Origin of the sequence: Variovorax sp. YR566 (assembly GCF_051992195.1) — a bacterium.
Lineage (GTDB): Bacteria > Pseudomonadota > Gammaproteobacteria > Burkholderiales > Burkholderiaceae_C > Variovorax.
Genome location: NZ_CP197092.1, coordinates 7,183,697 through 7,238,767, shown reverse-complemented (window position 1 = coordinate 7,238,767; position 55,071 = coordinate 7,183,697). Strand labels below are relative to the sequence as shown.

At 67.0% G+C, this 55,071-nt stretch carries 53 protein-coding genes (2 of these 53 only partly in view); 24 read left to right on the top strand and 29 right to left on the bottom strand.

All coding sequences use genetic code 11. The features are described from left to right. The 6 genes in view from ACTG4X_RS34010 to ACTG4X_RS33985 are tightly spaced (at most 35 nt apart) and all read right to left on the bottom strand, a layout consistent with a single transcriptional unit that may run on beyond the window. Positions 1-446, bottom strand: the 5' portion of a protein-coding gene (locus ACTG4X_RS34010; protein WP_440532992.1) for a pilus assembly protein. Its footprint begins 3,463 nt before the window's first position; 446 of the gene's 3,909 nt are visible here — the first part of the coding sequence; the start codon lies at positions 444-446; its stop codon lies beyond the left edge, outside the window. Between the two features lie 35 nt (positions 447-481). Beyond that, entirely contained in the window at positions 482-1,183 is a 702-nt protein-coding gene (locus ACTG4X_RS34005; protein WP_097197638.1) for a hypothetical protein, read from the bottom strand. Between the two features lie 9 nt (positions 1,184-1,192). Next, the gene (locus ACTG4X_RS34000; RefSeq protein ID WP_179830507.1) at positions 1,193-2,320 is read right to left on the bottom strand and encodes a PilW family protein; all 1,128 of its coding nucleotides are present in this window, start codon (positions 2,318-2,320) and stop codon (positions 1,193-1,195) included. 1 nt (position 2,321) lies between these two features. Then, positions 2,322-2,762: a type IV pilus modification PilV family protein gene (locus ACTG4X_RS33995; protein ID WP_257014459.1), complete on the bottom strand. Its 441-nt coding sequence runs from the start codon at positions 2,760-2,762 to the stop codon at positions 2,322-2,324. Between the two features lie 11 nt (positions 2,763-2,773). Continuing rightward, complete coding sequence (locus tag ACTG4X_RS33990) at positions 2,774-3,388, bottom strand: GspH/FimT family pseudopilin (RefSeq protein ID WP_097197640.1); 615 nt, start codon at positions 3,386-3,388, stop codon at positions 2,774-2,776. Next, positions 3,382-3,882, bottom strand: coding sequence for a type IV pilin protein (locus ACTG4X_RS33985; protein ID WP_097197641.1), 501 nt, complete (start codon positions 3,880-3,882; stop codon positions 3,382-3,384). The genes ACTG4X_RS33990 and ACTG4X_RS33985 overlap by 7 nt, the downstream gene beginning before the upstream one ends. Positions 3,883-4,035: 153 nt before the next feature. Here ACTG4X_RS33985 and ACTG4X_RS33980 point away from each other — a divergent pair, with 153 nt between their 5' ends. Continuing rightward, positions 4,036-5,733 carry a PglL family O-oligosaccharyltransferase gene (locus ACTG4X_RS33980; protein ID WP_097197642.1) on the top strand — a complete coding sequence of 566 codons (1,698 nt, stop codon included), beginning with the start codon at positions 4,036-4,038 and terminating at the stop codon, positions 5,731-5,733. 8 nt (positions 5,734-5,741) lie between these two features. Here ACTG4X_RS33980 and moaC read toward each other — a convergent pair whose 3' ends face one another. Continuing rightward, positions 5,742-6,224, bottom strand: a complete 483-nt coding sequence (gene moaC, locus ACTG4X_RS33975) for a cyclic pyranopterin monophosphate synthase MoaC (RefSeq protein ID WP_097197643.1) — start codon at positions 6,222-6,224, stop codon at positions 5,742-5,744. Between the two features lie 53 nt (positions 6,225-6,277). Here moaC and ACTG4X_RS33970 point away from each other — a divergent pair, with 53 nt between their 5' ends. Further along, complete coding sequence (locus ACTG4X_RS33970; protein WP_097197644.1) at positions 6,278-7,843, top strand: M48 family metalloprotease; 1,566 nt, start codon at positions 6,278-6,280, stop codon at positions 7,841-7,843. Positions 7,844-7,864: 21 nt separating this feature from the next. Here the strand turns inward: ACTG4X_RS33970 and ACTG4X_RS33965 are convergent, their stop codons facing one another. The 3 genes from ACTG4X_RS33965 to ACTG4X_RS33955 form a co-directional block, all read right to left on the bottom strand. Continuing rightward, positions 7,865-8,218, bottom strand: a complete 354-nt coding sequence (locus tag ACTG4X_RS33965) for a phage holin family protein (RefSeq protein WP_093076271.1) — start codon at positions 8,216-8,218, stop codon at positions 7,865-7,867. Between the two features lie 88 nt (positions 8,219-8,306). Beyond that, complete coding sequence (locus ACTG4X_RS33960; RefSeq protein ID WP_093055263.1) at positions 8,307-8,771, bottom strand: hypothetical protein; 465 nt, start codon at positions 8,769-8,771, stop codon at positions 8,307-8,309. 70 nt (positions 8,772-8,841) lie between these two features. Continuing rightward, positions 8,842-9,591: a TerC family protein gene (locus ACTG4X_RS33955; RefSeq protein ID WP_097197645.1), complete on the bottom strand. Its 750-nt coding sequence runs from the start codon at positions 9,589-9,591 to the stop codon at positions 8,842-8,844. A 491-nt stretch (positions 9,592-10,082) separates the two neighbouring features. Between ACTG4X_RS33955 and ACTG4X_RS33950 the strand changes: the two genes are divergently transcribed. Further along, a complete protein-coding gene (locus ACTG4X_RS33950; RefSeq protein WP_093055267.1) occupies positions 10,083-10,553 on the top strand; it encodes a DUF3717 domain-containing protein in 471 nt (156 codons plus the stop codon). 2 nt (positions 10,554-10,555) lie between these two features. Next, positions 10,556-10,861: a putative signal transducing protein gene (locus ACTG4X_RS33945; protein ID WP_440532991.1), complete on the top strand. Its 306-nt coding sequence runs from the start codon at positions 10,556-10,558 to the stop codon at positions 10,859-10,861. Between the two features lie 12 nt (positions 10,862-10,873). On the opposite strand, the gene ACTG4X_RS33940 is transcribed toward ACTG4X_RS33945, so the two are convergent. Together ACTG4X_RS33940 and purB are read right to left on the bottom strand one after the other, a co-directional pair. Further along, entirely contained in the window at positions 10,874-11,434 is a 561-nt protein-coding gene (locus ACTG4X_RS33940) for a YaeQ family protein (protein ID WP_258352216.1), read from the bottom strand. Continuing rightward, the gene (gene purB, locus ACTG4X_RS33935; protein ID WP_093055273.1) at positions 11,434-12,813 is read right to left on the bottom strand and encodes an adenylosuccinate lyase; all 1,380 of its coding nucleotides are present in this window, start codon (positions 12,811-12,813) and stop codon (positions 11,434-11,436) included. The genes ACTG4X_RS33940 and purB overlap by 1 nt, the downstream gene beginning before the upstream one ends. Before the next feature lie 130 nt (positions 12,814-12,943). Here purB and ACTG4X_RS33930 point away from each other — a divergent pair, with 130 nt between their 5' ends. Continuing rightward, positions 12,944-13,555: a glutathione S-transferase N-terminal domain-containing protein gene (locus ACTG4X_RS33930; protein WP_093174417.1), complete on the top strand. Its 612-nt coding sequence runs from the start codon at positions 12,944-12,946 to the stop codon at positions 13,553-13,555. Between the two features lie 44 nt (positions 13,556-13,599). On the opposite strand, the gene ACTG4X_RS33925 is transcribed toward ACTG4X_RS33930, so the two are convergent. From ACTG4X_RS33925 to ACTG4X_RS33910, 4 genes are all read right to left on the bottom strand, one after another. Then, complete coding sequence (locus ACTG4X_RS33925; RefSeq protein WP_440532990.1) at positions 13,600-14,814, bottom strand: class I SAM-dependent methyltransferase; 1,215 nt, start codon at positions 14,812-14,814, stop codon at positions 13,600-13,602. Then, complete coding sequence (locus tag ACTG4X_RS33920) at positions 14,811-15,611, bottom strand: DUF1365 domain-containing protein (RefSeq protein ID WP_440532989.1); 801 nt, start codon at positions 15,609-15,611, stop codon at positions 14,811-14,813. The genes ACTG4X_RS33925 and ACTG4X_RS33920 overlap by 4 nt, the downstream gene beginning before the upstream one ends. Continuing rightward, positions 15,608-16,954 carry an NAD(P)/FAD-dependent oxidoreductase gene (locus tag ACTG4X_RS33915; RefSeq protein ID WP_440532988.1) on the bottom strand — a complete coding sequence of 449 codons (1,347 nt, stop codon included), beginning with the start codon at positions 16,952-16,954 and terminating at the stop codon, positions 15,608-15,610. The genes ACTG4X_RS33920 and ACTG4X_RS33915 overlap by 4 nt, the downstream gene beginning before the upstream one ends. Positions 16,955-17,247: 293 nt before the next feature. Further along, positions 17,248-17,862 (bottom strand): glutathione peroxidase, encoded by a 615-nt coding sequence (locus tag ACTG4X_RS33910; protein WP_440532987.1) that lies wholly within the window; start codon positions 17,860-17,862, stop codon positions 17,248-17,250. 129 nt (positions 17,863-17,991) lie between these two features. Between ACTG4X_RS33910 and ACTG4X_RS33905 the strand changes: the two genes are divergently transcribed. The 3 genes from ACTG4X_RS33905 (at position 17,992) to ACTG4X_RS33895 (ending at position 20,358) form a co-directional block, all read left to right on the top strand. Further along, entirely contained in the window at positions 17,992-18,849 is an 858-nt protein-coding gene (locus ACTG4X_RS33905) for a ferritin (protein WP_093055286.1), read from the top strand. A gap of 79 nt (positions 18,850-18,928) precedes the next feature. Next, on the top strand, positions 18,929-19,810 hold the full coding sequence (locus ACTG4X_RS33900) for an RNA polymerase sigma-70 factor (protein WP_440532986.1): 882 nt from the start codon (positions 18,929-18,931) through the stop codon (positions 19,808-19,810). An 86-nt stretch (positions 19,811-19,896) separates the two neighbouring features. Continuing rightward, positions 19,897-20,358 carry a carboxymuconolactone decarboxylase family protein gene (locus tag ACTG4X_RS33895; protein WP_093055290.1) on the top strand — a complete coding sequence of 154 codons (462 nt, stop codon included), beginning with the start codon at positions 19,897-19,899 and terminating at the stop codon, positions 20,356-20,358. A gap of 6 nt (positions 20,359-20,364) precedes the next feature. Here the strand turns inward: ACTG4X_RS33895 and ACTG4X_RS33890 are convergent, their stop codons facing one another. Beyond that, on the bottom strand, positions 20,365-21,522 hold the full coding sequence (locus tag ACTG4X_RS33890) for a septal ring lytic transglycosylase RlpA family protein (protein ID WP_440532985.1): 1,158 nt from the start codon (positions 21,520-21,522) through the stop codon (positions 20,365-20,367). Continuing rightward, positions 21,515-24,310 carry a bifunctional [glutamate--ammonia ligase]-adenylyl-L-tyrosine phosphorylase/[glutamate--ammonia-ligase] adenylyltransferase gene (glnE, locus tag ACTG4X_RS33885; protein ID WP_440532984.1) on the bottom strand — a complete coding sequence of 932 codons (2,796 nt, stop codon included), beginning with the start codon at positions 24,308-24,310 and terminating at the stop codon, positions 21,515-21,517. The genes ACTG4X_RS33890 and glnE overlap by 8 nt, the downstream gene beginning before the upstream one ends. 25 nt (positions 24,311-24,335) lie before the next feature. On the opposite strand from glnE, the gene ACTG4X_RS33880 reads away from it, so the two are divergent. From ACTG4X_RS33880 to ACTG4X_RS33865, 4 genes are read left to right on the top strand one after another with little or no spacing between them, the layout of a single operon-like run. Then, positions 24,336-28,514: a YhdP family protein gene (locus ACTG4X_RS33880; protein ID WP_440532983.1), complete on the top strand. Its 4,179-nt coding sequence runs from the start codon at positions 24,336-24,338 to the stop codon at positions 28,512-28,514. Further along, a complete protein-coding gene (locus ACTG4X_RS33875; RefSeq protein ID WP_093174401.1) occupies positions 28,511-29,326 on the top strand; it encodes a carbon-nitrogen hydrolase family protein in 816 nt (271 codons plus the stop codon). Before ACTG4X_RS33880 ends, ACTG4X_RS33875 begins: the two co-directional genes overlap by 4 nt. A gap of 2 nt (positions 29,327-29,328) precedes the next feature. After that, on the top strand, positions 29,329-31,374 hold the full coding sequence (locus ACTG4X_RS33870) for an ATP-binding protein (RefSeq protein WP_093055300.1): 2,046 nt from the start codon (positions 29,329-29,331) through the stop codon (positions 31,372-31,374). Between the two features lie 44 nt (positions 31,375-31,418). Further along, positions 31,419-32,045, top strand: a complete 627-nt coding sequence (locus ACTG4X_RS33865; RefSeq protein ID WP_093076246.1) for a response regulator transcription factor — start codon at positions 31,419-31,421, stop codon at positions 32,043-32,045. A gap of 4 nt (positions 32,046-32,049) precedes the next feature. Here the strand turns inward: ACTG4X_RS33865 and ACTG4X_RS33860 are convergent, their stop codons facing one another. The 3 genes from ACTG4X_RS33860 to ACTG4X_RS33850 form a co-directional block, all read right to left on the bottom strand. Beyond that, positions 32,050-32,613: an OmpA family protein gene (locus tag ACTG4X_RS33860; protein WP_093076244.1), complete on the bottom strand. Its 564-nt coding sequence runs from the start codon at positions 32,611-32,613 to the stop codon at positions 32,050-32,052. A gap of 84 nt (positions 32,614-32,697) precedes the next feature. Next, positions 32,698-33,357, bottom strand: coding sequence for an OmpA family protein (locus tag ACTG4X_RS33855; RefSeq protein ID WP_093055306.1), 660 nt, complete (start codon positions 33,355-33,357; stop codon positions 32,698-32,700). 196 nt (positions 33,358-33,553) lie between these two features. Further along, a complete protein-coding gene (locus ACTG4X_RS33850) occupies positions 33,554-33,715 on the bottom strand; it encodes a hypothetical protein (protein ID WP_176928796.1) in 162 nt (53 codons plus the stop codon). On the opposite strand from ACTG4X_RS33850, the gene mltA reads away from it, so the two are divergent. Together mltA and ACTG4X_RS33840 are read left to right on the top strand one after the other, a co-directional pair. Then, positions 33,714-34,862 (top strand): murein transglycosylase A, encoded by a 1,149-nt coding sequence (mltA, locus tag ACTG4X_RS33845; RefSeq protein ID WP_093076243.1) that lies wholly within the window; start codon positions 33,714-33,716, stop codon positions 34,860-34,862. The two genes, ACTG4X_RS33850 and mltA, sit on opposite strands and share 2 nt — an antisense overlap. Positions 34,863-35,011: 149 nt before the next feature. Next, entirely contained in the window at positions 35,012-37,252 is a 2,241-nt protein-coding gene (locus ACTG4X_RS33840; RefSeq protein WP_440532982.1) for a PhoX family protein, read from the top strand. Positions 37,253-37,269: 17 nt separating this feature from the next. Here the strand turns inward: ACTG4X_RS33840 and ACTG4X_RS33835 are convergent, their stop codons facing one another. Continuing rightward, positions 37,270-37,743 (bottom strand): Lrp/AsnC family transcriptional regulator, encoded by a 474-nt coding sequence (locus tag ACTG4X_RS33835; RefSeq protein WP_093055312.1) that lies wholly within the window; start codon positions 37,741-37,743, stop codon positions 37,270-37,272. A 105-nt stretch (positions 37,744-37,848) separates the two neighbouring features. On the opposite strand from ACTG4X_RS33835, the gene mdeB reads away from it, so the two are divergent. From mdeB to ACTG4X_RS33785, 10 genes are all read left to right on the top strand, one after another. After that, on the top strand, positions 37,849-40,500 hold the full coding sequence (gene mdeB / locus ACTG4X_RS33830) for an alpha-ketoglutarate dehydrogenase (RefSeq protein WP_097197658.1): 2,652 nt from the start codon (positions 37,849-37,851) through the stop codon (positions 40,498-40,500). A gap of 59 nt (positions 40,501-40,559) precedes the next feature. Continuing rightward, on the top strand, positions 40,560-41,336 hold the full coding sequence (locus tag ACTG4X_RS33825; RefSeq protein WP_097197659.1) for a FadR/GntR family transcriptional regulator: 777 nt from the start codon (positions 40,560-40,562) through the stop codon (positions 41,334-41,336). A 143-nt stretch (positions 41,337-41,479) separates the two neighbouring features. Beyond that, a complete protein-coding gene (locus ACTG4X_RS33820) occupies positions 41,480-42,808 on the top strand; it encodes an MFS transporter (protein ID WP_093055318.1) in 1,329 nt (442 codons plus the stop codon). A 22-nt stretch (positions 42,809-42,830) separates the two neighbouring features. Then, positions 42,831-43,754 (top strand): L-threonate dehydrogenase, encoded by a 924-nt coding sequence (ltnD, locus tag ACTG4X_RS33815; RefSeq protein ID WP_440532981.1) that lies wholly within the window; start codon positions 42,831-42,833, stop codon positions 43,752-43,754. Positions 43,755-43,780: 26 nt separating this feature from the next. Next, the gene (denD, locus tag ACTG4X_RS33810; protein ID WP_440532980.1) at positions 43,781-44,797 is read left to right on the top strand and encodes a D-erythronate dehydrogenase; all 1,017 of its coding nucleotides are present in this window, start codon (positions 43,781-43,783) and stop codon (positions 44,795-44,797) included. 3 nt (positions 44,798-44,800) lie between these two features. After that, complete coding sequence (gene otnK / locus ACTG4X_RS33805; protein WP_440532979.1) at positions 44,801-46,072, top strand: 3-oxo-tetronate kinase; 1,272 nt, start codon at positions 44,801-44,803, stop codon at positions 46,070-46,072. Beyond that, complete coding sequence (locus tag ACTG4X_RS33800; protein WP_307614680.1) at positions 46,069-46,734, top strand: class II aldolase/adducin family protein; 666 nt, start codon at positions 46,069-46,071, stop codon at positions 46,732-46,734. Before otnK ends, ACTG4X_RS33800 begins: the two co-directional genes overlap by 4 nt. Before the next feature lie 12 nt (positions 46,735-46,746). Continuing rightward, positions 46,747-47,568: a 2-oxo-tetronate isomerase gene (gene otnI / locus ACTG4X_RS33795; protein ID WP_093076228.1), complete on the top strand. Its 822-nt coding sequence runs from the start codon at positions 46,747-46,749 to the stop codon at positions 47,566-47,568. Then, positions 47,565-48,761, top strand: coding sequence for an amidohydrolase family protein (locus ACTG4X_RS33790; protein WP_440532978.1), 1,197 nt, complete (start codon positions 47,565-47,567; stop codon positions 48,759-48,761). Before otnI ends, ACTG4X_RS33790 begins: the two co-directional genes overlap by 4 nt. After that, on the top strand, positions 48,758-49,228 hold the full coding sequence (locus ACTG4X_RS33785) for a RidA family protein (RefSeq protein WP_093076225.1): 471 nt from the start codon (positions 48,758-48,760) through the stop codon (positions 49,226-49,228). The genes ACTG4X_RS33790 and ACTG4X_RS33785 overlap by 4 nt, the downstream gene beginning before the upstream one ends. On the opposite strand, the gene ACTG4X_RS33780 is transcribed toward ACTG4X_RS33785, so the two are convergent. The 7 genes from ACTG4X_RS33780 to ACTG4X_RS33750 all read right to left on the bottom strand — a co-directional run. Beyond that, the gene (locus ACTG4X_RS33780; RefSeq protein ID WP_093055334.1) at positions 49,221-49,898 is read right to left on the bottom strand and encodes a TetR family transcriptional regulator C-terminal domain-containing protein; all 678 of its coding nucleotides are present in this window, start codon (positions 49,896-49,898) and stop codon (positions 49,221-49,223) included. The genes ACTG4X_RS33785 and ACTG4X_RS33780 overlap by 8 nt on opposite strands. Continuing rightward, the gene (locus ACTG4X_RS33775; RefSeq protein ID WP_440532977.1) at positions 49,895-50,854 is read right to left on the bottom strand and encodes a PDR/VanB family oxidoreductase; all 960 of its coding nucleotides are present in this window, start codon (positions 50,852-50,854) and stop codon (positions 49,895-49,897) included. The genes ACTG4X_RS33780 and ACTG4X_RS33775 overlap by 4 nt, the downstream gene beginning before the upstream one ends. Before the next feature lie 27 nt (positions 50,855-50,881). Further along, entirely contained in the window at positions 50,882-51,472 is a 591-nt protein-coding gene (locus tag ACTG4X_RS33770; protein WP_093055338.1) for an NAD(P)H-dependent oxidoreductase, read from the bottom strand. Positions 51,473-51,626: 154 nt separating this feature from the next. Further along, positions 51,627-52,655, bottom strand: a complete 1,029-nt coding sequence (locus ACTG4X_RS33765) for an ABC transporter substrate-binding protein (protein ID WP_093055340.1) — start codon at positions 52,653-52,655, stop codon at positions 51,627-51,629. A 56-nt stretch (positions 52,656-52,711) separates the two neighbouring features. Beyond that, positions 52,712-54,091, bottom strand: coding sequence for an FAD-binding oxidoreductase (locus tag ACTG4X_RS33760; RefSeq protein ID WP_440532976.1), 1,380 nt, complete (start codon positions 54,089-54,091; stop codon positions 52,712-52,714). Continuing rightward, complete coding sequence (locus tag ACTG4X_RS33755) at positions 54,081-54,968, bottom strand: ABC transporter permease (protein WP_176928797.1); 888 nt, start codon at positions 54,966-54,968, stop codon at positions 54,081-54,083. The genes ACTG4X_RS33760 and ACTG4X_RS33755 overlap by 11 nt, the downstream gene beginning before the upstream one ends. Next, a protein-coding gene (locus tag ACTG4X_RS33750; protein ID WP_093055344.1) for an ABC transporter ATP-binding protein crosses the window boundary here: on the bottom strand, positions 54,946-55,071 show its end. The gene runs 675 nt beyond the window's last position; only the last 126 of its 801 coding nucleotides appear in the window; the start codon falls outside the window, past its right edge — the gene reads right to left on this strand; the stop codon is at positions 54,946-54,948. Before ACTG4X_RS33750 ends, ACTG4X_RS33755 begins: the two co-directional genes overlap by 23 nt.

Below are 55,071 nucleotides of genomic sequence, written 5' to 3'. Positions count from 1 at the left end.
GCGTTTGCGAGATTGGTTGTGGCGCTACCCGACACGTAGCCGTCGGACGGAGCAGCCGAGAACGATACGTCGGGATACGACGTGCCGTCAGCCTTGAGCGGTGGCGGGTAACTGAGCGAAGGGTCGAATGCAAGTCCGTTGCATTGAGAGGACCTGTAGCCGTACCAACCGGTGTAGGGCTCGTCGTTTGTATTGCGGGCCTGTCCCAGATCGTCGGGCATGAAGCTCCAGTTCATCGAACCCGAATCGTCCAGGATGAACATCAGATTCGGCTTGGCCTGCACGGCCTGCCGGGTCACCAGAGGTTGATCCGAGATGTCGGTCGTGGCTGCGAACACGGCGGGTGCCACGGCGGCGAGTGTTGCAGCCAGCGGAAGGAGTGAACCGAAACGCAAGGCAAGGGCCGTACGTCGCGGAGTCACCGAGACAATGGAATGTTTTTTCATGATTTCCTCCGGCTGCGCCAGGCAGCCTGTTCTCGTCAAAAGTGCACGATGGTTTCGGTGAAGCTGACGGTGTTGCGTGCGCCTGCGACGCGCACCACGATGCGGAAGTAGGGCGATGCGGCGCCACGAATGTCCGGGCGCGACGTGTAGTTCAGGTCACCGTGGTCCTCTGCGGCCGAGGAGCCGGTGCCTGCGTACTTGGCGCACTGGATGGATGTATCGGTCGTGTAGTCGCCGGCCTTGGAGCACAGGCGAAAAATCGCGAACTGAACCTTGTTGCCACCGACATCGGTCCCGGCAATGGGCTTGATCGAGCAACCGGTGTAGCTGCCACTGGCCGCTGCCTGGCAGTTGTCACCGTCCCAGTCGATCAGCTGCCGGCTGGTCCCCGCAATCTGATGCCAGGTGGCATCGACCGGTGGCTTTACGGTCGTGCCGTCGGTGTCGAACTCCATGTTTCTCGCGTAGTAACCCTTACTCTGCTGATCCGAATTCAGGCCGAACTTGTTCGTGGAGAGCCAGTTGATTGCTTGCCCGGCTGCCTGGTCGGCGGCGGCGGTCGCGTCTTGCTTGAAGCCAACGTTCCCCAGCACCAGTGCGCTGGTATCGACCGAGCGGATCAGGCCCAGCGTGGCCAGCATCAATGCGACCAGCGCAATCAGTGCAAAGAGCAGCGAGACGCCGTTTTGCGTGCGACGGTCTGTGCGGCGGCGAGGGTGGAGTGTGTTCTTTTTCATGGCTCTGACTCACGAATTCCAGAGCACGTTGCGCAGCGGCACGATCGTGTCGTAGATCTTGTAGCGATACTGCTGCCACTGCTCTCCGACCTGATTGACGACGGGCAGCCTGATGCACTTGCTGCTGCCGACCCTGCAGTTGACGGGGGTGACACCGGCGAACGTGGTCGCGCCGACATCCCACTCGGGTGGGTTGGGCGTTACAGCGTCCTTTTCGAACTGGTTGCTGCGCGCGACGAGCGCGATACGGATGGCCAGCACCTGTTTCCAGCCAGCGTTTGTGGTTGGCGTGGCCGCGTCGTAGAGGTCGATGAGGCCGTCGCCGTTGGTGTCCTTGCCATAGAAGGCCTTGAGATTGACGATTTCCGGATAGAGCTCGAGGGAGCTGGTCGCCCCGGTGTCCGGCGAAAGTTCGGCAAGCTGAAGGTTGTTGTTGCTATTGATGGAATAGACGCGGGAAACCATTGACCCCATGTTCAGCAGATAGTCGCCAGCCGCGTATCCGGCTGTGGGGTAGAGCGACGTGTGGTTCCACTTGCCGCTATCGCCGCTCGCATTGGGAATGCGTGTCGGCCCCAAGGCGGTCAAGGGGGACGACGTGTCATCGGTGACATTGAAAAGCGTGCACCATGTTCCGCTCCCCTGTACCTTCGGAACGGCGATCATCATGTTGCCTGCCACTGCGCCGAAGGACGATGTGACGATGTAGGCAGTGTCAGCCGATGCATGATTGCCCGACAGGATGATCGGCGTCGAGAAGCTTGCGGTTTTTCCTTGCAGCACGGTGATCGTGTCGGGTGCGCCGCTCGCACCGCTGGTGATCGTCACCGGAGCCAGTGTGAGCGTGAAAGCGGAACCGCCTTGGTACTGGCCCTTGACCTGGCAGCCCATGGCATCGGGGCTGGAGACCGCGCCATAGCCGGCCTGCTGGATATCGCGCTGCAGGGTGAACAGCGAAAGGGCGCCATTTACCTGAGCGTCACTGCCCGTCGTGATAGAGCGCTTCTTGCCCTCCGAAAGGGCGAGTACCTGCGAAATCACCAGAACGGTCAGCATGCCTAGCAGCAGCCCGATCATGAGTTCGATCAGTGTGAATCCGCGCTGTGCGGTGTTTTTTGAGATGGCGTGCGTTGTCATGCTAGGTCGTAGGCTTCGCCACGGTGGTATTGGTGACATAGCGATGAGAGTCGCCGTTCGGCATGGTCCAAGTCACGGTGATGGTGACGTTGCCCGAACCGCCGTCGTAGCTGACCGCACCAACTCCGGAGGGAAGGCTGCTCGCCACCTTGGTCTGCCATTCAAGGCATCTTGTCTGCGATGCGCAGCCTGTCCCGTTGTAGCCTGCGAGGTTGTTGAGGTCGGCCCACATGCGGCCCGTCAGCTCGCTGGCCAGATAGGCTGCATCGGCGCGCACCTTTGATTCGGTCTGCGCTCGAGTCATGGAGCTTTGCAGGCCGATCAGGCCCAGCACGCCCAGCATGAAGATGAGCATGGCGACCAGCACTTCGATCAGCGCAATGCCACGCACGCGCGAGGCGCTTGCCGGCGGCAGTTGACTGTGTCGTGAAAGGGACTGCATGGTTGTGGAGGCTATGGGCATTTGCGCGGGTCGGTGCTGTCGGTCACGCGTGGGTCGCACATGCGGACCTGACCCGCTGGAGTGATCCGGATCTGGAGGTAACGGTACTCGGTGCCACTCGTAGGTCCGGTGACGGAAATCTTGGCGATCGCGCCGGTGTTGGCGAGGCGACCGAAGCCGTTGAAGGTGATCGAAGTGGCAGCGGTCGTGTTGTCGCTTTGCACGGCCGCCACCAGTACGTTGCGTCCGCCGTTGCCGGCAGCACGACCAGTGACGATCTTTGGCGACGAATCGATAGAAGGGGCATCCCCGCAGTGCGAGGTAGGTGCATCGATGGACACGATCCAAGAGCCGCTTGTCGCCGAAAGCTGGCAGTCGTTGGCCAACAGGGCGGGATCCTCGAGGCTGACGAGCCAGAACGATACGTTTTCGTTGCGCCGAACGGCCTCGGCCCTGGCGATCTGTATGCCGTTCTGCAATGCGTCGGCCACGTTTCGGATGCGTGCGTTGTCCATCCACGTGCCGATGCTTGGCATTGCCGCCAAAAGCAGCAGTGCAAGGACGGCGATAGTCACGACGATTTCGATGATCGTGAATCCCCGCTGCCGCATGGTCGCTTTCAGCATGTCGTATCGCGAGTGAGCCAGCAACTCACGCTTACCGTGATGCCCTTGAACTTGGTGGTGCCCTGGGTGCCGAGCTCATTGATCGTGTAGACGTGATTGACCACGGCAGTCCCGGTATTGCCGGTCGCAGTCACGGTATAGCTCTGCTGGGCGGTATCACCAGTGCGGGTGTTGGTCGCGCAGCTGAACGTGAAGTTGGTTCCGGTCTTCGGAAACGTATTCCAACTGGCCGCCGACGAATCGGCGGCGCAACTCGTGGATGAACCGTAGTTCCTGTTGTCCTGGTAATACTGCTCCATCTTCGTGCGGTAGCTGGAGAGTTCCGAGAACGCTTCGGGCAGCTTGCCGCGGCGGATGTAGTCGTTGTACGCAGGCAGCGCCACCGCCGCCAGGATGCCGATGATGGCGACCGTGATCATGACTTCGATCAGGGTGAAGCCGCCGGTGCCGCGTCGTGCGTGGTGTGGGAGGCATTGAACTGCTTGTAATTTCATGGAAAGACACCCTCTTTGCCCGGCTCGGCGGGAGCGCCGGCAACAATTTGATATAGGCGGCAAAGAATGTCTCCAAATGTGTCTTTTCGCAAAGCCGCTTGTCTGCCATCGACCGCCACTCGTCGGCACTTGCCCGGTCGTCACAATGCGCAAATGACGCCTCGCACCGTTTCTCTCGAGGTTTCCGCCTCTTCGACGAAATTCATCGAAATCATCCGCACCGGGTTTCTCGCACTGCCGTTTCTCTCCCCTCTTGTGGCAGGCCCCTCTGTCAATGTCTGGCAGTTGCTGGTAACGGGGGCATGCGTCGCTGGCTTGTTGATCACTGGCCCCACAGCGGCTCCCGCAAGGTCGCTCCTCGCGTGGCTGGCGGCCGGGGCATTGATGGTTGCCATGTCGGCTCGCGGGAGCGGCATTTCATCGACGCTTCCTGCTTTCTTGGCGATCGCGGGAATTGCCATGGCCGCCTGCCTCGGTTCCGGCATGTTGCGGGGCGGCTTTGCTGGTGCGAAGCCGCTGGCGATCGGGGTGTTGGTCGCTGGGCTCGTCAGTGCCGTTCTCGGCCTGCTCCAGTACTACGGCCTCGCCGAATGGCTTGTTCCCTGGACGACCTCCCCCGCCCTCGGCCAGGCCTACGGCAACCTTCGCCAGCGCAACCAGTTCGCCACATTGATCAGCATGGCCTGGATTGCCGCGCTATGGCTCTATGCCATGCACTCATCGACGCGCAACCGGCGCGGACTGATGGCTGCGGCGCTGCTGTTGCTGGTTGCCGCAGCGGCTTCGACATCGCGCACGGGGTTGCTGCAACTGTTGGCCATTGTTGGCGTGGCGAGCTTCATCGCCTGGCGGGAGCGTCGGGGCTGGCGCGTCGAAGAAACCGGGGTGCGGTTGCGGCTGCCCTCGCCACTGCTCCTGCTATCGACCATCCCGCTCTACTTCGCCATCGCCTGGGCATTGCCTCAGCTGGTGGGCGGCGGCAGCGGCAGCGTCGAAAGCATGCTCCAGCGCCTGCACACTGGCGCGCCAGACGACCACAGCCGGCTGATCCTGTGGCACAACGTGCTCACGCTGATCGCAGAGCGTCCCTGGACCGGCTGGGGATGGGGCGAACTCAGCTTTGCGCACTACAGCACCCGGTACGACGGTGCCCGGTTCGTCGAGATACTGGACAACGCGCACAACCTCCCGCTGCATCTGGCAGTGGAGCTGGGCATTCCCGCTGCCGTGCTGATCTGCGGCGGCTTTCTCTGGATGGTGCTCGCCGCGCGGCCTTGGCGCGAGCGCGATCCCACTCGCCTGATGGCGTGGGGCATGCTGGGGGCGATCGTGTTGCACAGCCTGCTCGAGTACCCGCTCTGGTATGGACCGTTTCAGCTGGTTTTCGGCCTGTGCCTGGGCATGCTCTGGCCGGCCAGGCGCGGTCTTGCGATCCGGCCAGCGTTGTCATCCATCGCGGCTGGCGCCCTGCTGTTGATCGTCGGATGCGCGAGCTGGGACTACGTCCGTGTCAGTCAGATCTATCTCCCGCGCGACGAACGGCTTCCGGCTTATGAGGAAGACACGCTCGCCAAGGTGAGAGGAACGTGGCTGTTTTCGCGCCAGGCGGAATTCGCGGAGTTGACGCTGATCACCGTGACGCCTGCCAACGCCGCAGCAATGCATGCGCTCGCGCAGCGCGTGATTCATTTTTCACCCGAGCCACGCGTCATCGTCAAGCTGATCGAAAGCGCTGAGTTGCTCGGCTTCGAAGACGAGGCCAGGGTGCAGGCGGAACGCTTCAGGGACGCGTTCCCGTCGGATTTCGCCCGCTGGATGAGGGAGGATGCCAGTGAAGTCACCGCTCCCTAGCCGTGCGATTACGGCGCCACCCAACTCCCCGATTTCCCCCCATGCTTCTCCAACACATGCACATCGGTAATCCGCATCCCCCGGTCCACCGCCTTGCACATGTCGTAGATCGTCAATAGCGCCACCTGCACCGCTGTCAGCGCCTCCATCTCCACTCCCGTCGGCCCGACAGTCTCGACGGTCGCCGTGCAGACCACTTGCGGCACGCTCCCCGCGTCGGCAAGCGCAAACGCCACCGCCACCCGTGTCAACGCCAGCGGATGACACAGCGGAATCAGATCGCTGGTCTTCTTCGCCGCCTGAATGCCAGCGATTCGCGCGATGCCCAGCACATCACCCTTCTTCGCCGTCCCCGACTCGATCAGCGCCAGCGTCGCCGCCTGCATCTCGATGCGCCCGGTGGCCACGGCCACGCGGTGGGTGGCGGGCTTGCCGGCCACGTCGACCATGTGGGCCTGGCCCTGGGCGTCAAAATGGGTGAGAGTGCTCATGGTGAACGTTCGTTTTGAAGATGCATCATACGAGCCCGAGCCACAGACGAGGAATGCCGCGCTTGACTCTCCATCGCCCCACGAAAAGCCCGCCGATGCCTGCCTTGCGGTCGTTGTGCGCTACTTTTTTAATAGCTTCCCAGGTGCTGCTGCCGGTGCCCGCGCTGGCGCAGATGCAGCAGATCCTGCCCGGCATGGGCGATGGCGGCGAGATGACCGCCAGCGCGGAGCGCCACCTCGGCGACCAGATCGCCCGTGAGCTGTACCGCGACACGGACTACATCGACGACCCGGTGATCGCCGCCTACGTGCAGGACATCTGGCAGCGCCTGCTGACGGCCGCCCGCGCGCGCGGCGAGCTCACGCCCGAGCTCGACGAGCGCTTCGCCTGGACGATCCTGCTGGGCCGGGACCGCAACATCAATGCCTTCGCGTTGCCCGGTGGCTACCTGGGACTCAACCTCGGCCTGGTGGCGGTGGTCGGCAGCCGCGACGAGCTGGCCACGGTGCTCGGGCACGAGCTCTCGCACGTCACGCAGCGCCACATCTCGCGCATCATGAGCAAGCAGGGCAAGCAGATGCCATTGATGATCGCGGGCCTGATCCTCGGGATGATCGCGGCCGGCAAGAGCCGCAACGGCGACGCAGGCCAGGCCGTGATCATGGGCAGCCAGGCGCTGTTCATGCAGAACCAGCTGAGTTTTTCGCGCGACATGGAGCGCGAGGCCGATCGCATCGGCTTCGGCGTGATGACGCAGGCGGGCTTCGCGCCGCAGGGCGCGGCCGCGATGTTTGAGAAGCTGCAGTACGCCTCGCGCCTCAACGACAACGGCTCGTACCCCTACCTGCGCAGCCACCCGCTGACCACCGAGCGTATCTCCGACATGCAGGGCCGCTTCCAGTTCCGCATGGATGCGGCGCCGCCGGTTCCGCTGGCGATGGACCACGCGATGATCGCTGCGCGCGCCCGCGTGCTGACGCGCCCGGGCGTCGACGTGCTGCGGCTCTGGATCGAATCGGCCTCCAGCGGTGAGTTCGCGAAAAGCTCGCCGGCCCAGCAGGCCGGCACGCTCTACGCGGCGGCGATGTCGGCCAAGGAAATGCGCGACTACAAGAACGCGCGCACGCTGGTCGAACGACTGGTCGCGCGCACGGCGGAAGACCCGGCTGCGGCGAAGCAGGCGCGTTGGCTCAACGCGGAGATCGAGCTGGCCGCGGGCGCCGCGCCCAAGGCGGCTGCGCTGCTCGATGCCAAGTCGAAGGAGCGGCCCGAGATGATGCTCGCCGCCGAAGCCGCGACCGCAACGCGTCAGCCCGCGCCGATGATTCCCGTGCTGCGCGACTGGGTCGCCGTGAACCCACGCGATGCCACGGCGTGGCGCACGCTCGCCAATCTCTATGGCGCCCAGAACGACACGCTGCGCGCAGTGCGCGCCGACGCCGAGGCGAACGTGGCGATCCTCGACTACCCGGCCGCGCGCGACCGCTTCAAGGCCGCGCAGGAACTCGTCCGCCAGTCGAAGGTGGTCGACCACTACGAGGCGTCGATCATCGACACCCGTGCGCGGGCCGTGGAGGCGTTGGTGAAAGAGCAGGCCGCGGAGCCGCCGCTGAAGTGACGTAGCGCGGCAGCTGCAGATTCAGCGCTTGGACAGCAGCCCGCCCAGCGCGGACTCGATCAGCAGCCCCAGCAGCGAATACAGCAGCGAGCCGATCAGCGCGGCCAGGAAGCCGCTGACGTGAAAGCCGCCCAACAGCCCCGACGCGGCCCAGAACAGCAGCGCGTTGATGATGAACAGGAACAGCCCGAGCGTGACGATGGTGACTGGCAGCGTCAGCACCACCAGCACCGGCCGCACGACCATGTTGAGCAGGCCGATCACCGCGGCCGCGATCAGCGCGGAGCCGAAGCTGTTGACCTGGACACCGCTGTAGAGATAGGCAACCGCCAGCAGCGCCACGGCGCTGAGCAGCCATTTGATGATGATGCGCATAGGGCGCTCAGGATACCCCAGGGCCCACAAAACAACGAGCCCCGGTGCGTTGCCGCACCGGGGCTCGTCCAGAGAGACTCGTCCTGCCTTACTCGGCCAGTTCGTTCGCCAGCACCAGCAGCGCGCCCATGCCCATCACTGCGCCGGGAAAGGCCCAGCCCGATTGATGGGCCGGTGTCTGGTCGGGCGTTACCGGCTCCAGGTCGACGCCGATCTTCGGGCGGCGTGCATCGACCACGTGGACGGCCGAGTGCTCGCGCTTGAGCTGTGCCGTCAGTTCGGTCAGCGGGCCCTTGGCCAACACCGGGGTCACCTGGCCGCCATTGCGCTCCAGCAGCGGCAGCATCTGCGCCTGCACCTTGCTGAACCACTTGGCACGCCAGTTCTCGCGCGCGCTGTGGCTCACCCACTTGCTGATGCGATGCGTCATGCGCGGCGCGCAGGCCACGAGCACCCAATGGCGCGCCACGACGGTGCTCGCGTCCGGAGCAAGTTCGGCGAACTGCTCACAGGCGTAGGTGACGTCGTCGACATAAAGAATGATCTTTTCCATGGCGTGCTCCTTCAGGTAGTTAGAGTGAGAGACGAGGTGGGACAGGAAGTTTCTCGAAAGCGACGCCGGCTCAGCCGGTCGTCACCGCCTGTTCTTCAGGCTTGTTGCGGGCGTGGCGCGCGGCCACCCACTTGCCGATTGCCAGCACCAGCAGCGCACCGGCGATGCCGGCGGCGTACTTGACCACGTCGGTCTGCGGCACCTTCGGCACCCAGGTCCAGGCGGCGGCGTTTGCCAGCGCGGGGTCGGACACGGCCATCGTGCCGGCGATCCAGCCGAGCAGCATGCCGCCCAGCGTGATGATCATCGGGAAGCGGTCCATCAGCTTGATGACCAGCTGGCTGCCCCAGACGATGATCGGGATGCTCACGAGAAGGCCGAAGATCACGAGCGGCATCTGGTGGCCGTCGCCCGCGCCTTGCGCGGCACCGGCAATGGCGATCACGTTGTCGACGCTCATCACGAGGTCGGCCACGATCACGGTCTTGACCGCGCCCCACAGCTTGTCGCTGCCGGTGATGTTGCCGTGTGCGTCGTCGTGTTCAGGGGCCAGCAGCTTGACGCCGATCCACAGCAGCAGGATTGCGCCCACCAGCTTCAGGAACGGAATGGCCAGCAGCGTGAGCGCAAAGAAGATCAGGATCACGCGCAGCACGATGGCGCCCGCGGTGCCCCAAAGAATGCCCTTGGTGCGTTGGGCTGGCGGCAGCTTGCGACAGGCCAGCGCGATCACGACGGCGTTGTCGCCGCCCAGCAGGATGTCGATCATGATGATCTGACCGACCGCGACCCAGAACTCCGGGGTCATGAACATTTCCATAGATTCCTCTTTTGTCTTTGCGCCCCAGCCTCTCCCTTCAGGGGCGACGACGGAAGGCGCATGCCGATGCGTTTCGATTCATCCCGTGCGGGGAAGATCGAAAGCGAGGATTGAAGTCCGGGGGTGACACCGGGAGCTTGCGAACGCTTCGACCAAACCTGCACAGGTTCAAATCGAAGGTCTCGCTCGACAGCGCCCGCGCGAGTGCGCGTACGTTGTCCGGCAGGCCGGAAGTGTTTTGCTTCGTATTGACGACCTGACGATTCGCGCTGCCGTGGACAGCGGTCGGGAGCTACTCCCCTTCGTGGGGCGGATTAGAGCATCGAAGCTCGCGGCGGTGCAATCGAAAGTTTCCACGGGTTTAAAGAGAACACCTTCGAACTGCTGATGAACAGGGTGTGTGGCGCTCTGTTTTTCATAGCAATCTTGTCCCTTCGGCGTTTCGGGACATTGCCGGACTATGATCGCCGTCCGCTGCTTTTTCACGTTCCATGGCCGCCATACACATCACCGACATCGAGGCCGCCATCAACCACTGGCGCGAGAAGACGCCGTCGCCCGACGGGGTCACGCTCGGCCCTGAATTGCGCGCGTTGGCTGAGGTCTACGCGCTCATGGTTTTTCATCACGAGGACGAAGTCGACGAGGTCGGCTTTCCGCCCAAGGCCTGGGCCGCCTGGATGGCCTGGTACGAGAGCACGCCCGACACGCCCTGCATCGCGATCTGCTCCACCAGCCAGGGCGACGACGAATGCAAGGGCTGCGGCCGTACCTTCGACGAGGTGCAGTTCTGGCCCGGCATGACACCCGTCGAGAAGCGCGCCACGTGGCGCCGCATCACGATGGAAGACTCGGCCTGGCGCTTCAACCGCTATGCCGAACGGGCACGCGAGGCGGAACCGCCGCCGTCCGCCGCCGAGCCCGAGCTCGATCCCGACGACGAGAAAAACTGGGCCCCCTGACCATGCGCCGCCTCGCGCAAGCCCCCAACCTCGCGATCGCGACCGTGTGGGTGCACGCGCTGCGTGAAGAGGGCGTGGCCGCTACCGTGCAGCGCGAATTCCTCGGTGCAGTGATGGGCCAGTTGCCGCCCGACCAGTGCCTGCCCGAGATCTGGATCGACGACGAGGCCCAGTTCGATCTGGCCAAGAGGCTGCTGCACGAGTTGCAGCATCGCCCTCAGCGCAGCTGGCTGTGCGTGTGCGGCGAGCATGTCGAAGGCGGCTTCGAGCAGTGCTGGCAGTGCGGCGAGATGATGCCGGCCGCCTGACCGGCGCGAGCCCTACTTCCAGCGGAGCAGCTCGACGTCGATGCTGTTCGTGCCGTCGCCCAGCGTCAGCGTGTTTTCCTGAATGGTCGCCTGCAGCTGCATGCTGCGCTGCGCCAGCGCGGCCAGCGCCTGCGAGGCATTCGTCGGCACGCGATAGACCTTCAGGTTCTGCGGCCGCGTGAGCTTGTTCTCGATGCCGCGCCACCAGATTTCTGCCGCGTGGTTGAAGCAATAGACGATCACCTCGTCCGCCTTGCCGCAGGCCTTGATGATGGGCTTGTCTTCCGGCTGGCCGACCTCGATCCAGATCTTGACCTCGCCCGTGAAGTCGCGCAGCCACACATCGGGCTCGTCGACGTTCGACAAGCCGGCGCCGAAGGCCAGCGTGCCGTCGCCCTGGCAGATGTCCTGCAGCTGGTGTGCATTGAGCGCGAGCGCGACCAGCCGGATCATCATCCGCTCGTCGGTTTCGCTCGGGTGGCGCGCCAGGGTCAGCGCATGGTCGGCGTAGTAGCCGTGGTCGATGTCGGCCACTGCGAGGGTGGCCTTGAAGATGGTGGACTTGAGGGCCATCAGATGCGCTTGGCCAGCTCGGCAGCCTTGCCGACGTAGCTGGCCGGCGTCATCGCCAGCAGGCGGGCCTTTTCGTCTTCCGGAATCTCCAGCGAGCGGATCAGCCCGTGCAGCGCCTCGGCCGTCACGGTCTTGCCGCGCGTCACTTCTTTCAGCTGCTCGTAGGCACCCTGCACGCCGAAGCGGCGCATCACGGTCTGGATCGGCTCGGCCAGCACTTCCCAAGAGGCGTCGAGGTCTTCGGCCAGCGCTTCCTCGTTGAGCTCCAGCTTGCCCAGGCCGGTGGCCAGGCTGGCGTAGGCCAGAGTGGCATAGCCGAAGGCCACGCCGATGTTGCGCAGCACCGTGCTGTCGGTCAGGTCGCGCTGCCAGCGGCTGATGGGCAGCTTCTCGCTCAGGTGACGCAGCACCGCGTTGGCCAGGCCCAGGTTGCCTTCGGCGTTCTCGAAGTCGATCGGGTTGACCTTGTGCGGCATCGTCGAGGAGCCGATCTCGCCCTTCTTCAGCCGCTGCTTGAAGTAGCCCAGGCTCACGTAGCCCCAGATGTCGCGCGAGAAGTCGATCAGGATCGTGTTGGCACGGGCCACCGCGTCGAACAGCTCGGCCATGTAGTCGTGCGGCTCGATCTGGATGCTGTACGGCTGGAAGCTCAGGCCCAGGCCCAGCGGCGCGGGCGTCTCGATGACCTTGCGGCTGAAGGCTTCCCAGTCGAACTCGGGCCAGGCGGCCAGGTGGGCGTTGTAATTGCCGACCGCGCCGTTCATCTTGCCCAGCAGCTGCACCGAGGCGATCTGCGCGCGGGCCTTCGACAGGCGCACCGTCACGTTGGCGATTTCCTTGCCGACCGTGGTCGGGCTGGCGGTCTGGCCGTGCGTGCGCGACAGCATCGACACGTTGGCGAACTGGTGCGCCATCTCGCGCAGCTTGGTGATCAGACCGTCGATGGCCGGCAGCACCACCTTGTCGCGCGCGGCCTGGATCTGCAAGGCGTGGCTGGTGTTGTTGATGTCCTCGCTGGTGCAGGCGAAGTGCACGAACTCGGCGGCCGCAAGCAGCTCGGGCCGGGCCTCGAACTTGGACTTGATCCAGTATTCGACCGCCTTCACGTCGTGGTTGGTGGTTTTCTCGATTTCCTTGATGGCCAGCGCGTCGGCCTCGGAAAAGTGCGACACCAGGCCCAGCAGATACTTGCGGGCGCCGCCTGTCAGGGGCTTGAATTCGGCGAAGCCGCAGTCGGACAGCGCAATGAACCACGCCACCTCGACTTGCACGCGCCGGTGCATATAGCCCTGTTCGCTCATCAGCGGGCGCAACGCCGCGAGTTTGGCCGCGTAACGGCCATCAAGGGGGGAAAGGGCGGAAACGGTGGAAAAGCTCATGCCCGAATTTTAGGCGGCCGGCGGTCCGTGGGGCGGTACCGACACATTGGGGTCGATTTGGGGCTCCGGTTTTCCCGTTCACCTAAAATGACTATTAACAAACGTCATTAAAGCTAGGGAGAGAGCCTTCATGAAACTGATCGGATCCGCCGCCAGCCCTTATGTGCGCAAGGTGCGCGTGGTGCTGGCCGAAAAGCGGCTCGATTACCAGTTCGTGATCGAAGACGTCTGGGCTGCCGACACCACGATCTCCAATTCCAACCCGCTCGGCAAGGTTCCCTGCCTGATCATGGAAGGCGGCGAGGCGATGTTCGACTCCCGCGTGATCGTCGAATACCTGGACACTCTGTCGCCGGTCGGCAAGCTGATTCCGCAGCAGGGCCGCGAGCGCGCCGAGGTCAAGACCTGGGAAGCGCTGGCCGATGGCGTCATGGACGCCGGCGTGCTCTGGCGCCTGGAAGCCACCTGGGCCGGCCGCAACGACGGCGAGCGCAGCGCCGCCTGGATCGAGCGCCAGCGCACCAAGGTCGAGGACGGCGTTGCCGCCATGTCCAAGGGCCTGGGCGACAAGCCCTTCTGCAGCGGCATCCACCTGAGCCTTTCAGACATCGCGGTGGGCTGCACGCTGGGCTGGCTGGACCTGCGCTTCCCCGAAATCGACTGGCGCGGCGACCACGGCAACCTCGCGAAGCTGTTCGACAAGCTGATGCTGCGGCCCAGCTTCATCGACACCAAACCCTGAGAAGCGAGCCCTGAAGAAAGGCGCCACGCGGCGCCTTTTTCTTTTCAGCGCTTGCGCAGCGTGTACTGCACCACGTCGATGTTCGCCTGCGAGAACGCGGCCTCGCAGTAGGCCAGGTAGAACTCCCAGATGCGCATGAAGCGCTCGTCGAAACCCAGCTGCAGGATGCGGCCGCGCTGCCCGAGGAAGCTCTCGCGCCAGCGGCGCAGCGTCTCGGCGTAGTCGGCGCCGAAGGCGAATTCGTCCATCACCTCCAGCCCTGCGGCCTGGGCCTCGCGGCGGAACTCGCGCGGGCACGGCAGGCAGCCGCCCGGGAAGATGTACTGCTGGATGAAGTCGGTCGAGTCGATGTAGCGGTCGAACAGCAGATCGTCGATCACGATGCTCTGCACGCAGGCGCGGCCGCCCGGCTTGAGCAGCCGGCTCACGCTCTGGAAGTAGGTCGGCCAGTACGCGCGGCCCACGGCTTCCACCATTTCGATGGAGCACACCGCGTCGAAGGGGGCGTCGGCGATGTCGCGGTAGTCCTGCAGGCGCAGGTCGGTGGCCAGCCCGGCGGTGCGCTCGCGGGCGTAGGCCAGCTGCTCGGTCGACAGCGTCACGCCCGTCACCGAGGCGCCGAAGTCCGTCGCCGCCATCTCGGCCAGCGCGCCCCAGCCGCAGCCGATCTCGAGCACGCGGTCGCCGGGTTGCACGGCCGCCAGTTCGAGCGCGCGGCGCACCTTGGCGCGCTGCGCCTCGGGCATCGGCCTGGACAGGTCACCATCGAACCAGGCCGACGAGTAGTTCATCGTCTCGTCGAGCCAGAGTTTGTAGAACGCATTGCCCAGGTCGTAGTGCGCGTGGATGTTGCGTGAGCTGCCCGCCTTGCTGTTGCGGTTCATGAGGTGCCGCACGCGATACAGCAGGCGGCCGGGCCAACTGCCGTACACCACGTCCTCGATGGCGCGGCGGTTGGCGATGAACACCTTGATCAGCTCGGTCAGGTTGGGCGTGGTCCAGTCGCCGGCGATGTAGCTCTCGGCAAAGCCGATGTCGCCCGACTTGAGCGCGGCCTTGCAGGCATTCCAGTTGCGCAGCGTGAGCGAGGCCGTGGGGCCGCTGCCCGGCGTGGCGCCGAAGTGCCGCACCGAGTCGTCGGGCAGGCGCACGGTGAGCGAGCCATGGGCCAGCCGCTGCAGCAGGCCGAGTACGGTGCGCGCGGCGGCGGGCGCGCCCTGGGGCAGCGAGAAGCGGGACGCGGTTGTTGTGGACGTCATGGATTCACCTGCTGCTGCTGGTTGTCGCGTGAAACGAAGTGCGTGGGCGGCGCCGGCCTGGCGACCAAGGGCACGCGCTTGAGCCACAGCTTCGCGGCCTGCCAGTGGATGCGCGCGATCAGCCCGAAGGTCATGGCCGGGTAGCGCCACAGTGCGCGGCGCACGCTGGCCGCGGTCATGGGACCGAGGTCGCCGCTCACGCTGGTCTGCAGCAGCGGGCCGTCGGTGTCGTCGTGGTCGATGCGCACCACCGTATGTGCGCGGCCGGCATCGAGGAAGAAGCGAAAGCGGTAGCTGCCGTCGACGCGGCAGAACGGCGAGACGTGGAAGGCTTTCGTCGCCTGGAGTTCTTGGCCGTACACCGGGCGGTCCAGCAGGTAGCAATGGCGCTCGCCGAAGGTGTTGTTGACCTCGACCACGATCGCCCGCAGCACGCCTTCGGGCGTGTGGCAGTACCAGAAGCTCACCGGCTTGAAGGTGTAGCCGAACACGCGCGGGTAGCAGTGCAGCCAGGCTTCGCCGCCGGCGTCGTGGATCTGGTGGGCGGCCAGCAGGTCGTCGAGCCAGGCCAGCGCGCCGCCTTGTGCGGGCAGCCGGCCGTCGCCGTGATCGACGTCGTGAAAAGAGATGGCGGCCGCGCGGTTGAGCGCCACGGCTTTGCTGCCGTGCTCGCGCAGGGCGCGCATCGGCAGCATCAGGAAGTAGGTCGGATAGACGAAGGCGTTGCGCGCCGGGCGCAGGCGTGTGTGGCGGACTTCGCCGAAGCCCATCAGCGGCGCGGCCTGCGTCGGTGTCATGCTGCGCGCCTCGCGATCGCGTCGTTGCCAGAGGACAGCCGCGCGCGCAGGCCCTCGGCCACGGCCAGGCCGGCCTTCAGGCCGTCTTCGTGGAAGCCGTAGCCCATCCACGCGCCCGCGAACCACGTGTTGCGCTGGCCTTGAAGGGCGGGCACCTCGGCCTGCGCGCGGATCGCGGCGAGGTCGAGCACCGGGTGGTCGTAGTCGTATTCGGCCATGACCTGACTACGCTGGATTGCGCGCACCGGATTCAACGAAACGACGACCGGTTGTTCCCAGGGCAACGGCTGCAGCTTGTTCAGCAGGTAGTGCAGGCAGACGCGGCCCGATTCGCGCTCGCCGGCTCGTTCGTCGTCGGCGCGCTCGTAGTTCCAGGCGGCCCAGGCCGCGCGGCGCTGCGGCAGCACTGCGGCATCGGTGTGGAGCACGGCGTGATTCGGCTGGTAGCGGATCGCGTCCAGCACCGCGGCCTCGGCGGGGCTTGCGTCGCCCAGCATGGCGAGCGACTGGTCGGAGTGCGTGGCCAGCACGACGTGGTCGAAGCGTTCGGTGCCAGCTGCGGTGGTCACCAGCACCCCGGCGTCGTCGCGGGCGATGCCGCGCACGGGGGTGTTCAGTCGCTTGTCGGGCAGGCCGGTGACGATCTTCTCGACGTAGTGGCGCGAGCCGCCACGCACGGTGCGCCACTGCGGCCGGTTGGCGATCTGGATCAGGCCGTGGTTGTGGCAGAAGCGGATCATGGTCGCGACCGGAAACGCCAGCATCCGCGTGGTCGAGCAGCTCCAGATGCAGCCCATCATGGGCAGGAAGTACCACTCGCGAAACGCCGCGCCGAAGCGGTGGGCGTCGAGGAATTCGCCCAGCGGCTGGGCCATTTCGCCCTCGGTGCCGGCCTCGGCGATGTGCGTGGTCAGGCGGTTGAAGCGCAGCAGGTCGCCCAGCATTCCCAGGAAGCGGCCATCGAACAGGTTGCGCCGCTGCGCGAACACGGTGCCGAGGCTGTTGCCGCTCCACTCCAGCCGGCCGCCGCTGTTGTCGCGTGCGGCCTGGACCGAGAACGACATGTCGGAAGCAGCCGTCTCGACGCCGAGCTCGGCGAAAAGACGGATCAGGTTCGGGTAGGTGCGGTCGTTGTAGACCAGGAAACCGGTGTCGACGCCATGGGCGACCCGGGTGGTGTCGGCGGAGGAGCGTGGAAGCTCGATCGTTGCCGTATGGGCGTGGCCACCGAAGTAGTCACTGGCTTCATAGAGGGTGACGGCGGCCGCCTCGCGCAGCGAATGCGCTGCGGCCAATCCTGCGATGCCGGCGCCGATGACGGCGATGCGAGGGGGCCGCGTCATCGCGAAACCCCAGCCCGGCTGGAAGACAAAAATGCTGCGAGGCGCCCCGACGCGAAGGAGGGAGGGAGGGAGGAGGAGAAGAATCGCCTCGGGATTTCGACCAGACGGCAGGCGCCCGGAAGACCTCGCAACATGAAACCTGCTGGGCAATCACTGCCCACGCAAGTTAGGAGCGCGACATCCGCGGCACGGTTCCCGCGCGTTTGGTAAACGTTTGTGACGCCGAGTTCATGATGATTTAGACGCATCGGTAAATAATATTACCGATTCGTTTTCTTGTGAACTGCTCAGTCTCAATTTGACCCGAGTTGCTTCTCGATGACGTTCACAAAGCCGTTTTCATCGGGCGCCGTCATGCTCGACCACGCCTGCACGACCTTGCCGTCGCGCCCGATCAGGTACTTGTAGAAGTTCCACTTCGGCGTGGTGCCGGAGGCCTGCGCGAGCTGCTTGAACAGCGGATTCGCCTCGGTGCCGCGCACCGACGACTTGGCGAACATCGGGAATTTCACGCCGAAGGTGCTTTCGCAGAAGTCGGCAATTTCCTTGTTGGAGCCCGATTCCTGGGAGAAATCGTTGGACGGGAAACCCAGCACCACGAGCCCGCGCGAGCGGTATTTCATGTCCAGCGACTCCAGTCCCTTGTATTGCGGAGTGAATCCGCAGAAGCTGGCCGTATTGACCACCAGAACCACCTTGCCGGAGTACTGGCACAAAGACTGGGGTTTTTCATCCTGCAGCCGCGGGAAGGTGTGTTGCAGGATCGCCGGGCATCCTGCGGCCTCTGCTGGAGCGGGCGCGGCGGACGCCGTCTGGGCGTGGGCGGGAAGGGGCGAAAAGAGGCTCGCCACGAGGGAAATCGCGGGGGTGCAGCGCCAGAGCGTCGACAATCGGAAGAGGGTTCGCATGGCGGGCTCCTGGGTCAAAAAGGGGGGTGTGCATCCGTGCCGCAACGGCGCACGTATTCGCATCATCGCGCGTCTGTCATGGTCGCGCCAAACTGGCCGACTAAAATCGGCGGCCATAGAAAGACATTGATGCTCTATCCGGAACTCTTCAGACAACTCGAATCCGTCCGCTGGGACATGGACAAGGACATTCCCTGGCAGTCGTTCGACGCTTCCTTGCTGTCGGAAGAGCAGGCGCAAACCATCAAGATGAATGCCATCACCGAGTGGGCGGCGTTGCCGGCCACCGAGATGTTCCTGCGCGACAACCGCCACGATAGCGATTTTTCCGCTTTCATGTCGATCTGGTTCTTCGAAGAGCAGAAGCACTCGCTGGTGCTCATGGAGTACCTGAAGCGCTTCAGCCCCAAGCACGCCCCCACCGAAGAAGAACTGCACGAAGTGCGCTTCGACTTCGACCCGGCCCCGCCGCTCGAAACCCTCATGCTGCATTTCTGCGGCGAAATCCGCCTCAACCACTGGTACCGCCGTGCCGCCCAGTGGCACACCGAGCCGGTCATCAAGCACATCTACACCACGCTGAGCCAGGACGAAGCCCGCCACGGCGGCGCCTACTTGCGCTACATGAAGCGCGCGATGGAAAAGTTCGGCGACGAGGCCCGTGCCGCGTTCACCAAGGTCGGCGTCCTGATGGCCAGCGCGCGGCGCACGGCGCAGGCCCTGCACCCGACCAACCTGCACGTCAGCAAGGCGCACTTCCCGCGCGACACCATCCAGAGCCGCATGCCCGACCCGGACTGGCTCGAGCACTGGCTCGACAAGCAGATCAAGTTCGATGCCGTCTGGGAAACCAAGGTTGGCGAGCGCATCCTGCACAACCTCAGCCTGCTGATGAACCGCAGCTTCAAGACGGTCCAGGAACTGAACCGCTACCGCAAGGAGCTGGCGGCCACCCTGGGCCCCAAGCCCGAATACCAGGGCGCATGAAGAAAAACGCCCCGCACGCCGGGGCGTTTTTCTTGAAGGACCCGTGTCACAAACCGGGGACGCCAGCCGTCTAGCTCCCATGGACGACGCCACCCTCACCTTCGACCGCCACCGCCCTCGCCTGCAGGGCATCGCTTACCGCATGCTCGGCTCCATGGCCGAGGCCGAAGAGGTCGTGCAGGACGCCTGGCTGCGCTGGCATGAAGCCGCCAAGGACACCTTCGACAGCGCCGAAGCCTGGCTCGTGACCGTGGTCACGCGCCTGTCGATCGACCGGCTGCGCGCCGCCAAGGTCCAGCGCGAGCACTACATCGGCGCCTGGATGCCCGAGCCCATGCTGACCGAGGCGCCCGACACGCCCGAGCAACTGCTCGAGCACGCCGACAACATCTCCGTTGCCTTCCTCGCCGTGCTGGAGCGCCTCGCCCCCGAAGCCCGCGCCGCCTTCCTGCTGCGCGAGGTGTTCGACGCCGACTACGAAGAAGTCGCCCGCACCCTCGGCAAGAGCGAGGCCGCCTGCCGCCAGCTCGTGCACCGCGCCAAGGTCCAGGTGCAGGAAGGGCGTCCGCGCTTCACCGTGCCGCGCGAAACCCACGAGCGCCTGTTGCGCGCCTTCGCCGACGCCGCCGCGCGCGGCAGCCTGCAGGACCTGAAGGCGTTGATGGCCGAGGACGTCGAACTCATCGGCGACGGCGGAGGCAAGGTGCAGACCTTCAGCAAGATCCTGCGCGGCAGCCAGCGCCTGGCGCAGCTGTACTACTCGCTGTGGCGCCGCATGGGGCCGGCGGTGCGCATGGAAATGGTCGACATCAACGGCGAGCCGGGCATGCTGCGTTTTCTCGACGGCGAACTCGAATCGGCCCAGACCTTCGAAATCGAGAACGACCGCATCGTGCGCATCCGCGCGCAGCGCAACCCCGACAAGCTGGCGCGCATTGCGCAGCTCTTTTCTTCGAAATAGTTCGCGCGGCGTGTCACAGGGCGCATGGCTCGCCCGTCTTCAGTGGGTAGCAAGCAGATTTCATCGCAACCCACCTGGAGAAACCCATGAACACCACCGCACGCCTGAACTGGTTCAAGCTCGTCCCGAAGTCCTTCGAGGCCATCCTCGCCGTCAACACCACCATCGAGTCGAGCACGCTCGGCAAGACACTGGTCGACTTCGTCTTCGCCCGCGTCTCGCAGATCAACGGTTGCGCCTATTGCCTCGACATGCACGTGCGCGACCTGCGCAAGCAGGGCGAGGAGTGGCAGCGCATCAACAGCCTGCCCACCTGGCGCGAGGTGAGCTTCTTCAACGAGCGCGAACGCGCCGCTCTGGCCTGGGCCGAATCGCTCACGCGCCTGGCCGACGACCATGACGAACGCGAAGCAGAATTCGCCGCGCTGAAGGCCAATTTCAGCGACGTGGAAATTGCAGAACTCACCGTGGCAATCGCGCAGATCAACACCTGGAACCGCCTCAACGTCGGCATGCGCGTGCCGGTCGCGGTCAAGCCGCTGGCCTGAACGGGCTTACCTGCGCTCCACCACCATCGGCGAGATGCGCAGGCTCTCGCGCAACTGCGCGACCGCTTCGCCGGCCGCATTGCGCGAGGCGAAAGGCCCGGCCTGCAGCCGGTGCGTGCCGGCTTCGCTGAACACATGCAGCTGCGGCGCCAGCGAAGGCAGCCCGCGCGCGGCCTGGTTCAGCAGGCTCTGTGCACCGTCGCGTTCGCGAAAGGCGCCGAGTTGCACCCAGAAGCCCGGCAACGCCAGGGGCTGCGCCGCGCCGACAGGCGGCGGTGACGCGGGCATTGCCTGCAGTGGGGCCAGGTCGCTCACCACGATGGCCTGCCGGGTCGGCGGAATGGAAGGCGGCGACTGTGCCGATTCCGGCTCGGCCCCTGGCGGCAGCGCCGCAGCCATCGGTGTCTGCGGCGCGACGGGCATCGTCGATGCCGGTGGCGGCATGTCGTCATTCACCGTCGCGACTGGCGCCACCCATTCGGCCGGCACCCGCACCTGCTGCGCGCTCGCCACACGCACCGGAGCTGCGCGCACGGGAGCAGGCGCTTCAGCTGCCGCATACGCCGTCCCCGAATCCCGCCGCCATGCGCCCGTGCGGATATCTTCGTTCGTGATCCGCTCGATCTCCACCGGCGCGACGCCGCGTAGCAGGTCGAGCTTGAGCGCGGCCGTGTAGCTCAGGTCGATGACGCGGCCGTCCACGAACGGGCCGCGGTCGTTCACGCGCACGATCACCTCGCGCCCGTTGGCCGGGTTGCGCACGCGCACGTAGCTCGGCAGCGGCAGTGTCTTGTGCGCGGCCGTCATGGCGTACATGTCGTAGGGCTCGCCGCTGGAGGTCGACGCCGCGTGGAACTTGCGGCCATACCAAGAGGCCAGTCCCGACTCGCGGAACGGCCGATCGTCGGTGAGCGGCGCATAGCCGCGACCCAGCACCGTGTACGGCTTGCTGGTGCCGCCGCTGGTGCGGATGGGCTCGATGCGAGGTTCGGCATCGGGCACGTTGGCGAGGTCCGGCGGAATGTTGGTGCCCGGCCCGTCGCGGCCGCTGGCTACGCCGCTCCCGCTGCGCGGACCGCTCGCACAACCGGCCAGAAGGACGGCGACAGCCACCGCGCACGCAGCCAGCGCGGTGGCGGCGGAGGAGCGAGCGCCGTCAGCCAAATACCGCCTTCCACAGCGCCAGCATGGCCTCGCGCTCAGGGGCCAGTGCGGGCGGGGTGACCTGCGTCGGTTCTTCGTTCAGGCGCGCGCGATGCTGCACACGGCGCAGCTCGCGATAAGCCCGCGCCGCGCTGCGGCCCACGCCTTCGGGCAGCAGCCCCGCCAGTTCGGCGCGCAGCAGCAGCGCGATGTTGCCCACGTTCGGAATCAGCTCGGGATGCTCGCCCGACGACGACAGCACCAGAAACTGCACCGCGAACTCGGCATCAACCATGCCGCCGGGGCTGTGCTTCACGTCGAAGCGGTCGGCTTTCACCGGCCGCGCGCCGCGCAGCTTCTCGCGCATGGCGATGATCTCGGCCTTCAGCGCCTCGCGGTCGCGCGGCGACACGAGCACGGCCTCGCGCACCTGGTCGAAGCGCGCGCCCAGTTCGGCGCCGTGGTCTTCGCTGCCGAGCACGAAGCGAGCGCGCGTCATGGCCTGGTGCTCCCAGGTCCACGCGGTGTTGCTGCCGCGGCCGAGCTGGTATTTCTCGTAGGCCTCGAAGCTGGTGGTGAGCAGGCCCGAGTTGCCGTTGGGCCGCAGGGCGGTGTCGATCTCGAACAGGTCGCCCTCGCGCGTCTTCACCGTGAGCCAGTTGATGAGCTTGCGCACGTAGGCTGCATAGACCTCGCCGGCGCGCTCGTCGTCATCGTCGTAGACGAACACGATGTCGAGGTCGCTGCCGTAGCCCAACTCTTTTCCTCCCAACTTGCCGTAGCCGATGATCGCGAACTGCGGCACCTCGCGGTGCCGGTTGCGCACGTGCGGCCAGCACCAGCGGGCGGTCACGCGCAGCGTGGTGTCGGCCAGTGCGCTCAGGTCGTCGGCCACCTGCTCGACGGTGATGCGGCCGTCCACGTCGCGTGCCAGAGTGCGGAACACCTCGGCGTGGTGCGCGTGGCGCAGCAGGTTCAGCAGGCGCTCCTCGTCGGCTTCCCCGGTGCGGGTGAGCGATGCGTGGCGCGCTTCGAGCTCGCGCTCGAACTCGGCGGCGACGAAGCGGCCCGACAGCATTTCGTCGCTCGCCAGTTCGTCGATCACGCCCGGGTGCTGCATCAGGTAGCGTGCCGGCCACTTGGCCGCGCCCAGCAGGCGCAGCAGGCGCTCCTGCACGGCCGGCCGTTCGACCAGCAGCGCGAGATAACTCTCGCGGCGCATCAGCGGCTCGATCCAGTCGGCCCAGCGCATCGCGGCATCGACGTGGCGCGGCGTCTGCCCGGCGCCATCGCCATCGGGCTCCTTGAGCCACTGGCCGGTGCGCTGCACCAGCTGGCGCAGCCGCCCACGCGTTTCTTCGCGCAGGGCCAGCACGCGGGGCTGCTCGCACCAGTCGCGGATGCGCTCGGCAAACACCGGGGGCAGGTCGTCGAGCAGGTCGGCCAGGTCGGCGGGCGCGGCGGTCTTCTTGCCGCTGCACTTGCCGTTGCAGGGCTTCTCGCCGCCGAGCAGCTTGTCGAACTCCTGCGCGACGAACTCGCGGTGCGTGTCGAGCTGCGCCAGGAAAGGGCAGCACTCGGGATAGCCCAGGGTCTGGGCGATCCAGCGCAGATCGTCGTCGGACACCGGCAGCACATGGGTCTGCTGGTCGTCGAGGTATTGAATACGGTGCTCCACGCGGCGCAAAAACTCATAGGCCGCGGCCAGCGCATCGGCCGTTTCCTGCGGCATGAGGTTGGCGCGCGCCAGGCGCTGCAGCGCATCGAGCGTGGGCCGCGTGCGCAGCTCGGGAAACTGGCCGCCGCGCACCACCTGCAGCAGCTGCACGGTGAACTCGATCTCGCGGATGCCGCCGCGCGACAGCTTCACGTCGTTCGCGCGCTCGGGCCGCCCGGCGCTGCGGCGCGCCGACTGCTCGCGGATCTGCCGGTGCAGCACGCGCAGCGAATCGAACACGCTGTAGTCGAGATAGCGACGGAACACAAAAGGGAGCACCGCGCCGCGCAACCCCTGGGCCTGGCCCGCGAGCACGATGTCGCGCGGAGCCACCACCCGGCTCTTCATCCAGGCGAAGCGCTCCCATTCGCGGCCCTGCACCTGGAAATACTCTTCGAGCGCATCGAGCGAGACCACGCTCGGGCCCGAGTTGCCGTTGGGCCGCAGAGCCAGGTCGACGCGGAACACGAAGCCGTGCTCGGTGGTGTCGCCCACCAGCGCATAGATGCGCTTCACGGCGCGCGCAAAGTACTCCTGGTTGGCCAGCCGGCCGCGCCCGTCGGCGTCGCCCCTGGTCTCGCCGTCCACGTCGTAGAGATAGATCAGGTCGATGTCGCTCGACACGTTGAGCTCGCGCGCGCCGAGCTTGCCCATGCCGACGATCCACAGCTGCGCGCGCTGGCCCTCGGGCCCGAGCGGGGCGCCGTGCACTGCGTCGAGTTCGTGGCATGCGTCCTGGCACGCAATATCGAGTGCCAGTTCGGCCAGCTCGGTGACGGCGGTGGTCACCACGGCCAGCGGCGCCTGCTCGTCACAATCAAGCGTTACAAGCCGCTCCATCACAAGCTGCCGCACAATTCGCAGTGCATCGCCAACGCTGTCCCCACGTTGGCGCAATGCCTCGTAAGCCACCGTCATCGACTCGCGCCGCGGCGCACCAGGGGGAAGCAATGAAAGCTCGGCCGCATACCTGCGACGCAGGCGCTGCACGAAGCGTGAGTAAGAAGAGAGCGCGCTGCGCGTTGAAGTGGCTGGCAACTGGTTCACACTGATGCTGGTTTCCGTGGAACCCCTCTGAATGCTGGCGGTCATAATTCCCGACACAGCGCGATCCTCAATGAACGACACGGCGTCTACCCCTTCACGTCTGCTCAAAATCACCGCTGTGACGGCGCGCTGGCTGCTGGGTCTGTTGATCGCTGCATGGCTTCTGCTGGCGCTGTCAGTCGTTGTCCTACACGCGTGGATTGTGCCGCGAATCGGCGATTTTCGCGGCGCACTGGAGGCACAGGCTAGCAAGGCCATCGGCGTGCCGGTACGCATCGGATCGATCACCGCCCGCTCCGAAGGGCTTTTCCCGGCCTTCGAACTGCGCGACGTGGTGCTGCAGGATGCAGACAAGCGAGAGGCGCTGCGCCTCGTGCGCGTGGTGGCCAGCGTGTCGCCGCGCTCGCTCTGGCGGCTCAATTTCGAGCAGCTCTACGTAGAGGGCCCGGAGCTCGACGTGCGCCGCGACACTCAGGGAAAACTCCATGTGGCTGGATTGCACATGGCGACCGATACGACCGGAGAGACCCGCGGTGCCGACTGGTTTTTCGCCCAGCGCGAGCTGGTCATCGAAGGCGGCACCGTGCGCTGGACCGACGAACAGCGCCAGGCCGAACCCCTGCTGCTGACCGACGTGCGTTTCGTCGCGCGCAACAGCGCCCGGCGCCATGGCCTGCGGCTCGACGCCACGCCGCCGGCCGGCTGGGGCCAGCGCTTCACCCTTCGCGGCCAGTTCCGCCAGCCGCTGCTGTCGATGCGCAGCGGTCACTGGCAGACCTGGGACGGCCAGCTCTATGCCGACCTGCCCTACATCGACGTCACGCGGCTCGGCCAGTACGTCTCGCTCGACGCCCGCATTCGCCAGGGCAACGGCGCGCTGCGCCTGTGGGCCGACGTCGACGACGGCCAGGTCGTCGGCGGCGCGGTCGACCTGGGGCTCGACAAGGTCGACGTCTCGCTCGACAAGGGCCTGCCGCCGCTGGTGCTGAACGCCGTCACCGGTCGTCTCGCGGGGCGGCTCTCCGAGGAAACGCTCGAGTTCTCGACCACCGCGCTGCAGTTCGACACCAGCGACGGCCTGCGCTGGCCCGGTGGCAACCTGTGGCTGCAGCACGCGCCGAACAGGGGCCGCACGCCCGAGCACGGCGCGCTGCGCGCCGACCGCCTCGACCTGGCCGCGCTCGCCCTCATCGCCGACCGGCTGCCGCTGGGCGACGCCACGCACCGCGTGCTCGACGCCTATGCGCCGCGCGGCCTCGTCGAGCACGTCGACCTGAACTGGCAGGGCTCGCTGGGCGCGCCCAGCCGCTACCAGGCCAAGGGCCGCGTCAGCGGCCTGCGCATCGCCTCGCAGCCCGGCGCGGCGGATGAGGCTGCGGGCCCGCCCGCAGCGGCGGCGGCCTCGGCACCGTCGGCGACCACCGCTGCGGCCACCCCGCCCAGGGTCCATGCCGGCACCCCCGGCCTGAGCGGCGCCACGATCGACTTCGACGCCACCCACACCGGCGGCACCGCCACGCTCGCCATTGCAAAGGGCACGCTCGAATTCCCGGGCGTGTTCGAGGAGCCGGTCATTCCCATCGACCGGCTCTCGACGCAACTGCAATGGAAGCTCGACAACGGCAACGCGCAGCTGCAGATGTCGAAGCTGAGCTTCGCCAACGCCGACGCCGAGGGCGACGCCCAGGCCAGCTGGCGCACCAGCGACCCGGCCACATCGAGCAGCAAGGCCCGCTTTCCCGGCGTGCTCGACCTGCAGGGCAAGCTGACCCGCGCCGACGGCACGCGCGTGTTCCGCTACCTGCCGCTCGACATTCCCCAGCACACGCGCGACTACGTGCGCGAAGCCGTCACCAAGGGCGTTGCCAGCAGCGTCGACTTCCGCGTGCGCGGCGACCTGCACGACATGCCGTTCAAGGACCCGAAGCAGGGCGACTTCCGCATCGCGGCCAAGGTGGCGGACGTCAACTACGCCTACGCGCCGCCGTCCATCGCGGCGCCGTCGCGCAACGGCGTGCCCGCCCCGGTGTGGCCCCCGCTCACCGGCCTTTCGGGTGAGCTGGTGTTCGAGCGCGACGGCATGCTGGTGCGCAACGCGCGCGGTCGCCTGGTCGGCGCCACCGGCGTGGAGGTGACCAAGGGCGAAGCGCAGATCCCCGAGCTGTCGCACCACGCGCAAGTGCTGCGCGTCGATGTACAGGCCAAGGGCCCGCTCGGCGAGGTGCTGCGCGCGGGGGCGCCGCTGGCCGGCGAAACCGGCGAGATCATGCGCACCGCGCGCGCCACCGGCTCGGCCGACTACAAGCTGCACCTCGAACTGCCCCTTGCGGCCATGGAGAACGCCAAGGTGCAGGCCTCGGTCATGCTGGCCGACAACGAACTGCAGGTCGTGCCCGAGGCGCCTTCGTTCACGCAGGCCAAGGGCACGGTCAGCTTCACCGAAACCGGCTTCTCGCTGGCCGGCGTGCAGGCCAGGCTGCTGGGCGGCGACATCCGTGTCGAGGGCAAGGGCCGCTTCAGCGGCCCCAACCGCGAAGTCGCCCTGAAGGCGCAGGGCACGGCCACCGCCGAGGGCCTGCGCGGCGCGCGCGAGATCGACTGGCTCGCTCGCCTCGCGAAGAACTCGACCGGCAGCACGCCCTACGCGGCCACCTTCTCGGTGCGCGACGGCACACCCGAGTTCTCGCTCACGAGCAGCCTGCAGGGCCTGGCGCTGCAACTGCCGCTGCCGCTCGTGAAGACGGCCGAAGAGCAGATGCCGCTGCGCATCGAGAAGAAGGTGCTCGCGCGCGAAACCCGCCAGGGCACGAGCGTTGCCACGCAGGACCAGCTCTCGCTCGACCTCGGCCGCGTCGGCGCCATCCAGTACGTGCGCGATCTCGTCGGCAACGAGGCACGCGTGCAGCGCGGCAGCATCGGCGTCGGCCTCGCGCAGGGCGAGACGGCCAGCCTGCCCGACAAGGGCGTGTTTGCGAACGTCAACGTCGCCAAGCTCGACATGGCCGCATGGCAGGCGCTGATCGGCGAGGCCGCCAGCACCGGCACCGAGGCCGCGGAGCGGGCCGACGATCCGTCGCAGGCCTACCTGCCCACGCGCATCGCGGTGCGCGCGCAGCAGCTCGGCATCGCGGGCCGCACGCTGCACAACGTGGTGCTCGGCGGCACGCGCGAGGGCGCCGTCTGGCGCGCCAACATCGACGCCACCGAACTCAGCGGCTATGCCGAATACCGCCACACGCAGGCCGGGCGCCTCTACGCGCGGCTCGCGCGGCTGAAGATCGCGCCGGCCGAGGCCACGCAGGTCGAGGCCCTGCTCGACGAGCAGCCCGGCACCCTGCCGGCCCTGGACATCGTGATCGACGACTTCGAGCTGCTCGGCAAGCGCCTCGGTCGCGCCGAGATCGACGCCGTCAACCGCGGCGGCGCGGGCCGCGAATGGGCGCTCAACAAGCTGGTCTTCACCATGCCCGAGGCCAGCTTCGCGGCCAAGGGCAGCTGGGCCGCGGTGCCCGGCGCCGCGGCCGGCCAGCGCCGCACCGCCATGACCTTCAAGCTCGACATCGCCGATGCCGGCGAGCTGCTCACGCGCTTCGGCATGCCGGGCGTGCTGGCGCGCGGCCGCGGGCGGCTCGAAGGCGACGTCAACTGGCGCGGCTCGCCGTTCTCGCTCGACTACCCGAGCCTGGGCGGGCAGCTGCAGGTCGACGTGGAGCAGGGCCAGTTCCTCAAGGCCGACCCGGGCCTGGCCAAGCTGCTCGGCGTGCTGAGCCTGCAGGCGCTGCCGAGGCGGCTCACGCTCGACTTCCGCGACGTCTTCAGCCAGGGCTTCGCCTTCGACTTCATCCGCGGCGACGCGAAGATCAACAAGGGCATCGCCAGCACCAACAACCTGCAGATGAAGGGCGTCAACGCCGCAGCGCTGATGGACGGCTCGGCCGACATCGTGCGCGAGACGCAGAACCTGCGCGTGGTGGTGGTGCCCGAGATCAACGCGGGCACGGCCGCGCTCGTGGCCACCGCCATCAACCCGGCCATCGGCCTGGGCACATTCCTGGCTCAATGGGTGCTGAGCAAGCCGCTCGCGGCGGCCGCCACGCAGGAGTTCCACGTCGAGGGCACCTGGGCCGACCCCAAAATAGCGAAGGTGCCGCGCACCCTGCAGCTGTTGCCACAGAGCATTCCGAACATCCCCGGCCTGCCGGGCTCGTCGACGGCAGACGAAGGCAAGAAAACGGAGATCACGCAATGAAAGTCGCAGCCATCCAGATGGTGTCGGCCATCGCCCGCGAAGCCAATCTGGCGCGCGCCCACGACCTGCTCGCGCAGGCTGCTGCGGCCGGTGCCGAACTGGCCGTGCTGCCCGAGTACTTCTGCATGATGGGCGCGCGAGACACCGACAAGCTCGGCCTGCGCGAGACCGCCGGCGCGGGTGCGGTGCAGGGCTTCCTGGCCGACGCGGCGCGCGAGTTCGGCCTGTGGATCGTCGGCGGCACGCTGCCCATCGAGAGCACCGACGCCGAGCACGTGTTCAACAGCTCGCTGGCCTTCTCGCCCGAAGGCCGGTGCGTGGCGCGCTACGACAAGATCCATCTCTTTTTCTTCGACAACGGCACCGAGCGCTACGACGAGCGCCGCGTCATCGCGCCGGGCAAGGAGCCCGTGGTGTTCGACCTGCCCTCGCGAGACGGCCACAGCTGGCGCGTGGGCATGAGCGTGTGCTACGACCTGCGCTTTCCCGAGCTGTACCGCGCGCTCGCCAAACAGGGCGCCGACCTGCTGCTGGTGCCCAGTGCCTTCACACGCACCACCGGCGCCGCGCACTGGGAAGTGCTGCTGCGCGCCCGCGCCATCGAGAACCTGGCCTGGGTGGTTGCGCCCGCGCAGGGCGGCACGCACGAGAACGGCCGTCACACCTGGGGCCAGTCGCTGGTGATCGACCCCTGGGGCACGGTGGTGGCGCAGCAGGCCAGCGAAGAGGGCGTGGTGCTGTTCGATATCGATGCCGCACAGGTCGAGCGCACGCGAACGCAACTGCCCGTGCTCTCGCACTGCGTTCTCTAGCGATGTCCGATGCGCTGCTGACCGTCGCACCGCAGCGGTGGGCGCTGCTGGCGTACGCGCGGCTGCGCTCGCTGTGGCAGCGCTGGTTCTTGTGGCTGCTGCTGGCGGTGCTGGTGTCGGTGCTGCTGGTCACGGTGGTGTGGCTCGCGGGGCGGCATGAGGTCGAGCAGGTGCAGGCGGCGCTCGACCGCGACACCGCCGATGCGGTCTCCGACCTGCGCAGCGGCTTCCAGCGCAATGCGCAGAGCCTGCGCGCCACGCAGGCTCCGGGCGTCGACCGCGCGCAATGGTCCGAGGTGGCGGCCGCGCTGCTGCGCGAGCATCGCGAATGGCTGCGGCTCGAATGGCGCGACGCCGCGCTGCGCCCGCAGCAGGCCGTCAACACGCCCTATCGCATGCGCATCCTCGACGAGGAGAGCCGCGGGGCCGAGCAGTCCGACGTGACGCTGGCCTGCGCCGCCGCGCGCAAGCTCGGCGCGCCGGCCTATTCGCCGAGCCACTACGTGCCGATTGCCGGCGGCGGCGGCATCGAGGTGATGGAGCTGTGCGTGCCCATCGATGCCGGGGGCTATCTCGTGGCCAGCTACTCGCTGCGCGACGCGCTGATCGAACTGGTCGGCCCCACGCTCACGCGCGGCCAGGAAGTGGCCTTCACCGAGGCCGACGGCACGCGGCTGGTAGCGCTCGGCACCTCGCGGCGCACCGGCACGCGCGTGTTCACCTCGCAGCAGCTCATCGACCTGCCGGGCACTGCGTTGATGCTGCGTGTCGACGGCTGGCGCGCCGCGCCCGACCTGTTCCCGAACATGCTCACGGCGCTGGTCACGGCGATCTCCATCGCGCTGGTGTCGGTGCTGGTGCTGCTTGCGCGCGACACGCGCCGCCGCCTGCGCGCCGAGCGCGACCTGGCCGATGCGCTCGCCTTCCGCAAGGCGATGGAAGACTCGGTCATCACCGGCCTGCGTGCGCGCGACCTGCAGGGCCGCATCACCTACGTGAACCCGGCCTTCTGCGAGATGGTCGGCTTTAGCCCCGAGGAGCTCATGGCCGACAACGCCGATGCGCCCTACTGGCCCACCGAGCTGGCGCACGAATACCAGCAGCGGCAGGCGCGGCGCCTTGCGGGCGGCATGCCGCCGCGCGAAGGCTTCGAGTCGGTCTTCATGCGCAAGGACGGCACGCGCTTTCCGGTGCTGATCTTCGAGGCGCCGCTGATCAACGCGCACAAGGTGCAGACCGGCTGGATGAGCGCGTTCATCGATGTGAGCGAGCAGCGCCGCATCGAAGAGCTTTCGCGTGCCAGCCAGGAGCGCCTGCAGGCGAGCGCGCGGCTTGCAACGGTGGGCGAGATGGCCTCGCTGCTGAGCCACGAGCTCACGCAGCCGCTGGCCGCCATCGCCAGCTACGCGAGTGGTTCGCTCAACCTGCTCGGGCCGCATGCCAAGGGCGACCAGGGCGAAGTGGCGATGGCGGTGAGGCGCATTGCCGAGCAGGCCGACCGCGCGGGCCAGGTCATTCGCAGCGTGCACGACTTCGTGCGCCGGCGTGACCGCACGCGCGAGGCCGTGGCGCCGCAGGCGCTGATCGATGCGGTGCTGCCGCTGGTGCGGCTGCAGGCGCGCAAGCTCGGCGTGATCATCGAGGTGGTGCTGGAAGACCGCCTGCCCGCGGCCATGTGCGACCGCACGCTGGTCGAGCAGGTGCTGCTGAACCTCGCGCGCAATGCGATGCAGGCCATGGACGGCCCCGACAATGTCGGCAGCCGCGTGCTGCGGCTGCGCGTGGCGCGCGCCAACGCGGTGGGCGCCGCGGTGCAGGAAGACGGGCGGCGCTGGCTCGAGTTCTCGGTGGCCGACCTGGGCAGCGGCATCAGCGAGGAAGTTGCCGAGCGGCTCTTCACGCCCTTTTTCACCACGCGCGCCGATGGCATGGGGCTTGGCCTCAGCCTGTGCCGCACGGTGGTGGAGCAACATGGCGGGGCGCTGGTGTTCGAGCCGAACAAGCCGCGCGGCACCGTGTTCAGATTCACGCTGCCGGCCGCGGGCTGACGGCGTTTCAATCAATCAAACAATCTTCTGCTGGATCTCACCGCATGCAACCGCTGATCGATGGCTTGATCTTTATCGTGGACGACGACGCCAGCGTGCGCGAGGCGCTGGCCTGGCTGCTGCGCTCGCGGCGCCTGGCCAGCGAGCACTTCGCAAGCGCCGAGGCCTTCGAGCAGTTTCTCGACCAGGGCCCGTTGCCCGAACAGCCGCTGTGCCTGTTGCTCGACGTGCGCATGCCCGGCACCAGCGGACTGGTGCTGTTCGACCGGCTGGCCGAGCGCGGCCTGCTGCCCTCGATGCCGGTGATCTTCCTGACGGGCCACGCCGACGTGCCGACGGCCGTCGACGCGGTCAAGCGCGGTGCTTTCGATTTCTGCGAGAAGCCGTTCTCGGACAACGCGCTGGTCGACCGGATCGAGCATGCGTTGAATGCGTCGCTTCAGGCGCTGGAAGTGCAGCGCGTGCGGCGCGGGCTGGCCGAGCGCATCGGCGAGCTGACCGACCGCGAGCGCGACGTGATGCGGCTGGTGGTCGAGGGCCTGCCCAACAAGCTCATCGCCGACCAGCTTGCGATCAGCGTGCGCACGGTGGAAGTGCACCGCGCGCGCGTGTTCGACAAGATGGAAGTGAAGTCGGCCGTCGAATTGGCCAACCGACTTCGGGATCTCTAGAAGATCAGGCCTTTTCCGCGACGAAGATCTCGACGCGGCGGTTCTGGGCGCGGCCTGCTGCCGTGCCGTTGTCGGCCAGAGGCTCGCGCGAGCCGCGGCCGTCGGTGGTGATGGCCGTGGTCGACACGCCGCGGCCCACCAGGTGGTTGCGCACGCTGTCAGCGCGGCTCACCGAGAGGCGTTCGTTGCCTTCTTCGCTGCCCGTGTTGTCGGTGTGGCCGACCACGCGCACGCTGGCGGCGGTGGCGTTCTTCAGGCCGTCGGCGACCTTGTCGAGTACCTGAGCCAGGTTGCGCTTGACGTTGGCGCGGCCGGTGTCGAACGACAGCTCGTTCGGAATCACCACGTGCAACTGGTTGTCGGCGGTCTGTTCGATCACCGCGCCCGTGCCCTTGGTCGAGGCTTCGAGGTCGGTCTTCAGTGCGGCCAGGCGGGCCGTCCAGCTGTTGGCTGGCGCAGCCGGTGCAGCAGCCGGAGCGGCGGCTGCCGGCGGCGGCGACTGCGAAGCGCAGCCCGCAATAAAAAGCAAAGCGGCCGCAGCCGCACTAGCAACAACAAACTTCCTCATGAATTTCCCTCTCTATGGACCAATGGAACGGTAGTGGTGGGAACCGGCCTTTCAGCGCGGCCGGTTTCCCGGGGTGGTGAACGCTCAGCCCTGCGGCGCGCGCTCGCCCACGTAGATTTCGACTCGGCGGTTCTGCGCACGGCCGGCATCGCTGTTGTTGTCGGCAATCGGTTCGTGCGAGCCGCGGCCCTCGATGCGGAAGGCCGCCGCGTTCACGCCGCGCGCCACGAGGTAGTCGCGGGTGCTGGTGGCACGCTCGACCGACAGCGGGTTGTTGATGGCGTCGGAGCCGGTGCTGTCGGTGTGGCCGATGATGCGCACCTCGGCGTTCGGGTTGTTGCGCAGGCCGTTCGCGAACTGGTCGAGCACCGGCGCGAAGTTCGACTTGATGTTGGCGCGGCCCACGTCGAAGGACACGTCGCTCGGGATCTGCAGCTTCAGCTCGTTGTTCGGCGTCTGCGTCACGGCGATGCCGGTGCCCTGCGTGGCGGCTTCCATCTGGCGCTTCTGGTTTTCCATGCGCTGCGACCACAGGTAGCCGCCGAGCGCGCCGGCTGCCGCGCCGAGCACCGCACCCGTACCGATGGCGCCGCGGTTGCCGCCCGTGGCCGAGCCGATGGCGGCGCCGCCGAGCGCGCCGATACCGGCGCCGATGCCGGTGTTGCGCTGCGTGTCGGTCATGCCGCCGGCGCAGCCGGACAGGATGAGCGCTGTGGCAGTGGTGGCGAGTACAAACTTTTTCATGGCGATCCCTTTCTAGGTTGAATCAGGCGGGCCACAGCTTAGCTTCCGGGCGTACGCGATGGTACGGGCTCAAAGCCCCACAGAAAATAAGAAAAGTTTCGCCATAGCGCATGAATGCTACGATGATTGCTACTAAAGTAATAGCGATGGGGTAGTTGTCCGACATGGCGGCGCGGCGCGGGACTGCACAAGCAATTCACGTTTCCGGCGGCGGGTTTCGATCGGTGGCGTCGCGGCCTGCTTCAGGCTCGTCGTCGTCATGCAATTCACCCTTGTTGCGGCCGGAAAACATGGTCCACCAGATGATCAAGATGAACACGAGTCCAGCGGCGAGGGCTTCAAGCAGAATCAAACCCATGAGAAATGGACTCCAGTGGCTGGTCGGGCTTGTGATCGTAGCAACGCTCGCGGCCTGTTCCACCGGCCCGCGCGCGCCCGAGGCCCCCACCCGCCCCCCCGCCACCCAGCCGCGAGACCTCGGCCCGCTCACCGGCTCGCTCGCGCACCCCAAGAGCCGCTGGGTGCCGGTCGGGTGGGGCGAGCTGCCCGGCTTCGGCGAAGACCCGCTGCACGAGGCCTGGATCGCGCTGCTGGCGAATTGCTCGCGCCCCAACGCCGCCTTCGCGCCGCTGTGCCGCGACGTGCGCCAGCTGACCATTGCCACCCCCGAAGAGCAGCGCCAGTGGATGACCGACCGGCTGCAGCCCTATCGCATCGAGGCGCTCAACGGCCAGACCGAAGGCAAGCTCACCAGCTACTACGAGCCGGTGTACGAAGCCTCGCGCGTGCCCACCGCCGCCTTCAACGTGCCGATCTACCAGGCCCCCGACGGCCTGGTGCCGCGCCGCCCCTGGTACACGCGCCAGGAGATCGAGACCCTGCCCGAAGCCCAGGCCGCGCTGCGCGGCCGCGAGATCGCATGGATGGCCGACCCCATCGACGCGCTGATGTTGCACATCCAGGGCTCCGGGCGCCTGCGCATCACCGAGGCCAACGGCTACCAGCACACCGTGCGCGTGGCCTTCTCGGCCACCAACGAGCAGCCCTACCGCAGCGTGCAGCAATGGCTGATGAGCCAGGGCGTGAGCAAGGTCGGCAAGTGGCCCGACGACACAAAAGCCTGGGCAGCGCAGAACCCGCAGCGCGTGACGCAGCTGATGTGGAGCAACCCGCGCTACGTGTTCTTCCGCGAAGAGACGATGAGCGAGGTCGACGCCGCCTTCGGCCCGCGCGGCGCCCAGGGCGTGCCGCTCACGGCCGGCCGCTCCATCGCGGTCGACCGCGAGAGCATCCCGTACGGCACCCCGGTGTGGCTTGCGTCCAACGGGCCGGCGGCGCAGTTGCAGAAACTGGTGGTGGCGCAGGACACCGGCAGCGCCATCCTCGGCGCCGTGCGCGCCGACTACTTCGCGGGCACCGGCGCCGATGCGGGCAGGCTTGCGGCGAGCATGAACCAGCCGCTGCGCCTGTGGGCGCTGTGGCCGCGGCAACTGCCCGCGCCCTGAGCCGCGCGGGCCTGAAGGGTTGATGAAGAGGTGCTGAAAACAGCCTGATTCAACCTGACTGGAGCCTGAGCAATTCACGGAGTCGTCATACGAAGTGCCTAACTTCGCGGGCTGGTTTCTCCCCCAACCCACGAAGAAAGACATTGCGCATGACCGCAAATACCCGCACCGACGATCCCTCGGTCGACCTCGACGACATCGGCACCAACCCCACGTCGAACCCCTCGTTCACCGACCTGATCGCCTCGCGCCTGAGCCGCCGCCATCTGTTCGGCCTGGGCGTCGGCACTGCCGGTACCGCGCTGCTCCAGGCATGCGGCGGCGGTGGCGGCGGTGGCACCAGCTTCCCGGTCCTGCCCCCGGCCCCCGCACCCGCCCCCCCTGCGCCGGCTCCCGCTCCTTCCCCCGCTCCGATGAAGCTCGGCTTCAATGCCGTCGCAAAGAGCCTCGCTGACGTCGTGACCGTGCCTGCCGGCTACACCGCCAGCGTGCTGTACCGCCTGGGCGACCCGATCGCCTCGGGCGTCGCTGCCTACAAGAACGACGGCACCGACGACGCCACCACCTACGACCGCCGCGCCGGCGACCACCACGACGGCATGACCTTCTTCGGCATGAATGCCTCGAACAAGTGGGATGCCGCCAACGCCTCGCGCGGCATGCTCGTGATGAACCACGAGGCCATCACGCCGCTGTTCCTGCACCCCGCCGGCCAGACCATCACCGGCACCGGCAATGCCGCCGTGCGTACCGTCGCCGACGAAGTGCTGCGCGAGTTCTACCTGCACGGCGTGAGCGCGATCGAGGTCAACAAGAGCGGCAGCACCTGGAGCTACAAGCAGGACTCGACTTTCAACCGCCGCGTCCACACGCTGACCGAGATGACCTTCTCGGGCCCGGCCGCCAAGACCGACTACCTGAAGACCAAGTACTCGACCGACGGCAGCAAGACCCGCGGCACGCTCAACAACTGCGCCAACGGCACCACGCCGTGGGGCACGTACCTGACCTGCGAAGAGAACTGGGCCGGCTACTTCCGCCGCATCAAGGCCAACGACGACCCCCAGCGCACCGCGAAGGAAATCGCAAGCTTCACCCGCTATGGCGTGGCCAGCGCCGGCCGCGAGCTCTGGGCCACCGTCACGCCCGACACTGCCGACAACCTGTATGGCCGCTGGAATACCGAGGTCATCGGCGCGACTGCCGTCGACGACTACCGCAACGGCTCCAACACATACGGCTGGGTCGTCGAGATCGACCCGTTCGCTCCCACCAGCACGCCGAAGAAGCGCACCGCGCTCGGCCGCTTCGGCCATGAAGGCGCCTGCCTCGGCCCGGTCGTGGTCGGCAAGCCGCTGGTCTGGTACATGGGCGACGACTCGCAGAACGAGTACCTCTACAAGTTCGTGTCCACCAAGAACTGGGACGCGGCCAACATCGGCGGCGGCATTGCGGCCGGCGACAAGTACATGGACGACGGCAAGCTCTACGTCGCCAAATTCAAGGCCGACGGCACGGGCGACTGGCTCGAACTGAAGCTCGGTGTCAACAACATCACCTCGGGCTACGCCGGCTATGCATTCGCCGATGCGGCCGATGTCGTGATCAACGTACGCCACGCAGCCGATGCGGCTGGCGCCACGAAGATGGACCGCCCGGAATGGACGGCCGTCAACCCGAAGAACGGCGAGGTGTACCTCACCCTCACCAACAACTCGGCACGTCCGGTCACTGGCACCGACGCGGCCAACCCGCGTTCGTACAACGACCCGAAGAACGGCGTCGATCAGAAGGGCAACCCGAACGGCCACATCATCCGTTTCGCGGATGCCGGTGGCGACCCCGCTGCAGTCACCTTCAAGTGGGACGTGTACCTGTTCGGCGCGCGCTCGACCGCGTCGGCCGACGTGAACCTGTCCGCCCTTGGCGCTGACAACGACTTCTCCAGCCCTGACGGCATGTGGTTCAGTCAGGCCGCGCCGGGCCTGCTGTGGATCGAGACCGACGACGGCAAGTACACCGACGTGACCAACTGCATGCTGCTCGGCGCCCTGCCGGGCAAGGTCGGCGATGGTGCCGCGAAGACCATCACCAACGTCGATGGCGGCACCACCGCCACGCAGGCCACCTTCGTCGGCAAGGCCCCGGGCACCGACGGCCTGCGCCGCTTCCTCGTTGGCCCGGTTGATTGCGAAATCACCGGCATCGCCGAATCGGGCGACGGCCGTGCGCTGTTCGTGAACATCCAGCACCCGGGCGAGAACACGGCCAAGGCCAACATCAGCGATCCGACGAAGTTCCTCAGCCACTGGCCGCAAGGCGGCACCGCCCGCCCGCGTTCGGCGACCGTGGTCATCACGAAGGACGACGGCGGCCTGATCGGCCTCTGATCAACCTTTGAGCGTCCCTACAGCGGCGCTGCCGGCAACGGCAGCGCCGTTTTGTATCGCACTTGCTTGAGTGCAAAGCTCGAGCGGATCTTCTCGATTCCCGGAATTGGCGTGAGCTGTTCCAGGATGAATTTCTCCAGCGCAGCCATGTCCGCCACCGCGATGCGGATCAGGTAGTCGCTGTCGCCCGTCATCAGGTAGCACTCCATCACCTCGTCGTGCTCGGCGATGCGTTGCTCGAAGTCGGCGAGCGATTGCTTGCTCTGCGTCGTCAGGCTGATCGAGATGAACACGTTGAGCCCCAGGCCCAATGCCTTCGCGCTGACGAGCGCCACATAGCGGTCGATCACGCCATTCGCTTCGAGCACCTTCACGCGCGCCAGGCAGGGCGACGGCGACAGGTGCACGCGCCGCGCCAGCTCCACGTTCGACAGCGCACCGTCGCGCTGCAGCTCATCCAGAATGCGCAGGTCGATGGCGTCGAGTTGCATGAAATGCTTTGAATTCAAGGAATAGCGGAATTTTATGCCGCGAAGCTCGCGCGGGATTGCTCGCGCCAGTAGCTAATTTTCCGCAAGGCGGCCTAAAGTGCCGGTATGAACGCCCCGATTTCCGCCGACCAGATGCGCGCCTTGCTGCTCGACCCGCAGCTTTCGCACGACCCCGATCCCGCCGAGACCGCCGAGTGGCGCGATGCCTTCGTGGCGCTGGCGCAAACACAGGGGCCGCAGCGCGCCAGGCAGATGCTGGTCGAGCTGGCCCGCCTCGCGCGGCAGCAGCGCATCGGCTGGCAGCCCGAACTCGCGACGCCGTACGTCAACACCATCGCCGCGGAAGACCAGCCGCCGTTCCCGGGCGACCTTGCCATCGAGGAAAAGCTCGCCTCGCTGATGCGCTGGAACGCGCTCGCGATGGTGGCCAAGGCCAACCAGGCGTATGGCGAACTCGGCGGCCACATCGCCAGCTACGCCAGCGCGGCAGACCTGTTCGAGACCGGCTTCAACCACTTCTTTCATGCGCGCAGCGAGCAGCACCGCGGCGACCTCGTGTTCTTCCAACCGCACAGCGCGCCAGGTGTCTATGCGCGGGCCTACCTCGAAGGCCGCCTGAGCGAAGAAGACCTGAAGCACTATCGCCAGGAGCTCACCGCTCCCGCCTTCGTCGACGGCAGCGGCGCGCGCGGCTTGTGCAGTTACCCACATCCGTACCTGATGCCCGACTTCTGGCAGTTCCCTACCGGCTCGATGGGCATCGGCCCCATCAGCTCGATCTACCACGCGCGCTTCATGCGCTACCTCACGCACCGTAACCTGCTGAACTGCGAAGGCCGCAAGGTGTGGGGCGTGTTCGGCGACGGCGAGATGGACGAGCCCGAATCGATGAGTGCGCTGACGCTCGCCGCACGCGAAAAACTCGACAACCTCGTGTGGGTCGTCAACTGCAACTTGCAGCGCCTCGATGGCCCGGTGCGCGGCAACGGCCGCATCATCGACGAGCTCGAAAAGCTCTTCGCGGGCGCGGGCTGGAACGTCATCAAGCTCGTGTGGGGCAGCGACTGGGACGGCCTCTTCGCGCAGGACACGAGCGGCGCGCTGGCCCGCGTATTCGCCAACACCGTCGACGGCCAGATGCAGACCTTCGCCGCAAAAGACGGCCGCTTCAACCGCGACAACTTCTTCGGCCAGAACCCCGAGCTCGCGCGCCTGGCCGAAGGCATGACCGACGAGCAGATCGATCGCCTCAAGCGCGGCGGCCACGACCTCGTGAAGATCCATGCGGCTTACGCGGCTGCGGCCAAGCACAAGGGCCAGCCCACCGTGATCCTCGCCCACACCAAGAAGGGCTACGGCATGGGCAGCGCCGCGCAGGGCAAGATGACCACGCACTCGCACAAGAAGATGGGCGACGTGGACCTCATCGAATTCCGCGACCGCTTCAACCTGCCGCTGACCGATGCGCAGGCCACCGCGATGGACTTCTATCGCCCCGCCGAAGACAGCGCCGAGATGCGCTACCTGCGCCAGCACCGCGAATCGCTCGGCGGCGCCATGCCGCGCCGCGAGACCGCCTGCGACGTGGTGGCCAAGCCCGACATCGCGAGCTACGCGCAGTTCGCCACCGCCGCCGCCGGCAAGGAAATGAGCACCACCATGGCCTTCGTGCGCATGCTGGGCAATCTCATGAAGGACAAGGCCCTGGGCCCGCGCATCGTGCCCATCGTGGCCGACGAGGCGCGCACCTTCGGCATGGCCAACCTGTTCAAGCAGGTGGGCATCTATTCGAGCGTGGGCCAGCGCTACGCGCCGGAAGACATCGGCTCGGTGCTGAGCTATCGCGAAGCCACCGACGGGCAGATCCTGGAAGAAGGCATCAGCGAAGCCGGCGCCATCGCGAGCTGGACGGCGGCTGCCACCAGCTACAGCGTGCATGGCCTGGCGATGCTGCCCTTCTACATCTACTACTCGATGTTCGGCTTCCAGCGCGTGGGCGACGCCATCTGGGCCGCGGCCGACCAGCGTGCGCGCGGCTTCCTGCTCGGCGCCACTTCGGGCCGCACCACGCTCGGCGGCGAAGGCCTGCAGCACCAGGACGGCAGCAGCCACCTCGTGGCCGCGACCATTCCCAACTGCAAGGCCTACGATCCGGCCTACGCGGGCGAGATGGCGGTGATCGTCGATGCGGGCATCCGCGAGATGATGGTCGAGCAGAAGGACGTGTTCTATTACGTCACGCTCATGAACGAGAACTACGCGCAGCCCGATGTGCCCGAGGGCGCGGAAGGCGACATCCTGCGCGGGTGCTATCGCTTCGGCACGTATGCGCCGGCATCGGGCAAGGCGAAGAAGGTCACGCTGATGGGCTCCGGCGCGATCCTCACAGAGGTTGTGAAGGCCGCTCAGTTGCTGGCCGAGGAAGGCATCGAGGCCGAGGTGTTCAGCGTCACGAGCTGGAGCGAACTTGCGCGCGACGGGCTGGCCTGCGAGCAGCGCGCGTTGTCGGGTGAAGAAGCCGGTACCGCGTTCGTCGCGCAGCAGCTCGGCAAGGGCAGCAAGGCGCCCATCATTGCCGCCACCGACTACGTGCGCGCCGTGCCTGAGAGCGTGCGTGCCTTCCTGCCGGAAGGCCGTCGCTACATCACGCTGGGCACCGACGGCTTCGGCCGCAGCGACACGCGTGCGGCGCTGCGCGGGTTCTTCGGTGTCGATGCGGCCAGCATCGCGCGGGCTGCCCGCCACGCGCTGAACTGAGGCTGCGGCGGTCGCGCAGGGCCTGCGTTAGAGTCGCAGGCCCCACCCCATTCGCGCCCATGACCGCCCGCTTCCAATCCCTCGCCCCCAGCGTCCGCCTGGCCGACCAGGTCGCCGATGCATTGGCCGCCGAGGTGCGCAGCGGGCGCCTTTCCGAAGGCGACCGCCTGCCGACCGAAACCGCGCTGGCCGAGCAGTTCGGCGTGAGCCGCACCGTGGTGCGTGAAGCGGTGTCGCGGCTCAAGTCGCTGGGCCTGCTCGATTCGCGCCAGGGCAGCGGCGTGTATGTGCGTGCCGCCGGCGTCGAGCCGCTGCGCTTCGAGATGCCGCACGTGGCCTCGCGCGAAGCCGTCATCCAGATGGTCGAGCTGCGCCGCGCGCTCGAAGCCGAAGTGGCAGCGCTGGCCGCCGAGCGCCGCACGCCAGACGATGTGCAGCGCATCCGCGACGCCATCGATGCGCTGCACGCCGCCGTGGAAGCGGGTGGCAACGGCGCCGACGAAGACGTGCGCTTCCACCGCGCCATTGCCGAGGCTGCGCGCAACCCCTTCCTCATTGGCACGCTGCAGTACCTGCGGCAGTTTTTGCACGGCGCCACCCGCGTCACGCGCGCCAACGAGGCGCGCCGCGCCGACTTCGCGCGCGAGGTGGCGCAAGAGCATGCGCGCATCGTCGAAGCCATCGAGGCCGGCGATCCGCTGCGGGCGCGCGAGGCGGCCAAGAACCACATGGACAACGCGATCCGCCGCATCGAGCAGGCCGATCCCGCGTTCTGGCAGCAGGAAGGCGCGCAGCTCGCGCGGCCCTTGGTCGAAGGCTGGCCAATAGGCAGCTAAAGCGAGCTGTAGGCAGCCGAGCCGACACAGAAAGACACCAGAAAGTCGCCGCGAACGGCGCGATCTCCGGGTTTACCCGGGTCGGTTCACAAATCTCAAATTTGTATGATGACCTGACAAATTAACCGAGACAAAGCTTTCTCATGACTTCCTCGACCCTCCAGGCCGGCGCCATGCCGTCGTCCGCCGCAGCCGATGCCGCGCTCGAAAAGCGCACTTACGCCAAGGTGTTCTGGCGCCTCGTGCCCTTTCTCATGCTGTGCTACGTGGTCGCGTATCTCGACCGCGTCAACGTGGGCTTCGCCAAGCTGCAGATGGGCCAGGACCTGGGCTTCAGCGAAACCGTGTTCGGCCTGGGCGCGGGCATCTTCTTCCTCGGCTACTTCCTGTTCGAGGTGCCGAGCAACCTGCTGCTCAACCGCGTGGGCGCGCGCATCTGGATCGCGCGGATCATGATCACCTGGGGCCTGCTCTCGGCCTGCTTCATGTTCGTGAAGACGCCGACCAGCTTCTACATCCTGCGCTTCCTGCTCGGCGTGGCCGAGGCGGGCTTCTATCCGGGCGTGATCCTGTACCTCACGCACTGGTACCCGGCGCACCGGCGCGCGCGGATCATCGCGGTGTTCATGTCGGCCATTCCGGTGGCGGGCATCTTCGGCAACCCGCTGTCGGGCTGGATCATGGACAGCTTCCACGGCGTCTCGTCGATGAGCGGCTGGCAGTGGATGTTCCTGATCGAAGCCGTTCCCGCCGTGCTCGTGGGCGTGATGGTGCTGGTCTACCTCGACAACGGCATCGCCCAGGCGCGCTGGCTGAGTGCTGAAGAAAAGGCGCTGCTGCAGCGCGAGGTGGCGCGCGACGCAGCCCACGGCGCCAAGGGCCCGCACTCGGTGGCTGGCGTGTTCCGCGATGCGCGCATATGGTGGATGGCGTTCATCTACTTCGCCTTCGTCATGGGCCAATACGCACTCACTTTCTGGCTGCCCACGCTGGTCAAGGCCACGGGCGTGCAGGGCAACCTGAACATCGGGCTGCTCAGCGCGATCCCCTTCGTCTGCGCTATCGTCGCGATGAACCTCTTCGGCCGCAGCGCCGACCGCCGCCAGGAGCGCCGTTGGCACCTGATCGTGCCCGCGCTGATGGGCGCGATCGGCTTCACCGTCGCGGCTTCGTACACGCAGAACACGGTCGTGTCGCTGGCGTTCCTCTCGCTCGCCGCAGCCGGCGTGCTGACCTGCGCGCCGCTCTTCTGGTCGCTGCCCACAGCATTTCTCACCGGCACGGCGGCGGCCGCCGGCATCGCGGCCATCAACTCGGTGGGCAACCTCGCGGGCTTCGTGAGCCCGTACCTCATCGGCTACCTGAAAGACCTGACCGGCAGCACGCAGATCGGCATGTACGTGCTGGCCGGTGCGCTGGTGCTCGGCGCCATCGGCGTGTGGCTCACGCCCAAGCAACTCGTCAATCGCTGACCTCGAAAGAAAGAATCCCTGCATGACTTCCAGCACCAACACTCCCGTCGTCGGCCTCGTAGGCCTCGGCGCCATGGGCGCCGGCATGGCGCAATCGCTGCGCCGCGCGGGCCATGCGCCGCACGTGTTCGACGTGCGCCGCGAGGTCGCCGAAGCCTTCGCGCGCGATGGCGGCACGGCCTGCGACACGCTGGCCGCGCTCGGCGCGCAGTGCGACATCGTCGTCAGCGTCGTCGTGAATGCGGCGCAGACCGAATCTGTGCTGTTCGGCGACGGCACCACGCCCGGCTGCGCCGCATCGATGAAGCCCGGCAGCCTGTTCGTGATGTGCTCCACCGTCGATCCGAACTGGTCGGTGGCGCTCGAAGCGCGCCTCGAGAAGCTGGGCATCCTGTACCTCGACGCGCCCATCTCCGGCGGCGCAGCGAAGGCTGCGAGCGGCCAGATGACGATGATGACCGCCGGCACACCCGCCGCCTACGAGAAGGCCGGCGCGATGCTCGACGCGATGGCCGCCAAGGTCTACCGCCTGGGCGACAGCGCGGGCGCCGGCAGCAAGGTGAAAGTCATCAACCAGCTGCTGGCCGGCGTGCACATCGCCGCGGCGGCCGAGGCCATGGCACTGGGCCTGCGCGAAGGCGTGGACCCGGCGGCGCTGTACGAAGTCATCACGCACAGCGCCGGCAACAGCTGGATGTTCGAGAACCGCATGGCGCACGTGCTCGCGGGCGACTACACGCCACTGTCGGCCGTCGACATCTTCGTGAAGGACCTGGGCCTGGTGCTCGACGTGGCGCGCGCGACCAAGTTTCCGCTGCCGCTGTCGTCCACCGCGCACCAGATGTTCATGCAGGCATCGACCGCGGGCTACGCGCGCGAAGACGACAGCGCGGTGATCAAGATCTTCCCGGGCATCGAAGTGCCGGCGCCGAAAAAACAGGCCTGAACAAGACAAGAAGGACACACTCGCTCATGAACATCCTCATCACCGGCGGCTGCGGCTTCCTCGGCGCCCGCCTCGCCCGCACGCTGCTCGCGGGCGGCAACCTCGCACTGGCAGGCGGCGCCGCGCAGCCGGTGTCGCGCATCACCCTGGCCGACCGCGTGCCGCCGCCCGCCGACCTGGCCGGCGATGCCCGCGTGCAATTCGTGCAGGGCGATCTGTACGAGCAGGCTGGCAACGGCGCACTGCCACTGACCGACACCGACGCGGTGTTCCACCTCGCCGCCGCTGTGAGTGGCGAATGCGAGGCCGACTTCGACCTGGGCATGCGCAGCAACCTCGACACCACGCGCGGCCTGCTGGAGGCCTGCCGCCGCGCGGGCCACTCGCCGGTGTTCGTGTTCTCCAGCTCGGTCGCCGTGTTCGGCGATTCGCCCGAGCAGCGCCTGCCCGCCGTGATCGAAGACACCACGCTGCCGACACCGCAGAACAGCTACGGCATCCAGAAATTCATCGGCGAGCAGCTGGTGGCCGACTTCACGCGCAAGGGCTTCGTGCAGGGCCGCAATGTGCGGCTCATGACGGTGTCGGTGCGCCCGGGCAAGCCCAACGGCGCGGCCTCCAGCTTCCTGAGCGGCATGTTGCGCGAGCCGTTGGCCGGCGAGCGTGCACGCTGCCCCGTGTCGCCCGACACGCCTGTCGCGCTGGCATCGCCCGGCAACACCGTCGCGGGAATCGTGCGCGCGGCCACCGCCAGCGCCGCCGAATGGGGTGCACGCACGGCGATCAACCTGCCGGCATTGACGACCACCGTGCGCGAGATGGCGCAGGCGCTCGAACGCATTGCCGGCAAGGACGCCACCGGCCTGATCGACTGGGAGCCCGACGCCGCCATCGCGAAGATCGTCACCAGCTGGCCCAGCCGCATCCACGCGGCGCGCGCCGAGGCGCTGGGCCTGAAGGCCGACGCCAGCTTCGACGCCATCCTGCGCGACTACGTGCGCGAGAACGCACAGGCCGTGAAGCTGCCTGTCGTGAAGGGCTGAGCCATGGCAAAGCTCGTTCTCGGCTGCATCGCCGACGATTTCACCGGCGCCACCGACCTCGCCAACAACCTCGTGCGCGCGGGCATGCGCGTGGTGCAGGCCATCGGCGTGCCCGAAGGCCCGCTCGATGCCGATGTGGATGCCGTCGTCGTTGCACTCAAGTCGCGCACCATCGCGCCGGCCGAGGCCATCGCGCAGTCGCTCGATGCGCTGCGCTGGCTGCAGGCGCAGGGCGCAAAGCAGATCTACTTCAAGTACTGCTCCACTTTCGACAGCACGGCGCAAGGCAACATCGGCCCCGTGACCGAGGCGCTGATGGATGCGCTGCAATGCGACTTCACCATCGCCACGCCCGCCTTTCCAGACAACAAGCGCACTGTGTTCAAGGGCTACCTGTTCGCGGGTGAGGTGCTGCTCAACGAGAGCGGCATGCAGAACCACCCGCTCACGCCGATGACCGACCCGAACCTCGTGCGCGTGCTGCAGGCGCAGTGCAAGCGCAAGGTGGGCCTCATCGACTACACGGTGGTGGCGCGCGGCGCGACTGCCATCGATGAGCGCATCGCTCAGTTGAAGGCCGAGGGCGTGTCTATCGCCATCGTCGACGCCGTGTCGAACGACGACCTTCTGCGCATGGGCCCGGCGCTCGCGAAGATGCCGTTGCTCACCGCGGGCTCGGGCGTGGCCATCGGCCTGCCGGCCAACTTCGGACTCGCGCCTTCTTCGCAGGCCAGTGCATTGCCAAAGGCCGGCGGCAAGACGGCGGTGGTCTCGGGCAGCTGCTCGCTAGCCACCAACCGGCAGGTGCTCGACTTCATCCAGCGAGGCGGCGCGGCAATGGCCGTCGACCCATTGCGCATCGCCGCGGGCGTGGACGTTGCCGCCGAGGCTCTGGCTTGGGCCGCGCCCTTGATCGACAAGGGCCCCGTGCTCGTCTACTCGACCGCCGAAGCCGGCGCCGTGAAATCGGTGCAAGGCAGGCTCGGTGTCGAAGAGGCCGGCGCGATGGTCGAACGCACCATTGCAGCCATCGCGCGCGGTTTGGTCGAACGCGGCGTACACCAGCTGGTGGTGGCCGGCGGTGAAACCTCGGGTGCATGCGTGCAGGCGCTGGGCATCGCGCAGATGCAGATCGGCCCGCAGATCGACCCCGGCGTGCCGTGGTGCCATGCGCGTTCCGATGCTGCGCCAGAGGCAGGCGTGCATATCGCGCTGAAGTCCGGCAACTTCGGAAGCGACGATTTCTTCACCAAGGCATTTACAGTGCTCGCATGACCGAGAACGAAGCCCGCGAAGAAATCTGCCGCGTCGGCCGCAGCTTGTTCGAGCGCGGCTACGTGCATGCCACCGCCGGCAACATCAGCGTGCGGCTGGACGACGGCTTCCTGATCACGCCGACCGATGCCTGCCTCGGCTTTCTCGACCCGGCCCGATTGGCAAGGCTCGACGCGCAAGGCCAGCAGACCAGCGGCGATCGCGCCAGCAAGACCATCGCACTGCACACGCGCATTTACGCCGCGACGCGCAAGTTCGATGCGAACACCGCCTGCGTGATCCACACACACAGCACGCATTGCGTCGCGCTCACGCTGAACGAACCGGGCGACGAACTGCTGCCCGCGCTTACACCGTATTTCGTGATGAAGGTCGGCCACGTGCCGGTCATCCCGTACCACCGGCCCGGCGCGTCCGAAGCGGCCGAACAGGTGGCACAAACCATCGAGCGCTTCGGCACCGCCGGCACGCCGATTCGCGCCGTGATGCTCACGCGCCTCGGCCCCAACGTCTGGCACGACACGCCGGCCGCCGCCATGGCCGTGCTCGAAGAGCTCGAAGAAACCGCACGGCTTCAGCAGCTCGCGCAGGCCGCACGGCCCGAGCCGCTGAACGCCGATCAGATCGATGAACTGCGCCGTACCTTCGGTGCGCGCTGGTAGTACAAACACCCCATGCCCCAATTTGCCGCCAACCTCTCGATGCTCTACCCGGAGCTCGCTTTCCTCGACCGCTTCGACGCCGCCGCGAAAGACGGCTTCAAGGCCGTGGAATATCTCTTCCCCTACGACTTCGCGAAAGACGAAATCCTGGCGCGGCTCAAGCACAACGGCTTGCAGCAGGTGCTGTTCAACGGCCCGCCCGGCGACTGGAACGGCGGCGAGCGCGGCCTGGCCTGCCTGCCGGGGCGCGACGCCGAGTTTCGCGAAGGCATTGCCAAGGCTATCGACTACGCCGTGGCGCTCGACTGCCCCCGCATCCACGTCATGGCCGGCCTCGTGCCCGAAGGCCTGGAGCGCGACGCGCTTCAGCCCGTGTACCTCGACAACCTGCGCTGGGCCGCGGCCGAAGCCGCCAAGGCCGGCCGCGACGTGTTGATCGAGCCGATCAACACGCGCGACATTCCGCGCTTCTTCCTCAACCGGCAAGACCACGCGCACGAGATCGTCGAAACGGTGGGCGCGCCGAACCTCAAGGTGCAGATGGACCTGTACCACTGCCAGATCGTCGAAGGCGACGTGGCAATGAAGATCCGCAAATACCTTCCCACCGGCCGCGTCGGCCACATCCAGATCGCCGGCGTACCCGAGCGGCATGAGCCCGACATCGGCGAGCAGAACTACCCGTACCTGTTCGACGTGATCGACGAGGTGTCGGCGCAGTGCGGCTGGCAGGGCTGGGTCGGCTGCGAATACCGGCCGAAGCGCGGCTCGGAGCCGGGCGGCACCTCGGCCGGCCTCGGCTGGCTGCGGGCCTGGGAGCAGCGGCACGCATGAAGCTCGAGGCGCTGCGCATTCCGGCGCCGCTGCGTGCATTCGCGGCGGGCGATGCGCAGTTGTTTGATGTCACGTTGACTGGCGACAGCGTTGCATCCATCGTGCCGAGCGCCCAACAGAAGCACGCAAGCGGCACGCTGCTGAGCGCGCTGGTCGAGGCGCACGCGCACATCGACAAGAACTACACCGTGCAGGACGTCGGCGCTGCGCAAGGCAACCTGTTCGCCGCCATCGAGCGCATGAACAGGCACCGCGACAGCTGGACCGGCGAATCGCTGCGGCTTCGCATGGAGCGTGCGCTGCACGACGCGTGGCAATCGGGCACGCGCGCACTGCGCACGCACCTCGACTGGGTGCAGGCCGAACCGCCGGCCGCGCTGGCTGTGTTCGAGTCGCTGCGCGCGGAGTGGCGCGGCCGCGTCGAGCTGCAGTTCGTCTCGCTCACGCCGCTCGACCTGTTCGCCGACCACGCTGCAGCCGAACGCATTGCACGCGAGGTGAAGCGCGCGGGCGGTGTGCTCGGCGCGTTCGTCTATCGCAACGAAGGCATCGTCCACAAGCTCGGACGTGTGTTCGACCTCGCGCAGCAACACGGGCTGGGCCTCGACTTCCATGTCGACGAGGGGCTCGACCCCGAGGCCAGCGGCCTGCGCAGCATCGCGCAGCTGGTGCGGGCGCGCGACTTCAGGCACGGCGTGGTCTGCGGCCATGCCTGCTCGCTCTCGGTGCAGGACGACGCGGTTGCCGGGGAAACGCTGGCACTGTGCGCCGGCGCGGGCATTCACCTTGTTGCGCTGCCCACCACCAACCTCTACCTGCAGGGCGCCTGGGACCGCACACCGGTGCAACGCGGCATCACGCGCATCCGCGAGGCGGCGGCACGGGGCTTGCGTGCAAGCCTCGCAACCGACAACGTGCAGGACGCCTTCTATCCCTACGGCAGCTATGACTTGCTGGAGACCTTCGGCCTCGGCGTGCAGATGGCACACTTGGCGCCGGCCTCCGACTGGCTCGACACCGTCACCGTGAGTCCCGCGAAAGCGCTGGGGCTCGCATGGGACGGGCGCATCGCGCCGGGCTGCCCGGCGGACCTGCTGCTGCTGTCGGCCACAGACGAACACGAACTCATCGGCCCGCGTGGGCGGCAACGCACCGTCATCCGCGCTGGCCAGGTACTGGAGAAAACACAATGAGCACGATGGGCAAGCCAATGGCCAACTACGCCGCCGCCAAGCGCGTCGGGGATTTCGTCTTCATGAGCGGCGTGGTCGCGGTCGACCCGGCCACGCGCCGCGCCGTCGCCGGCTACGACGCGATTCCCGAAGCAGCACGCACCGCGCTGCAGGGCGTGGGCTACGCCACGGGGCAGATGTCGGTCGACGTGTTCGAGGCGCCCATCGTCGCGCAGAGCTGGTTCGTGCTGGAGCGCATCCGCCAGATCGCCGCCGAGCATGGCGGCACCATGGAAGACGTGGTGAAGCTGGTGCAGTACTTCCGCCACCTGCCGCACTACGCCTTCTACAACCGCGTGCGCGGCTTGTTCTATCCGGGCGAGCCGCCGGTGAGCACGGTGGTGGAGGTGTCGCGCTTCCTGCCGGGGGACGAAGTGCTGGTGGAAGTCGAAGCCACCATGTACCTGCCCCAGCGCTCTTCTACTTGACCCCCGCGCCCTTCAGCAGGAACTCCGTCACCTGCTCGATCAGGTAGCGCCGGTCTTTGCCGTCCTTGTCCTGGCCCTGCTGGGCTGCGTTGCGGTAGTAGGCCGCCTGCGTGGCGTGGTCGGCGTAGAACTGCGTCACCGCCCAGATGTGGAACAGCACCAGCATCGGGTCGGCCTTGTCCATCAGGCCCTGGTTCATCCAGTTCTGGATCACGGCTGCAGCCTGGTCGGTGCGCTGCTTGCTCGTGTCCATCATGTTGTTGATGACGGGCGCGCCGCGCATCATCTCGGCCGTGAAGATCCGCGAGCGCAGCGGGTGCTCGAACGAGAACATCATCTTGCGCTGGATCAGGTCGCCCAGCACCTTGCGCGGGCCGAAGGCCTCGTCGCTGAAGCCGAACACCACGATCCAGTCGGTGAGGATGTCCTGCAGCACCTGGCGGTACAACGCTTCCTTGCTCTCGATGTAGTAATGCAGCTGCGCCTTCGAAAGCCCCGCCTTGTCGGCGATGGCCTGCGTGGACGCGCCGGCCAGCCCTTCGCTTGCGAACACCTCGATGGCGGCCTGGTTGATGAGGCCGAGCACCTGCGTGTACTTGCGCGAGCGGCCGCGCGTGGCGGGCGCCTCGGCGTCGCTCTCTTCGTTGACGGAAGCAGGACGCGCGCTCACAGCTGGAGTTCCAGTTCCTGGCCCCTGGCGCGCGAGCAGCACAGGGCAATCTTGTGGCGGCGCTCGCTGCCCGTGAGGCAGAAGTCGCGGTGCTCGGCGTCTTCGCCGTCGCCCTCGACCACGCAGGTGCCGCACAGGCCCTGCTGGCACGACACGGGAATGTCGATGCCGACTTCGTGCAGCGCGTCGACGGCCGTCTGGTCGGCAGCCACCGGCACCGTGATGCCACGCCGGGCGAGCTTCAGCGTGAAGGGCAGGCCGGTGGTGGCGTTGGCGTCGGTCGGTGCGGCGAAGTATTCGGCGTGCAGCGCGTCTTCGGGCCAGTGCGCGGCTGCGTCGCGCACCGCCTTCATGAAGCCGCCGGGGCCGCAGACGTAAAGGTGCGTGCCGGGCGCGCGGTCGGCCAGCAACCCATGCAGATCGATACGCTGCAAGGCATCGCCCTGGTCGAGATGCAGCCGCAGGTGCGGCGCCAGCGCGGGCGCGTGCAGCGCATCGGCGAAGGCCAGATGCTCTTCGCTGCGCGCGAACACGCACAGCGTGAACTGCGCGCCGCGCGCCGCAAGCGCCTGCGCCATCGCCAGCAGCGGCGTCATGCCGATGCCACCGGCCAGCAGCAGGTGGTGCGTGGCTTCCTCGCGCAGCGGAAAGGTGTTGCGCGGCGCGCTGATCGGCAGCAGGTCGCCCTCGCGCACGCGCTCGTGCATCGAGGCCGAACCGCCGCGGCTGGCGAGCTCGCGCTTCACGCCGATCACGTAGGAGTTGGCGTCGGAGGGCGCGCACGCCAGCGAGTACTGCCGCGAGAAGCCGCCGGGCATGTGCACGTCGATGTGCGCGCCTGCCTCGTAGGAAGGCAGCGGCCGGCCCCACGGGTGGGCCAGCTCGAAGGCCAGGATTTCCGGCGTCTGCCGCGAGATGCGTTCGACGCGGACGGTGAGCGTGCGTTCGAGGCTCATGGAGTTGTCTCCCTGTGTCGATGTTTTCTAGATGCTGCCCAGCTTGCGCGACACGCGCTCGATGAAATGGGTCCGATCGCGTGCGGTCGCTGCGTTCATGTCGTGCAGCTGCAGCCACGTCACCTTGCAGCGCCACGCGAACAGCGCTCGCAGCGCGCGCGTGAACAGCCGCCGGCCCGGGTCGCCGATCATCAGCACGAACCAGCGCGGCGAGCCGCCGGTGGTCACCACCGTCAGCCGCCTGATGTGCCGCATGCCCGACTTCGCGAGCTGCCCCTTGCGTTCCGCCGGCAGGAAGGCCACGCCCGGCAGCCACACCCGTTCGAGCCAGCCCTTGAGCATCGACGGCGGCCCGTGGAACCAGGTGGGAAACACGAACACAAGATGCTCGGCCCACAGCAGCGCTTCGACGTGGGGTTTCACGCGTTCGCGGATCAGGTCGGGGTTGTCGAGGTAGGCGATGCGCTCTTCGCGTGTCAGCGTCGGGTCGAAGCCCTCGGCGTACAGGTCGATGGCCTTGACGGGGTGTCGCGGTTCGAGCGCCTCGAGGGCGGTGCGATAGAGCGCGTGATTGAAGCTGTCAGGGTTCGGATGGCAGTGGACGACTAGCGTTTTCATGGTTGAGGGCCGGTTCGCTCAGGACTTGCGTCGCTGGCGAGACGGGGTCAGAGCCCAAGGAGTGAAAGGCCGCGCGGTGCCTTATGGCAACCCAGGCGCCGGCATCTGACCCCGGCGCAAGCCCCGCGCGACCCACGGGAAAAAATCGGTGTGCTTACTTGCCTGTGAGCTTCTTGCGGACGTCGACGCCGACGCCCTTGTTGACGAACTGCGTGGTCACGACTTTCGAGAGATCGACCTCGCCGGTCTTGTACAGGCCGGCCTTGACCATCTTGTCGTAGAAGTCCTTCACGCGGGCCTCGTCCATCGCGCCGATGCCCTTGGTGAGCGATTCGCCGCTGTCGACGATGCCCATCTTCTTCATCAGCTCGATGGAGCCCTGCGAGGCGGCCACGGGCGAGTCGGGGTTGATCTTGGCGATCATCTCGTTGGCGGCCTTGTTGTCGCCGTAGAGGTAGTTGTTCCAGCCGATGATCGAGGCCTCGACGAACTTGCGCACCGTCTCGGGCTTGGTCTTGATCAGGTCGGCGCGCGTCTCGATGGTGGTCGAGTAGGTCGAGAAGCCGTTGTCTGCCAGCAGCTGCACCACCGGGTCGAAGCCGGCCTGCGCCTTGATCGACAGCGGCTCCGAAATCGCATAGCCCTGCTGGATCGACTTCTTGTCGGCCAGGAAGGGGCCCACGTTGAAGGTGTAGGGCTTGAGCTGCGAATCCTTGAAGCCGTGCTCCGACTTCATCCACTGCCAGAAGCTGAACTGGCCGTCCTTGCCGATGAAGGCCACGGGTGCCTTGGTCATGTCCTTGAAGGTGTCGAAGCCCTGGCCCGGGTGGGCGAACATGGCCTGCGGGTCTTTCTGGAAGAAGGCCGCGACCACCACCGTGGGCACGCCGTTCTTCACGTTGTCGAAGGACTGCAGCAGGTTGCCGGTCATCAGGAAGTCGACCTTGCCGGCCGGCAGCATCGGCCGGTTGTTGACCATCGGGCCGCCCTGCTGGATGTCGACGTCGAGGCCGTACTTCTTGTAGGTGCCGTCCACCAGCGCCTGGTAGAAGCCGCCGTGGCCGGCCTGCGCCTTCCAGTTGGTGGCGAACACCACTTTTTCCTGCGCCTGCGCGGCGAAGGCGGCGGCCGCGAGGGCCAGGCCGAAAGCAAGCGGTCGGAGATTGAAAGCGGGGATGCGCATGGGGACGGACTCCTGTGGAGGTTTTGGAAGGTACGGGATGCGGAGACTAAATCTTTTCAGCGTTCGGTAGCCATCTCTGGCGACCAGCCGCGCGTCTTGCCGGGATTCATCAGCCCCATCGGATCGCTGCGCTTCTTGAATTCGATCTGCTGCGTGTCGATGGTCTTCATGCCGCCGTCCTCGATGGTGACGACGTGCGGGTTGAAGATCTGGCAGCCGCCCTGCGACTCGATCTCGCGGATCACTTCGTACTGGTGGGCCTCGCCCTTCCAGCGCACGAGCAGGATGCCGAAGGTGCCGCACTCGCCGTTGGCGCGCGCGAAGTCCTGGTGCTGCAGCACGTCGTCGCCGAAGATCTGCAGATGGCGCTCGACCACGGCCGGGTCGAAGGGCTGGGCGTAGGCCACCTGCAGGTAGGTCCAGCCGCGGTCTGCCTTCAGCGCCTGCAGCGTCGTGTGGTTGAACGCGCACTCGTAGGCCGGGGGCAGGCCTTCGGCGAGCAGCTCGGCTTCGGTGCCGGCGACCGAGATCGTGCCGCCCTGTGCATCGGCCAAGGCGCGAAAGTCCGCCATCGACTCGGGCGAGACCATGGCGAACACGGCGTGCCGGTCGGCCGGAAATCGGTCGCGCATGGCGGTGTAGTAGGGCGAGAAACGCGCCTCCACCGTCGAGAGCAGGAAGATGTCGAGCGAAGGCGCCTGCGCCGCAATGCCGAAATCGAGCGCGCCGCGATAGGTCTCGAAGAGCACCGTGCAGTGCACCCATTCGACGGCGGGGCTCAGCGCGACTTCCACGTCGAGGATCACGCCGTTGGTGCCATAGGCGTGGTGCACCTGCTGGATCTCGTCGCCGTGCAGTTCGATGATGCGCGGCTCGCGCTCCACCGTCATCACGCGCGCGCGCAGCAGGTTGCCGGGGTCGCGCAGGATGCCGTGGCGGAACGAGCCGATGCCGCCGAAGCCGCCCGCGATGAAGCCGCCGATGGACGCCACGTGCCAGGTCGAGGGCCACATGCGCAGCGCCTGGCCGGTCTCGCGTGCGGCGAGGTCGATGTCGTGCATGCGCGCGCCGGCCTCGACGCGGATGCGTCCGGGGTTGATGTCGAGCACGCGGCACATCTGCGTCACGTCGAGCACGATGCCGCCTTCGAGTGGCACGCACTGGCCGTAGTTGCCGGTGCCGCCGGCGCGTACGGTGAGCGGCAGCTTCCATTTTGCGGCCACGGCGGCGGCCTGCCGCACGTCGTCTTCGGTGCTGACCTTGACGACGAGGTCGGCCACGCAGCCCGCGAGCTGCGCGCTGAGGATGGGGCTGTACCAGTAGAAGTCTTTCGACAGCTGCTTGCGCTGGGCCGGCGCGGTGATCAGGTTGAGGCCGCGCAGGTCGGCGCGCACGGCATCCCAGTCGACGGCGGGCACGATGGTCCTAGCGTTCACGGCGCATTTCGCTTTCGTGCCAATGCCCGAGCACCAGCCGCGACAAGGCCGCGAACACGATGAAGATCACGATGCCCAGCAACGACACCAGCAGCAGCGCCGCGAACATCATCGGAATCTCGGTGCGGAAGCTCGATTCGAGAATGCGCGATGCCAGCCCCGTCTCCTTGCCCGCCGTGCCGGCCGTGAATTCGGCCACCACCGCGCCGATCAGGCTCAGCCCGCCCGCGATCTTCAGGCCCGCCATGAAATACGGCAGCGCGCTGGGCGCGAGCAGGTAGCGGAAGGTCTGCCACGGTGAGGCCTTGTAGAGCTGGAACAGGTCGCGAAGGTTGCTGTCCGCGCTTTTCAGTCCGATGACGGTGTTCGACAGGATCGGGAAGAAGGCCACGATCCACGCGCACAGCAGCAGCGCCGCCGTGGTGCTCGACACGTAGATCAGGATCAGCGGCGCGATCGCGATGATCGGCGTCACCTGCAGGATCACGGCGATCGGGAACAGGCCGATTTCCACCCACTTGAAGAGCGCGAACGCAATGGCCAGCAGCACGCCGCCGACGATGGCCGCGGCGAGCGCGAGCAGCGTGAGCTTCACCGTGAACCACAGAGCGCTGGACAGCGAATCCCAGTTGTCGAACAGCGTGCGAAGAATGAGCGAAGGCGCGGGCAGGATGTAGTGCGGGATGTTGTTGGCGCGAACCGTCCATTCCCAGATGAGCAGCAGCAGCACGACGATGCCCGCGGGCACGACGATGCGCAGCAGCGACTCGCGCCGGCGCAGCCGGTCTTCGTGCGCGCGCAGCGATGCCTCGGAGGGCGCCGCATCCGCATTGGCATCCGCGAGGGCGACGGGCTCAGTGATCGATGTCGAGGCCATGCAGGGCTCCGTGCAGGGATTGCGACACGGCAGTGCAGTGCGCGTTGTAGCGGCTCGATGTGCGGAACTCTTCGCCGCGCGGATAGGGTTCGTCGATGCGGAT

What these genes read in the sequence shown, in the direction of transcription:
- ACTG4X_RS34005 (WP_097197638.1), bottom strand. Translation starts at nt 1,183, where the DNA reads ATGAAAAAGAACACACTCCACCCTCGCCGCCGCACAGACCGTCGCACG.
- ACTG4X_RS34000 (WP_179830507.1), bottom strand. Translation starts at nt 2,320, where the DNA reads ATGACAACGCACGCCATCTCAAAAAACACCGCACAGCGCGGATTCACA.
- ACTG4X_RS33995 (WP_257014459.1), bottom strand. Translation starts at nt 2,762, where the DNA reads ATGCAGTCCCTTTCACGACACAGTCAACTGCCGCCGGCAAGCGCCTCG.
- ACTG4X_RS33990 (WP_097197640.1), bottom strand. Translation starts at nt 3,388, where the DNA reads ATGCTGAAAGCGACCATGCGGCAGCGGGGATTCACGATCATCGAAATC.
- ACTG4X_RS33985 (WP_097197641.1), bottom strand. Translation starts at nt 3,882, where the DNA reads ATGAAATTACAAGCAGTTCAATGCCTCCCACACCACGCACGACGCGGC.
- ACTG4X_RS33980 (WP_097197642.1), top strand. Translation starts at nt 4,036, where the DNA reads ATGACGCCTCGCACCGTTTCTCTCGAGGTTTCCGCCTCTTCGACGAAA.
- moaC (WP_097197643.1), bottom strand. Translation starts at nt 6,224, where the DNA reads ATGAGCACTCTCACCCATTTTGACGCCCAGGGCCAGGCCCACATGGTC.
- ACTG4X_RS33970 (WP_097197644.1), top strand. Translation starts at nt 6,278, where the DNA reads ATGCCGCGCTTGACTCTCCATCGCCCCACGAAAAGCCCGCCGATGCCT.
- ACTG4X_RS33965 (WP_093076271.1), bottom strand. Translation starts at nt 8,218, where the DNA reads ATGCGCATCATCATCAAATGGCTGCTCAGCGCCGTGGCGCTGCTGGCG.
- ACTG4X_RS33960 (WP_093055263.1), bottom strand. Translation starts at nt 8,771, where the DNA reads ATGGAAAAGATCATTCTTTATGTCGACGACGTCACCTACGCCTGTGAG.
- ACTG4X_RS33955 (WP_097197645.1), bottom strand. Translation starts at nt 9,591, where the DNA reads ATGGAAATGTTCATGACCCCGGAGTTCTGGGTCGCGGTCGGTCAGATC.
- ACTG4X_RS33950 (WP_093055267.1), top strand. Translation starts at nt 10,083, where the DNA reads ATGGCCGCCATACACATCACCGACATCGAGGCCGCCATCAACCACTGG.
- ACTG4X_RS33945 (WP_440532991.1), top strand. Translation starts at nt 10,556, where the DNA reads ATGCGCCGCCTCGCGCAAGCCCCCAACCTCGCGATCGCGACCGTGTGG.
- ACTG4X_RS33940 (WP_258352216.1), bottom strand. Translation starts at nt 11,434, where the DNA reads ATGGCCCTCAAGTCCACCATCTTCAAGGCCACCCTCGCAGTGGCCGAC.
- purB (WP_093055273.1), bottom strand. Translation starts at nt 12,813, where the DNA reads ATGAGCTTTTCCACCGTTTCCGCCCTTTCCCCCCTTGATGGCCGTTAC.
- ACTG4X_RS33930 (WP_093174417.1), top strand. Translation starts at nt 12,944, where the DNA reads ATGAAACTGATCGGATCCGCCGCCAGCCCTTATGTGCGCAAGGTGCGC.
- ACTG4X_RS33925 (WP_440532990.1), bottom strand. Translation starts at nt 14,814, where the DNA reads ATGACGTCCACAACAACCGCGTCCCGCTTCTCGCTGCCCCAGGGCGCG.
- ACTG4X_RS33920 (WP_440532989.1), bottom strand. Translation starts at nt 15,611, where the DNA reads ATGACACCGACGCAGGCCGCGCCGCTGATGGGCTTCGGCGAAGTCCGC.
- ACTG4X_RS33915 (WP_440532988.1), bottom strand. Translation starts at nt 16,954, where the DNA reads ATGACGCGGCCCCCTCGCATCGCCGTCATCGGCGCCGGCATCGCAGGA.
- ACTG4X_RS33910 (WP_440532987.1), bottom strand. Translation starts at nt 17,862, where the DNA reads ATGCGAACCCTCTTCCGATTGTCGACGCTCTGGCGCTGCACCCCCGCG.
- ACTG4X_RS33905 (WP_093055286.1), top strand. Translation starts at nt 17,992, where the DNA reads ATGCTCTATCCGGAACTCTTCAGACAACTCGAATCCGTCCGCTGGGAC.
- ACTG4X_RS33900 (WP_440532986.1), top strand. Translation starts at nt 18,929, where the DNA reads ATGGACGACGCCACCCTCACCTTCGACCGCCACCGCCCTCGCCTGCAG.
- ACTG4X_RS33895 (WP_093055290.1), top strand. Translation starts at nt 19,897, where the DNA reads ATGAACACCACCGCACGCCTGAACTGGTTCAAGCTCGTCCCGAAGTCC.
- glnE (WP_440532984.1), bottom strand. Translation starts at nt 24,310, where the DNA reads ATGACCGCCAGCATTCAGAGGGGTTCCACGGAAACCAGCATCAGTGTG.
- ACTG4X_RS33880 (WP_440532983.1), top strand. Translation starts at nt 24,336, where the DNA reads ATGAACGACACGGCGTCTACCCCTTCACGTCTGCTCAAAATCACCGCT.
- ACTG4X_RS33875 (WP_093174401.1), top strand. Translation starts at nt 28,511, where the DNA reads ATGAAAGTCGCAGCCATCCAGATGGTGTCGGCCATCGCCCGCGAAGCC.
- ACTG4X_RS33870 (WP_093055300.1), top strand. Translation starts at nt 29,329, where the DNA reads ATGTCCGATGCGCTGCTGACCGTCGCACCGCAGCGGTGGGCGCTGCTG.
- ACTG4X_RS33865 (WP_093076246.1), top strand. Translation starts at nt 31,419, where the DNA reads ATGCAACCGCTGATCGATGGCTTGATCTTTATCGTGGACGACGACGCC.
- ACTG4X_RS33860 (WP_093076244.1), bottom strand. Translation starts at nt 32,613, where the DNA reads ATGAGGAAGTTTGTTGTTGCTAGTGCGGCTGCGGCCGCTTTGCTTTTT.
- ACTG4X_RS33855 (WP_093055306.1), bottom strand. Translation starts at nt 33,357, where the DNA reads ATGAAAAAGTTTGTACTCGCCACCACTGCCACAGCGCTCATCCTGTCC.
- mltA (WP_093076243.1), top strand. Translation starts at nt 33,714, where the DNA reads ATGAGAAATGGACTCCAGTGGCTGGTCGGGCTTGTGATCGTAGCAACG.
- ACTG4X_RS33850 (WP_176928796.1), bottom strand. Translation starts at nt 33,715, where the DNA reads ATGGGTTTGATTCTGCTTGAAGCCCTCGCCGCTGGACTCGTGTTCATC.
- ACTG4X_RS33840 (WP_440532982.1), top strand. Translation starts at nt 35,012, where the DNA reads ATGACCGCAAATACCCGCACCGACGATCCCTCGGTCGACCTCGACGAC.
- ACTG4X_RS33835 (WP_093055312.1), bottom strand. Translation starts at nt 37,743, where the DNA reads ATGCAACTCGACGCCATCGACCTGCGCATTCTGGATGAGCTGCAGCGC.
- mdeB (WP_097197658.1), top strand. Translation starts at nt 37,849, where the DNA reads ATGAACGCCCCGATTTCCGCCGACCAGATGCGCGCCTTGCTGCTCGAC.
- ACTG4X_RS33825 (WP_097197659.1), top strand. Translation starts at nt 40,560, where the DNA reads ATGACCGCCCGCTTCCAATCCCTCGCCCCCAGCGTCCGCCTGGCCGAC.
- ACTG4X_RS33820 (WP_093055318.1), top strand. Translation starts at nt 41,480, where the DNA reads ATGACTTCCTCGACCCTCCAGGCCGGCGCCATGCCGTCGTCCGCCGCA.
- ltnD (WP_440532981.1), top strand. Translation starts at nt 42,831, where the DNA reads ATGACTTCCAGCACCAACACTCCCGTCGTCGGCCTCGTAGGCCTCGGC.
- denD (WP_440532980.1), top strand. Translation starts at nt 43,781, where the DNA reads ATGAACATCCTCATCACCGGCGGCTGCGGCTTCCTCGGCGCCCGCCTC.
- otnK (WP_440532979.1), top strand. Translation starts at nt 44,801, where the DNA reads ATGGCAAAGCTCGTTCTCGGCTGCATCGCCGACGATTTCACCGGCGCC.
- ACTG4X_RS33800 (WP_307614680.1), top strand. Translation starts at nt 46,069, where the DNA reads ATGACCGAGAACGAAGCCCGCGAAGAAATCTGCCGCGTCGGCCGCAGC.
- otnI (WP_093076228.1), top strand. Translation starts at nt 46,747, where the DNA reads ATGCCCCAATTTGCCGCCAACCTCTCGATGCTCTACCCGGAGCTCGCT.
- ACTG4X_RS33790 (WP_440532978.1), top strand. Translation starts at nt 47,565, where the DNA reads ATGAAGCTCGAGGCGCTGCGCATTCCGGCGCCGCTGCGTGCATTCGCG.
- ACTG4X_RS33785 (WP_093076225.1), top strand. Translation starts at nt 48,758, where the DNA reads ATGAGCACGATGGGCAAGCCAATGGCCAACTACGCCGCCGCCAAGCGC.
- ACTG4X_RS33775 (WP_440532977.1), bottom strand. Translation starts at nt 50,854, where the DNA reads ATGAGCCTCGAACGCACGCTCACCGTCCGCGTCGAACGCATCTCGCGG.
- ACTG4X_RS33770 (WP_093055338.1), bottom strand. Translation starts at nt 51,472, where the DNA reads ATGAAAACGCTAGTCGTCCACTGCCATCCGAACCCTGACAGCTTCAAT.
- ACTG4X_RS33765 (WP_093055340.1), bottom strand. Translation starts at nt 52,655, where the DNA reads ATGCGCATCCCCGCTTTCAATCTCCGACCGCTTGCTTTCGGCCTGGCC.
- ACTG4X_RS33755 (WP_176928797.1), bottom strand. Translation starts at nt 54,968, where the DNA reads ATGGCCTCGACATCGATCACTGAGCCCGTCGCCCTCGCGGATGCCAAT.